The sequence below is a fragment of the Pseudomonas rustica genome, assembly GCF_049959085.1.
Lineage (GTDB): Bacteria > Pseudomonadota > Gammaproteobacteria > Pseudomonadales > Pseudomonadaceae > Aquipseudomonas > Aquipseudomonas rustica.
On sequence record NZ_CP188200.1, the window covers coordinates 5,459,554 to 5,512,500 of the forward strand.

The window sequence follows — 52,947 nt, forward strand, 5'->3', positions numbered from 1 at the left end:
CCAACGCGTACGGCACGCTCGCCGATCATGCCGTCCTGCGGCGCGGTAATGCGCGTATAGGAAAGCTCGAAACTGGCGATTTCCAGCGCCGCTTGTGCGTGTTTCAGACTGCCTTCGGCGGCATCACGTTGGGCGGTCAGAATGTCGACTTGCTTGCGCTCCGCCGCCAGTTTCGCGGTGGCGGTATCGAGGTGCGCCGTCGCTTGATCGATACGCGTACGCGCCTGTTGCGCGTTCTGCACAGTACCGGCACCGACGCCAGCCAGATGGTTGTAGCGATTCAATTCCTGCTGGGCGAAGGCCATTTCTGCCTTGGCCGACACCACCAATGCCTGCGCCTGAGCGATCACCGAGGTCTGCCGTTCCAGCGTCGCTTTGGCATTCTGCAACTGCGCACGCGCCACCAGCGTTTGCGCGTCCGCCGCTTCGGCAGATGCACGCAAATCGCGATCATCAATCAGCGCCAGCAACTGCCCGGCCTTTACGCGCTGGTTGTCTTCGACCAGCACTTCTTTGATAAACCCGGCCACACGCGGCACCACCAGGGTGTAGTCGGCGGAGACGAACGCGTCGTTGGTATTTTGCTGGGTGCGTTTACCAAACAGGCCCGGCATCGCCAGATACACCAACACGCCCACGGCCAGCGCGGCGGCCACGGCCACGGCGAGTTTTTGCTTTGCTTGAGTCGTCATAAAAACCTTCATTGTTCAGTGCAGCAATCAGGTCGGCGCGCGCGGTGGAAAAATCCGCGTCGGCAGCCAGAAAATCAGCAGGATCAGCATCACCGCGACGCCAGCCATGCACACATAGAGATCGGAAGAAGTCAGCACCACGGCCTGTTCGTGCAGACGATGGGCGAGGCCCGGATCGCTGCGATCGGCCAGCGGCGAATTGCCGAGGCTGTCGATCAACATGTTCGAATGGAAATGCAGACGCGACGTGGTCAGCGCTTCGATCACCCCGGTGGCGACCACGGCCGACAGGCCTTTCACCGTGTTGAACCACGCCGACGCGAACGGCCCTTCCAGCGGCGAAATGCTCCCGGTCGAGAGCATCAACAACGGCAACACCGCCATCGGCTGACCGAAAATCTGCAGCCACTGCAGGACATAAAAATCGTCGCGAATCCACGCCGACGTCAGTTGCGAACCACCGAGGCACGACAGCGCCAACATGCTCAAACCGATCCCGAGCACCCAGCGACAATCGACCCAACGCAGGTTGCACAGCGCCGCCACCAGCGGCAGCGCGATCAACTGCGGCAACGCAGCGAGCAGCATGATCGGCGCGGTTTGCACCGGGCGATAACCCTGCACCTGCGCCAGATAACTCGACGGAATCAGCACCACCGCCAGCAAAATCACCAATACACCGGCCAGGGTCATCAGGGCGAATGACAGGTTGCGAATACCGAGCATCTGCAATTTGAAAAACGGAATCGGCTGCGACCATTCATTGATCAAAAACGCTACCAGCAACAGCGAACCAGCGCCGAGCAAGCCGCAGATCAGGCTCGATTCGAACCAGTCCAGTCGATTGCCCTGCAGCAAACCGATCACCAACATGCAGATCGCCGGAAAGCCCAGCAGCAGGCCTTTCCAGTTGAATGTCTTGAGGCGCTCGAGGCGCAGCGGATCCTGCGGAATGCCGTAAGCCACCATCGCCATGGCGATCAGGCACGGCACGATGATTTGCCAGAACGTCCATTGCCAGCCGACGTATTCCGTCCACAAACCGGCGAGCGGCGTACCAAGGCCGGGGCCGAAAGTCGCGGTCAGCGCGTAACCGGCCAGACCGTAGAGTTTGATATTTGCCGGCAAGAAGCGCAGGGCCACGGTCATCAGCATCGGCGGCAGCGCGCCGCCGGCCAGGCCTTGCAGGATGCGCATCAACAGCAGACTTTCGTAATTCGGCGCGAACGGGCACAGCACGCCGAGCACGGTGAACAGGCCGATCGCGCAGAGGGTGAAGCGGCGCAGCGAGAAGGTCACCGAGCACCACGGCGCAAACGCCATGGCCGCGACCGAGGTGGCGGTGTAACTGGCGACCAGCCAGGTGCCTTCGTCGTAACCGATGTGCAGCGCGCCACGGATGTCGGCGAGGGCCACTTTGGTGACCATCTCGTTGAGGCCCGACACCAGCACCGCCAGCAGCACGCCGACCAGACCGGTGATGATCCGCGCCCCGAACACCGGAGGCGCGGCCGCCGTCGCCGGGCTGGCCGCAGCGAGGGGCGCCGAGACCGTCAGGGATGTCATGAATGAAAACTCCGGGGGTGGGAAATACCGGAGCATTTTAGTGGGGCTTATCGCTGACGAAAATTGACTTATTGGCAGGTTATAAGTGCGCCAGACACAATGATTGAAAGCAAAAGATCGCAGCCTTCGGCAGCTCCTACAGGAATTGCATTCCAATGTAGGAGCTGCCGAAGGCTGCGATCTTTTGATCTGTTGTTAAGGTTGCGCGGCCAGCCAGGTTTCGTCGCAGCAGGTTTTCAGGGTTTCACGCAGCCAGCGGTGTGCCGGATCCTTGTCGAAACGCGGGTGCCAGGCCTGGGTCAGCATCAAGGTCGGCAGCGGAATTGGCAGGTCGAACGAGCGCAGTTTCAAACCCAATCGCCGCACGCTGAGCAGCGCTTCCTTGGGCACCGGCAGGATCAAATCCGAGTCCGGCAAGGCAAACATCGCCGCATGAAAACTCGGCGCAATCACCGCCACCCGCCGCTCCAGCCCCAACGCGTTCAACGCCGTATCAATCGGGCCCCGCGCGATACCACGGCGCGACATGCTGATATGGGAAAACCCGGCGTAGCGTTCAGCGGTTATCTCACCGTCAAGCAGCGGATGATCTTCACGAACCAGCCCAACGAAATGCGTGGAAAACAGATTCTGCACTTTCACTTCAGGGCTGACCGGCCGGGTGTTGCTGACGCTGAGGTCGATCCGTCCTTCGCGCAACGCTTCATCATCGCCATCGCCCTCGGGGACAAAACGCAGCTCGCAGTGCGGTGCTTGTTGGTCGAGGGTGTCGAACAGCTTGCCGCCGTAGACGCCGATGAAAAAGTCATTGGCGCGGATGCTGAAGCGTCGGCGCAGCGTGCCCAATTCCACCGTGTCAGCGGAGCGGAACAGCAGCGCGGCTTGTTCGACGACGTCGCGCACCTGCTCGCGCAGCTCCAGTGCTTTGGGGGTTGGCACCAGGCCACGGCCGGCGCGCACGAGGATCGGATCGCCGATGGCTTCGCGGATGCGCGTGAGGGTGCGGCTCATCGCGGCGGGGCTGAGGTTCATCCGCCGCGCGGCGCCGACCACACTGCCCTCGTCGAGCAAAGCGTCGAGGGCGACCAGAAGGTTCATGTCCGGGAGCTGCATGGCAAGCACTCGTGGCGGATCAGGATTGATCTGCGTGCAATCCTATCAGATCAAAAGATCGCAGCCTTCGGCAGCTCCTACATTGAATGCGATCCCCTGTAGGAGCTGCCGAAGGCTGCGATCTTTTCAGGTCAGCGCTGCATACCCCAGCGCTTCACGGTCACCCGCTCCAGCGTGTCAAACACCAGATTCTCCACCAGCAAGCCAATCAGAATCACCACCGCCAACCCGGCAAACACCTTGTCGGTGTACAGCTCATTACGATTCTGAAAGATGTACCAGCCCAAGCCACCCTTGCCACTGGTCGCACCAAACACCAATTCCGCCGCGATCAACGTGCGCCAGGCAAACGCCCAGCCAATTTTCAGCCCGGCCAGAATCGACGGCAGCGCCGCAGGAATGAGGATGAACAACACCAGCCGCAAACCCTTCAAACCGTAATTACGCCCGGCCATGCGCAGCGTCTCGGACACCCCGAGAAACCCCGCATAAGTATTCAGCGCCAACGCCCACAACACCGAATGCACCAGCACAAAAATCAGGCTGTTCTGCCCCAACCCAAACCACAGCAACGCCAATGGCAGCAGGGCAATCGCCGGCAACGGGTTAAACATCGAGGTCAGTGTACTCAGCAGATCGCGCCCAAACTGGGTCGACACCGCCAGTGTCGTCAGGGCAAACGCCAGAACGATGCCGATCAGATAACCCTTGAGCAGCACCACCAAGGATATCCACACCTTGCTCAGCAACTCGCCGCTGAGCAGGCCGTCGTACAACGCATGGCTGGTCTGCAGAAAACTCGGCAGCAACAGATCGTTGTTTTGCACACGCGCGACGATTTCCCAAAGCACCGCGAGCAATATCAGGATCAGGCTTTTGCGCAGCCAACCCTGTTGCCATAGCCGCGTACCGAGGGAAAGTTCGCGTTCGACCGGCACTTCAGTCAGCGGCTCTAAAACAATTTCGAATTCTTCACGCACAGATGATGACTGGCTCATCGGGTTGATCCTCCTGGCCGCTCAATAGGCGATGCGAATGTCGTTGAAGTCGTGCTCACGCTCGGTTTCCGGCGACTGGCCTTCGTCGAACAGCAGACGATGAATGCGCCGCGCCGATTCCTGAAACGCCACGCCACCGAGGCTGTGCAGATCGTATTGATGGCTGTGCACTTCGGCGCGCACCCGCCCCGGATGTGGCGACAGCAAAAGGATGCGATTGCCGACCACCAACGCCTCTTCAATCGAGTGCGTGACGAACAACAAGGTGAAACGCACTTCTTCCCAGAGCAGCAGCAATTCTTCCTGCATCTTGCGGCGGGTCAGCGCATCCAGCGCGGCGAACGGTTCGTCCATCAAGAGGATTTTCGGCTGCATCGCCAACGCCCGTGCAATCGCCACGCGCGCTTTCATGCCGCCGGACAACGTGTGCGGATAAGCATCGGCAAACGCCGCCAACCCGACCTTTTCCAGATAGTGCAGCGCGCGTTCTTCGGCCTCTTTTTTCTTCAGCGTGCGCGACGCGAGCAGTGGAAACATCACGTTCTGTTTGACGGTTTTCCACGGCGGCAGTTGATCGAATTCCTGAAACACCACAATCCGGTCTGGCCCCGGCGCGTCGACGCGCTGGCCTTGCAGACGGATCTCGCCTTCGCACGGTTGAATGAACCCGGCGACCGCTTTGAGCAAGGTGGACTTGCCGCAACCGGAGGGGCCGAGCAGCACGTAACGATCGGCCGGGTCGATTTCAAAACTGACCTGGTGCGTGGCGCGTACCACACGTTGCGGCGTGCGGTATTCGAGGCTGACATGATCGACCGCCAACAGCGCTTCGCGGTTGACGATCAGGTTGCTGGCCGCGTGGCCTTGCAAAGGGGCGTTCATCTCGATCAGCTCCCTTGCAGCGGTTTGGCGTCCTGGAAGAAATAGTCCTTCCACGATTCAGGTTTGTTTTTGATCGCGCCGACGCGGTAGAGGAATTCGGCCAGTGGATAAGTATTTTTCGGCGTCACGCTGAATTCGAACTGCGGGTTGTCGATGATTTTCAGTAACGCTGCGCGGTCGATTTTCGCTTTGGTCACGCGGATATAAGTGTCGGCCGCTGCGCCCTTATCGTTCTGCGCAAATTGCGCCGCCTCGGTCAGTGCTTCAACGAAGGCTTTGTAGGTTTTCGGGTTTTCCTCGCGGAATTTCTCGGTGGCGAACAGCACCGTCGGCGAGTTCGGGCCGAGCACGTCATACGAGTTGAGCACGACGTGAACGTTAGGGTTTTCCAACGCCTGATCCTGGAACGGCGGGTTGGAGAAATGCCCGGTCAGCTCGGTGCCGCCGGCGATCAACGCAGCCGTGGCGTCCGGGTGCGGAACGGCGATGGTGTATTTGTCGAGGCGATTGAATTCCTTGTCGCCCCACTGCTTGGCCGCCGCGTACTGCAGGAAGCGCGACTGTACCGACACGCCAACCGCTGGCACTGCGATGCGATCCTTCTCGGTGAAATCGGCGATGGTTTTGACCTTCGGATTGTTGCTGACCAAGTAGTAAGGGAAGTTGCCCAGCGAGGCGACGGCTTTGACGTTTTGCTTGCCGTGGGTGCGATCCCAGATGGTCAGCAGCGGCCCGACGCCGGCACCGGCAATGTCGATGGAACCGGACAACAGCGCATCATTGACCGCAGCGCCGCCCGAGAGCTGCGTCCAGTCGACCTTGATGTCGATGCCTTCCTGCTTGCCGTACTTCTCGATCAGGCCCTGATCGCGCACCACGTTGAGCAATAAATAGACGATGCCGAACTGTTCGGCGATGCGGATTTCACCTTCGGCGTGGGCCACGGTCGGTGCGACCAGGCTGCCGGCAATCAGGCTGAAACCGAGGCCGATGGCGGCGGCCAGCGGGGCAAATGGAAGTCGTTTGGACATGATCGAATCTCCGGCAAATCAGAAAGGCGCGTCGCCCTGAATGGTCGTGCGATACAGCTTGCGGCGCAGGTGCGCGGGGCAGCCGGCGGCGAGGTGGATCAGCGAACGGTTGTCCCAGAACACCAGGTCGTGGGGCTGCCACTGATGGCGGTAGATGTTTTGCGGCAACACGCTGTGGGCGTAGAGCTCGCTCAGCAGTTGCTGGCTCTCGTCGTCCGGCAGACCAACGATGCGCGTGGTGAAACCTTCGCTGACGAACAGCGCTTTGCGGCCGTTTTCCGGGTGCGTGCGCACCACCGGGTGCACCACTTCCGCGACCTGAGCGAGTTGCTCCGGGGTCAGCGTCGGGCGCCAGTTGCCTTCGAATTTGGTTTCGCTGTAACGCGCGGTGTAGGAATGCGCAGCGCTGCGCCCTTCGACTGCTTTACGCAGCTCGGCGGGCAGGCTGTCCCAGGCTTTGTGCATGTCGGCGAACAAGGTGTCGCCGCCCTCGGAAGGCAGCTCTTGCGCATGCAGCATCGAGCCAAGGCTCGGCAGCTCTTTATAAGAAAGGTCGGAGTGCCAGAATTTGCCGGCGTCGCCGAGGCCGATGTTTTGGCCGTTTTCGACGATGTTGGAAACGATGAGAATTTCCGGGTGATTGGCCAGCAGGAACTGCTTGAGCACGTGGATCTGCAACACACCGAAGCGGCGGCTGAAGTCGATCTGCTGTTGCGGGGTGATTTGCTGATCGCGGAATACCACGACGTGGTGGTCGAGGTGCGCGCGATGGATGCGCGTAAAGTCTTGATCATTGATCGGCCGGGTGAGGTCGAGGCCAATGATCTCGGCGCCAACGGCACCGCTGAACGGGCGAATTTCGAAGGTTTGCGGCGCGGCGCTCGCGGCGCTTGGGGTAGCAGTAGCTGCGGACATCTTTCAATCTCCCACGCACGGCGCGCTCATGGGCGCGCTCGTCGATCAGACACTCACGCTGGATTGCGTGTCGGTTCAGGTCGTGCGGCGCGCCGATTGGTCGGCAGGTACGCAGGGGAGTGACTTTATAGCTATAAGAATCGGAAATTAAATACCGTTAATGAATAACGATATGGCGAATGGTGAGGAATGGACTGGGTGGTGAGTGACGGTTTTTGTCACTTCCTCACCCTTTTGCGGACATCCCTGTAGGAGCTGCGGCACGCTGCGATCTTTTGATTCTGCTGTTAAAAAACAGGATCAAAAGATCGCAGCCTCGTTTCACTCGACAGCTCCTACAGGGTTATTGGGGGATCAGCGTTCGTGCAACGCCTCAGCCCGCGCGCGGATGATCGGCTTGAGCAGGTAGCTCAACACCGATTTCTTGCCGGTAATGATATCCACCGACGCGACCATCCCCGGAATGATCAGCAACGGCTTGTCATCCGTACCCAGATGGCTGCGCTCCGTACGCACCTTGATCACGTAGTACGTGGTCTTCTTGTCTTCATCGGTAATGGTGTCGGCACCGATCTGCTCAAGCTTGGCTTTCAGGCCACCATAAATGGTGTAGTCGTACGCGGTGAATTTCACCGTGGCTTCCTGGCCCGGATGCAGGAACGCGATGTCCTGCGGGCGGATTTTTGCTTCGACCAGCAAGGTGTCGTCCAGCGGCACAATCTCCACCAAATCGCTGCCCGGCTGGATCACGCCGCCGATGGTGTTGACCAGCAACTTGTTGACGATGCCCCGCACGGGCGAGGTGACCAGCGTACGACTGACGCGATCTTCCAGCGCCTTGCCGGTGGCGCTGGCCTTGTTCAGGTCGGTGCGCGCCTCGTTGAGTTGGGTCAGCGCTTCGCTGCGGAATTTGCCGCGCGTCTCGTCGATCTTGCGCTGCACTTCCTTGATCGCCGATTCGGCACGCGGAATCGCCAAAGTTGTGGCATCGAGCTGACCACGGGTTTCCACCTCGGCACGCTTGAGACGCAAGACTTCAACCGGCGAAACTGCGCCCTGCGCCACCAGCGGCTCGGACATATTGATTTCCTGACGCTGCAAGCCGAGTTGCTGGCGGTATTGACCCTGCTTGGAGCCAAATTCGCGTAGCTCTTGCTGACGCTGAATCAACTGCTCCTGCAAACCGCCGATCTCGTCGTGCAGTTGCTGGCGGCGGCTGATGTACAGCGACTCTTCGCTCTTCGCCTGACCCGGCACGGCTTTCAGCACGTCCTCGGGGAAATTCAGCGGACGGTCATCGACTTCGGCGCTCAGACGCTCAACGCGCAGCAACATCGACAGACGATCGGCCTCGGTTTCGCCGACGTTGGAGGCAAATCGCGTGTCGTCGAGACGAATCAGCGGTGCGCCGGCCTCAACGATCTGGCCTTCCTTGACGAACAGTTCGGAGACGATCCCGCCCTCAAGGTTCTGGATTTTCTGGATCTTCGACGACGGAATCGCCTTGCCGTCGCCCTTGGTCACTTCGTCGATCACGGCGAAATTGGCCCAGAGCATAAGAAAAATGAAGAAGCCGATGATCGCCCAAATGGTCAGGCGTACGACGCGCGGGGCGTCCTCGATCAGCGCCTTGTTGACCTCCGGCAGCGGCTGGCCCTGCAACGATGCCGAGCCCTTGAAGTAGCGACGGATCGAATCCTTGACACCCGACTTAAGCAACACTGATCTGCCCCTTCTTCAACGCTTCCATCACGGCGGCTTTCGGGCCATCGGCGAGAATCTGACCACGGTCGACCACCAACAGGCGATCGACCAGCGACAACAGTGAAGCCCGGTGCGTGACCAGTATCACGGTCTTGTTTTCAATCACTGCCGCGAGGCGTTGCTTGAGGCGTTCTTCGCCGGTGTTGTCCATCGCGCTGGTGGGTTCATCCATCAGCAGAATCGGCGGATTGAGCAGCAGCGCTCGGGCCAGGGCGACGTTCTGCCGTTGACCGCCAGAGAGGTTCTGCCCACGCTCGCCGACTTGCAGCTCGTAGCCTTGCGGGTGCAGACGGGCGAATTCGTGGACGCCGGCCAGTTCGGCGGCTTGCAGCACCAGTTCGTCTTCTACATAACGCGCACCGGAAACCAGGTTGTCACGCAGGGTGCCGGCCAGCAGTTGGATGTCTTGTGGCACATAGCCGATGTTGTAGCGCAGCTCGCTGACGTCGATCTGGCGAATGTCCACACCGTCGACCAGCAAGGCGCCATCGTCCGGCTGATAGAGGCCAACCAGCAGTTTGGCCAGGGAGCTTTTGCCCGAGCCACTGCGACCGATGATGCCGATTTTTTCGCCGGGACGAACTACCAGGTTGATGTTCTTCAGCGCCGGGTTCTGTTGTTCCGGGTAGGTGAAGTTGAGTTGGCGGCACTCGATGGCACCTTGCAAAACCTTGCGGCTCAGCGGGCGCTCTTCGAAGTTGCGCTCTTGCGGCAGCTCCATCATTTGATCGACCGAGGTCATGGTCACCCGCGCCTGTTGATAGCGCGTGAGCAGACCGGACAGCGAGGCCAGCGGGCTCAGCGCGCGGCCGCTGAGCATGTAGCAGGCAATCAGACCGCCCATGCTCAGATGCCCGTCGATGATCTGGTACACGCCGAAGACGATCATGATCACCCCGGCCAGTTGCTGGATCAGCAGGGTGATGTTCATCGCCAGACCGGAGAGCATTTTCACCCGCAGTTCGAGGCGGCTGAGGGTGCCGATGGTCTGTTCCCACTGGTACTGGCGTTCGCTTTCGGCGTTGTTGACCTTGACCGCGTCGAGACCGGCGAGGGTTTCGATCAGGCTCGATTGACGCTCGGCGCCGAGGGCCATGGTGCGTTCCATGGTGGCCACCAGCGGCTTCTGCAAGGCGTAGCCGATCAGCAAGGCAATCGGGAACGCCAGCACCGGAATCCACACCAGATGCCCGCCAAGAATGGCGATGACGATGAAGATCAGGATGGTGAACGGCAGGTCGATCAGGCTGGTCAGGGTCAGCGAGGCGAGGAAATCGCGCAGGCTCTGAAACTCATGAATGTTCTGCGCAAAGCTGCCGACTCGGGCCGGGCGATACTTCATCGACATGCCGACGATGCGCTCGAACAGCGTCGCCGAGATGATCAGGTCGGTTTTCTTGCCGGCCAGATCCAGGCACAAACTGCGCAGGCTCTTGAGGATCAGGTCGAACAGGTAAGCGCCGGTAATCCCGAGGGCCAAGACCCACAGGGTCGCTTCGGCCTGGTTCGGCACCACGCGGTCGTAGACGTTCATCACAAACAGCGGCGCGGCCATCGCAATGATGTTGATCAGGAAACTTGCGGCAATCGCATCGGCGTACAGCCAGCGCGAACGCTTGAGGGTGTCGCGGAACCACGAGCGAGCGCGCGGAATCAGCGTGCCGTGGTTAACGTCGAATTTGTGTTGCGGCTGGGCGAAGAAGACTTTGCCGGTGTAATCGTCGGCGAGCAGTTCGCGACTGACCACGGATTCGCCGCCGTCGCTTTCGCTGAGCAGCACCCGCGCTTCGTCGTCACCTTGCCAGCCCAACAGGACGGCGCTGCGGCCATCCTTGAGCAGCAACAGCGCGGGCATGGCGATCGCCGGAATTTCTTCCAGTTTGCGCTGCAACACCCGCCCTTGCAGGCCGGCGCGAGCCGCCGCGCGGGGCAGCAACTCGACACTCAAACGTTGTTTGGGCAGCGGCAGGCCGGTGGTTAGCATCGCCGCGCTGGCAGGCTTCTGATGGAGCATGCAAAGGGCGAGCAGACCGTCCAGTAACGGATCGTCGTGCAACGCGCGTGGATCATGACTGAGATGAACTCGACTGACTTCTGATTCCACGCTCGACACTCTTTAACAGTTGAAAGGGATAACTCAATTCATCCCAGGCAGCTGAACCTTGGGCTTCACGTCGTTCTGCACAACGGATGCCAACGGCGCGACCACTCCCTGGCTTCTGAGCAACTCGCCCATGGTCGCCTTGATTCGGTACTGAGTAAATAACTGAATGTTTTTGATTTCAGCCAGACGCCGCGATGCGGTGAACAGCTCGTTTTCGCTGTCGAGCAAATCGAGCAGGGTGCGTTCGCCGAGGCTGAATTGACGCTGATAAGCAGTGCGTACGGCGGTGCTGTGATCGACGTATTGCTGCGCGATCGGCACCTGCGCGTTGGCGTTGTTCAAAGCGTTCCAGGCCAGGCCCAGCTCTTCGTTCAACTGACGCAGGGCGTTGTTGCGGATGTCCAACGCCTGGTTCGACAGGTACGACTTCGATTCCAGATCAGCCTTGTTGCTGCCACCGGAATAGAGGTTGAAGCGCATGCGCAGCATGGCTTGCCACTCGTTGTTGTGACCGTTCTGGCCATCGATATCGTTGTCGGCGGTGCGGCCCAGTTCAGCGTCGAAACGCGGGTAGAAGGTCGACTTGGCGGTCTCGTACTGCTTCTCGGCAGCGGCGATATCGGACTCGGCCGAACGCAGGATCGGGCTGTTTTCGACCATCTGCGTGCGCGCTTCATTGAGGTTGGCCGGCATCATCGCGATGAACGGCGCCGGGCGCTCCAGTTGGTCAGGCATCTGGCCGACGGCGCTGAGAAAGTTGGTTTCCGAATCGGCGAGGTTGGTTTGCTCGGTGATCAGGTTGTTGCGGGCCTGAGCCATACGCGCTTCGGCCTGATCAAGGTCGGCGCCGCTGCCGACGCCGCGCTGAGTGCGCAACTGGATCTGATCGTAGATGCGCTGGTGGCTCTTGAGGTTTTCTTCGGCCAGACGCACGAACTCGCGGCGGGTCAGCACGTCCAGATAAACCTGGGCGACGGTCAACGCGGTGCGCTCGGAAGTGCCGAGCAACGAGTAAGCGCGGGAGTTAACGGTGGCTTGTTGACGCCCGACTTCGCTGGAAGTGGCAAAACCGTCAAAAACCATTTGCGAGAGACGTAAACTTGACTCGCTGCGGTTCAGGGTTTCGTAGTGGTTACCGGAATCGGCGCGCGTGGTCACGCTGTCGGTGCCCTCACGGCCATAACCACCCAGCAGATCGACCTTCGGCAGGTATCCACCTTTCGCTGCTCTTAATTGATAATCCGCCGCCAAACGACTGTTGACCCCTGCCTGGATCTCCGGATGGACATCCAATGCCTGCTGCATGGCTTCTGGTAAGGATTGTGCTTGTACAAAAGAGGCGGCGAGAGCGAAGGGTACGGCGAAAAGCAGGGGCGAACGCATGGTAGGAATTTCCCAGAACTTCTTGTCTTGAATCACAGCAAAAACGGGGCGCTGCGTCGGATGATGGCAACCAGATTGACCGTATGTCGGAAAGTTCAAAACAGGAACTGGATCACACGCTGAAGGACGGGTCGCCGCGGAAATATCAATGTGACATTACTGGGGCGATTGTTTAGGATGGCACCCAGAAGGTCAATAGTTTGGCATAAAGTTAATAGCGAAAGAATCTAGCCAAATTATTGACGATTAGACGCGTCAAACTTGCTACGCAAAATTTAAAAGTACGTCCAGACTGAATCGGCGCCCATGCCATCAGGTCCATGGAAGTCAACTGAACGTGACACCCGGAGAGTCTTCAATGAGCAGTGTTGTTGCCATCGTCAAAAGCATTGTTGGTCAGGTATTCGTGGTGTCACCAGAGGGCGTGCGTCGCGTACTCGTTGAAGGCGATCGCCTGTTTGTCGGCGACCAGATCGACACCGGCCTCTCCGGCGCCGTGTCGCTTGAATTGGCAGATGGCCGCACCCTCGACCTCGGTCGCGAAACGCAGTGGAGCGCCAACGCGCCCGACTCCAGCACTGACCTGGCTGAAGCCACCGCGCAGGCAGCGCCGTCGGTAGAAGAATTGCAGCAAGCCATCGCCGCCGGTGTCGACCCGACGACCGCCCTCGACGCCACCGCTGCCGGCCCAAGCGCCGCAGGCACTGGCGGTGCTGCCGGTGGTGGCCACAGTTTCGTGATGCTCGACGCCACCGCTGGCCGCGTTGACCCGACGATTGGCTTCCCGACCGCAGGCATCAACGCTGCCGGGCAGACCACGCAAGACATCACCGGCGGGCAGACCACCGACACCACCACGAATGCCCTGCGCGATTCGACCCTGAGCGTCAGCGCCACACCGACCATCACCGAAGCCGGTGGCGTGCTGGTGTACACCGCGACGCTGACCCAGGCGCCGCTGACCGACCTGACCATCACCTTGTCCAACGGCGCGGTGATTGTGGTTCCGGCCGGTTCGACCACGGGCACCGTCAACGTGCCGCTGGCGCCGAACGACACTGTTTATAACGACTCGACCCAGATCGACGTGACCGTCACCGGCACCACCGGCGGCAACGGCATCACCGTAACCCCGCCGACCGTCCCGGCCACGACCCAGGTCACCGACACCATCGACACCACCACCGTCACTTTGACGGCGGGCACGAACGTCACCGAAGGCGGCCAGATCACCTACACCGCGACCCTGACCAACCCGGCGCAAACCCCGGTGACCGTCACCCTGTCGAACGGCTCGACCATCACCATTGGCGCGGGCCAGACCACCGGCACCGTCAACGTGCCAACGCCGCCGAACGACGTCTATAACAACGGCAGCACCGTCACCACCACCATCACTGGTGCGACTGGCGGCAACTTCGAAAATCTGGTGCCGAACCCGACGCCAGCGACCACCACCATTACTGATTCGGTGGACACCACCACGGTCACGCTGACCGCTGGCTCGACCGTCACCGAAGGCGGTCAGATCACCTACACCGCGACCCTGACCAACCCGGCGCAAACCCCGGTCACCGTCACTCTGTCGAACGGCTCGACAATCACCATCGAAGCCGGCCAGACCTCGGGCGTCGTCAACGTGCCGACCCCTGCCAATGACGTCTACAACAACGGCAGCACTGTCAGCACCACGATTACCGGCACCACCGGTGGCAACTTCGAAAATCTGGTGCCGAACCCGACGCCAGCGACCACCACCATTACCGATTCGGTGGACACCACCACGGTCACTCTGACCGCTGGCTCGACCGTCACCGAAGGCGGTCAGATCACTTACACCGCGACCCTGACCAACCCGGCGCAGACGCCGGTGACCGTCACCCTGTCGAACGGCTCGACCATTACCATCGAAGCCGGCCAGACCACTGGCGTCGTCAACGTGCCGACAGCGGCCAATGACGTCTACAACAACGGCAGCACCGTCACCACCACCATCACTGGTGCCACCGGTGGCAACTTCGAAAATCTGGTGCCGAACCCGACGCCGGCAGTAACCACCATCACCGATTCGATCGACACCACCACGGTCACCCTGACCGCTGGCTCGACCGTCACCGAAGGCGGTCAGATCACCTACACCGCGACCCTGACCAACCCGGCGCAAACCCCGGTCACCGTCACTCTGTCGAACGGCTCGACGATCACCATCGAAGCCGGCCAGACCACTGGCGTCGTCAACGTGCCGACCCCAGCCAACGACGTCTATAACAACGGCAGCACCGTCAGCACCACGATTACCGGCACCACCGGTGGCAACTTCGAAAACCTGGTGCCGAATCCGACGCCAGCAGTGACCACCATCACCGATTCGGTCGACACCACCACCGTCACCCTGACGGCGGGGACGAATGTCACCGAAGGCGGCCAGATCACTTACACCGCGACCCTGACCAACCCGGCGCAAACCCCGGTGACCGTCACTCTGTCGAACGGCTCGACCATCACCATCGAAGCCGGCCAGACCACGGGCGTCGTCAACGTGCCGACCCCGGCCAACGACGTCTACAACAATGGCAGCACTGTCAGCACCACGATCACTGGTGCAACCGGCGGCAACTTCGAAAACCTGGTGCCAAATCCGACGCCAGCAGTAACCACCATCACTGATTCGGTCGACACCACCAACGTCAGCCTCACCGCCACCGGCACCGTCGTCGAAGGTGGCCAGATCACCTACACCGCGACCCTGACCAACGCCGCGCAAACCCCGGTGACGATCACCCTGTCGAACGGTTCGACCATCACCATTGAAGCCGGCAAAACCACCGGCAGCGTCAACGTGCCGACAGCGGCCAACGACGTCTACAACAATGGCAGCACGGTCAGCACCACGATTACCGGCGCAACCGGCGGTAACTTCGAAAACCTGGTGCCGAACACCACGCCAGCGACCACCACGATTACCGATTCGATCGACACCACCAATCTGTCGCTGTCCGCGACCGGCACCGTTGCTGAAGGCGGTTCGATCGTTTACACCGCAACCTTGACCAATCCGGCCGGCACGCCAGTCACCGTGACCCTGAGCAACGGCTCGGTGATCACCATCGACGCCGGCAAAACCACCGGCACCGTGACCGTCGCGGCACCGGCGGATGACGTCTATAAAGACGCCGGCCAAGTCGAAGTCAGCATCAATAACGTCACCGGCGGCAATTTCGAGAACCTGGTGCCGAGCACCGTTCCGGCCGTCACCGAAGTGACCGACACCGTCGACACCTCGACCGTGAAATTGACGGCTGACACCTCGGTGGCTGAAGGCGGCACCGTCACTTACACCGCAACCGTTGGCGCGCCAGTCACCGGCTCGCCGGTTGTCGTGACCTTGGCCAACGGCCAAAACATCACCATCGCGGTCGGCCAAACCACCGGCACCGTGACCACCACCGCGCCGAACGACGCGCTGGCCGGCAACGCGCCGCTGAGCAACTCGATCACCAATGTCAGCGGTGGCAATTACGAAAATCTGGTCGCCGACAAAACTCCGGTCTCCACTAACGTCACCGATGTTGCCGACACCACCAACCTGTCGCTCAGCGCCACCGGTTCTGTGGCTGAAGGCGGTTCGATCGTTTACACCGCAACCCTGACCAACCCGGCCGGCACACCGGTGACCGTGACCCTGTCGAACGGCTCGGTGATCACCATCGAAGCGGGCAAAACCACCGGCACCGTGACCGTCGCTGCGCCTGCCGATGACGTCTATAAAGACGCCGGCAAAGTCGAAGTCAGCATCGACAACGCCACTGGCGGCAACTTCGAGAATCTGGTGCCGAGCACTGTTCCGGCTGTCACCGAAGTGACCGACACCCTCGACACGTCGACCGTCAAACTGACCGCTGACACCACCGTGGCTGAAGGCGGCACCGTCACCTACACCGCAACCGTTGGCGCGCCGGTCACCGGTTCGCCTGTCGTCGTGACCTTGGCCAATGGCCAAACCATCACCATCGCGGTCGGCCAGACCACCGGCACCGTAACCGCCACTGCACCGAACGATGCGCTGACCGGCCATGCGCCGCTGACCACGTCGATCACTGAGGTTTCCGGCGGTAACTACGAAAATCTGGTGGCTGACAAAACTCCTGTCAGCACCACCGTCACCGACACTACCGACACCACCAATCTGTCCCTCAGCGCCACCGGCACTGTGGCTGAAGGCGGTTCGATCGTTTACACCGCGACCCTGACCAACGCTGCCGGCTCGCCCGTCACCGTAACCTTGTCGAACGGCGCCGTGATCACCATCGAGGCTGGTAAAACCACCGGCACCGTGACCGTCGCTGCGCCTGCCGATGACGTCTACAAAGACGCCGGCAAAGTCGAAGTGAGCATCAAGGACGCCACCGGCGGCGACTTCGAGAACCTCGTTCCGAGCACCACGCCAGCCGTCACCGACGTGACCGACACCATCGACACCTCGACCGTGAAACTGACCGCGACCGAGACCGCTGCTGAAGGCGGCACCGTCACTTACACCGCGACCGTCGGCGCGCCAGTCACCGGTTCGCCGGTCATCGTGACCCTGGCCAACGGTCAGACCATCACCATCGCCGTCGGCCAGACCACCGGCACCGCGACCGCCACCGCACCGAACGATGCGTTGACCGGTCACGCACCGCTGACCAACTCGATCACCGAGGTGAGCGGCGGCAACTACGAAAATCTGGTGGCTGACAAAACTCCGGTCAGCACCACCGTGACCGACACCACTGACACCACCAACCTGACGCTCAGCGCCACCGGTACCGTGGCTGAAGGCGGTTCGATCGTTTACACCGCGACCCTGACCAACGCAGCAGGTTCGCCAGTCACCGTGACCCTGAGCAACGGCTCGGTAATCACCATCGACGCTGGCAAAACCACCGGCACCGTGACCGTCGCTGCGCCTGCCGATGACGTCTATAAAGACGCCGGCAAAGTCGAAGTGAGCATCAAGGACGCCACCGGCGGCGACTTCGAGAACCTCGTTCCGAGCACCACGCCTGCCGTCACCGACGTGACCGACACCATCGACACCTCGACCGTGAAACTGACCGCGACCGAGACTGCGGCTGAAGGCGGCACCGTCACTTACACCGCGACTGTTGGTGCGCCAGTGACCGGCTCGCCTGTCGTCGTGACCCTGGCTAACGGTCAGAGCATCACTATCGCTGTCGGCCAAACCACCGGCACCGTGTCGACCACCGCACCGAACGACGTGCTGGCCGGCCACGCGCCGCTGACCAACTCGATCACCAATGTCAGCGGCGGCAACTACGAAAATCTGGTCGCCGACAAAACCCCGGTCAGCACCGCCGTGACCGACACCGTCGACACCACCACCGTTTCGCTGACCGCCACCGGCAACGTCAATGAAGGCGGGCAGATCGTCTACACCGCGACGCTGACCAACCCGGCCGGCACCCCGGTGACCGTGACCCTGAGCAACGGTTCGACCATCACCATCGACGCCGGCAAGACCACCGGCACCGTGACCGTTCCTGCGCCAGCCGATGACGTCTACAAAGATGCCGGCAAAGTCGAAGTGACCATCAAGGGCACCGACGGCGGTAACTTCGAAAGCCTGGTGGCCAATCCGACGCCAGCGGTGACCAACGTTGCCGACACGATCAACACCACGCACCTGACCCTCAGCGCTGAAAGCTATGTGCTCGAAGGCACGTCGATCACCTACACCGCGACCCTGACCAACGCCGCGCAAACGCCGGTGACCGTCAACCTGAGCAACGGCCAGACCATCACCATCGAGGCTGGCAAAACCAGCGGTTCGGTGACCATCGCCGCGCCGAGCGACGACGTGTACAAAGACGTCAGCAAGCTCACCGTGACCATGACCGATGCCACCGGCGGCAACTTCGAAAAACTCGACGTCAGCAAGACCCCGGTCAGCACCACCGTCAATGACACCGTCGACAAAACCACGCTGACCCTCAGCGCCAACGACACCGTCAGCGAAGGTGGCCAGATCACCTACACCGCGACCCTGAGCAATCCGGCCGGCACCGCCATGACTGTGACCCTGGCCAACGGCGCAGTGATCAACATTGCCGCCGGTGCGACCAGCGGTTCGGTGAATTTCGCCGCGCCTGCCAATACCCCTTACATCGACGGCGGCAAAGTACAGACCGCGATTGCCAGCCACAGCGGCGGCAACTTCGAGCAGGTTGATGCCAACCGTTCGGCGGTGGTCACCACCGTCACCGACACCACCGACACCACCAATATCAGCCTGAGCGCCACCGGTTCGGTCGCCGAGGGCGGTTCGATCGTCTACACCGCGAGCCTGACCAACGCGGCCGGCACGGCGATGACCGTGACCCTGAGCAACGGCGCGGTGATCAACATCGCCAAAGGCGCGACCTCTGGCACCGCCACCGTCGCCGCACCGGGCGATGACGTCTACAAGGACGCCGGCAAGGTCGACGCGAGCATCACCAAAACCACGGGCGGCAACTTCGAGAACCTGGTGGTCGACAAGACTCCAGCGGTCACCGACGTCACCGACACCATCGACAACAGCACCGTTTCGCTGACCGCCACCGCCGCCACCGTTGAAGGCGGCGTGGTGGTTTACACCGCATCCGTGACCGCTCCGGTTACCGGCGCGCCGGTTGTCGTGACCCTGTCCAACGGCCAGACCATCACCATTCCGGTCGGCGCCAGCAGCGGCAGCGTCAACTTCACCGCACCGAACGATGCACTGGCTGGCGGCAACACGCTGAGCGTGAAAATCGACGGCACCAGCGGCGGCAACTACGAAAACCTCGTCGCAGATAAAACCCCGGCCGTAACGTCGGTGACCGACACCGTCGACACCACCAACCTGTCGCTGAGCGCGACCGGCACCGTGGCTGAGGGTGGTTCGATTGTTTACACCGCAACCCTGACCAACCCGGCCGGCACCCCCGTTACCGTGAACTTGTCGAACGGTTCGACCATCACCATCGAAGCGGGCAAAACCACCGGTTCCGTGACCGTTGCCGCGCCTGCCGATGACGTCTACAAAGACGCCGGCAAAGTCGAAGTGACCATCAAGGACGCCACGGGCGGTAACTTCGAGAACCTCGTTCCGAGCACCACGCCAGCGGTGACCGACGTCACTGACACCATCGACACCTCGACCGTGAAACTGACGGCCGACACCACCGTGGCTGAAGGCGGCACCGTCACTTACACCGCCACTGTCGGCGCGCCGGTTACCGGTTCGCCAGTCGTGGTGAACCTGGCCAACGGCCAAAGCATCACCATCGAAGTCGGCAAAACCACCGGCACCGTGACCTTCACCGCACCAAACGATGCGCTGACCGGTCAGGCTTCGCTGACCAACTCGATCACCGGCGTGACCGGCGGCAACTACGAAAATCTGGTCGCCGACAAAACCCCGATCACCACCACCGTGACCGACACCACCGACACCACCAACCTGTCGCTCAGCGCCACCGGTTCTGTGGCCGAGGGTGGTTCGATCATCTACACCGCGACCCTGACCAACGCTGCAGGCTCGCCAGTCACCGTGACCCTGTCGAACGGCTCGGTGATCACCATCGAGGCCGGTAAAACCACCGGCACCGTGACCGTTGCAGCGCCAGCCGATGATGTCTACAAAGACGCCGGCAAAGTCGAAGTGACCATCAAGGACGCCACCGGCGGTAACTTCGAGAACCTCGTTCCGAGCACCACGCCAGCCATCACTGACGTCACTGACACCATCGACACCTCGACCGTCAAACTGACCGCCACCGAGTCTGCTGCTGAAGGTGGCACCGTCACCTACACCGCGACCGTCGGCGCGCCAGTCACCGGTTCGCCTGTCGTCGTGACCTTGGCCAACGGCCAGAACATCACTATCGAAGTGGGTAAAACCACCGGCACCGTCACCACCATCGCACCGAACGACGCGCTGAACGGCCACACGCCGCTGACCAACGCGATCACTGACGTGAGCGGCGGCAACTACGAGAATCTGGTCGCCGACAAAACCCCGGTTTCGACCACCGTCACCGACACCGTCGACACCACCGATCTGACGCTGAGCGCGACCGGCACCGTCGCCGAGGGCGGTTCGATTGTTTACACCGCGACCCTGACCAACCCGGCCGGCACGCCGGTAACCGTGAACCTCTCGAACGGTTCGACCATCACCATCGAAGCGGGCAAAACCACGGGCACCGTGACCGTTGCCGCGCCAGCCGATGACGTCTACAAAGACGCCGGCAAAGTCGAAGTGACCATCAAGGACGCCACGGGCGGTAACTTCGAGAACCTCGTTCCGAGCACCACGCCAGCCATCACTGACGTCACTGACACCATCGACACCTCGACCGTCAAACTGACCGCTACCGAGACCGCTGCTGAAGGTGGCACCGTCACCTACACCGCGACCGTCGGCGCGCCAGTCACCGGTTCGCCGGTTGTCGTGACCTTGGCTAATGGTCAGAACATCACCATCGAAGTGGGTAAAACCACCGGCACCGTGAGCACTACCGCGCCGAACGATGCGTTGACCGGTCATGCTCCGCTGACCAACTCGATCACCAACGTGTCCGGCGGCAACTACGAAAATCTCGTTGCCGACAAAACCCCGGTCAGCACCACCGTGACCGACACCACCGACACCACCAACCTGTCGCTCAGCGCCACCGGTTCTGTGGATGAAGGCGGCCAGATCACCTACACCGCAACCCTGACCAACGCTGCTGGCAGCCCGGTAACCGTGACCCTGAGCAACGGCTCGGTGATCACCATCGACGCTGGCAAAACCACCGGCACCGTGACCGTCGACGCACCGAAAGATGACGTCTACAAAGACGCCGGCACTGTTGAAGCGACCATCAAAGGCGCAACCGGTGGCGATTTCGAAAACCTCGTCACCAGCACCGCCCCGGCCGTCACCACCGTCAACGACACCATCAACACCTCCACCGTGTCGCTGTCCGCCACCGCCAACGTCGCCGAAGGCGAAACCGTGGTCTACACCGCGACCGTTACCGCGCCAGTCACTGGCTCGCCGGTTGTCGTCAACCTGTCCAACGGCCAGACCATCACCATCGCCGTCGGTGAAACCACCGGCACGGTGAACTACGTTGCGCCGAACAGCCCATTGGCCGGCGGCAGCTCGCTGAGCGTGACCATCGACGGCGCCACTGGTGGCAACTACGAAAAACTCGCGGTCGACGGCAAGTCCGCCGACACCGCGGTTTCGGACACCAACGACACCACCAACCTGAACCTGACCGCGACCGACTCGGTGGCTGAAGGTGGTTCAATCGTTTACACCGCGACCCTGACCAACGCCGCCGGTACTCCGGTGACCGTGACCCTGTCGAACGGCGCAGTGATCACCATCGAAGCGGGCAAAACCAGCGGTACCGTGACCGTTGCGGCTCCGGCGGATGACGTTTACAAGGACGCTGGCAAAGTCGAAGCAACCATTTCGACGGCGACTGGCGGCAACTTCGAGAACCTGGTGCCGAGCATCGTTCCGGCCGTGACCAACATCACCGACACCATCGACACCACCACCGTCAAACTGACCGCGACCGAGTCGGCGGCTGAGGGTGGCAACGTTACTTACACCGCGACTGTGGGTGCGCCAGTGACCGGTTCGCCGGTTGTGGTGACCTTGGCCAATGGTCAGAACATCACGATTGAAGTGGGTAAAACTACCGGTACCGTGACCACTACTGCGCCTAACGATGCACTGACTGGCCATGCTGCGCTGACCAATGCAATTACCGACGTTTCTGGCGGCAACTACGAAAATCTGGTGGCCGATAAGACGCCGGTTTCGACCAACGTTACTGATACCGTCGACACCACTAACCTGTCGTTGTCCGCGACCGGTTCCGTGGCTGAAGGTGGCTCGATTGTTTACACCGCGACATTGACTAACGCTGCTGGCTCGCCAGTGACCGTGACACTGTCGAACGGTGCTGTGATCACTATCGAAGCTGGCAAAACCAGCGGCAACGTCACCGTCGCTGCACCTGCCGATGACGTCTACAAAGACGCCGGCAAAGTTGAAGCGACCATTTCTACCGCAACCGGTGGCGACTTCGAAAAACTGGTACCGAGCACTGTTCCAGCTGTTACCGAAGTGACTGACACCATCGACACCTCGACCGTGAAACTGACCGCGACCGAGTCCGCTGCTGAAGGTGGTGCGGTTGTTTACACCGCTACTGTTGGCGCGCCTGTGACTGGTTCGCCAGTTGTAGTGACCTTGGCCAACGGCCAGAACATCACGATTGAAGTGGGCAAAACCACTGGCACCGTGACCTTCACCGCGCCAAACGATGCGTTGACCGGCCACGCGCCGATCACCAACGCGATCACTGGCGTTACCGGCGGCAACTATGAAAATCTGGTAGCCGACAAAACGCCGGTCAGCACAAACGTCACTGATACCGTCGACACCACCAACCTGTCGCTGTCCGCGACTGGCTCCGTGGCTGAAGGTGGTTCGATCATCTACACCGCGACACTGACCAACGCTGCTGGCTCGCCAGTCACCGTGACCCTGTCGAACGGTGCTGTAATCACCATCGAAGCGGGCAAAACTTCCGGCACCGTGTCTGTTCCAGCGCCAGCCGATGACGTCTACAAAGACGCCGGCAAAGTCGAAGCAACCATTTCTGCCGCAACCGGTGGTGACTTCGAAAATCTGGTACCGAGCACTGCTCCAGCCATTACCGAAGTCACCGACACCATCGACACTTCGACCGTGAAACTCAGCGCCTCCGAAACAGCGGCCGAGGGTGGCACCGTCACCTACACCGCGACTGTCGGCGCGCCAGTAACCGGTTCGCCGGTCGTGGTGACCTTGGCCAATGGCCAGAACATCACCATTGAAGTGGGCAAAACCACTGGCACCGTAACGTTCACCGCGCCAAACGATGCGTTGACCGGTCATGCGCCGATCACCAACGCAATCACTGACGTGACCGGCGGCAACTACGAAAATCTGGTGGCCGACAAAACTCCGGTCAGCACCAACGTTACAGATACCGTCGACACCACTAATCTGTCGCTGAGCGCGACCGGTTCTGTGGCTGAAGGTGGTTCGATTGTTTACACCGCGACATTGACCAACGCTGCTGGCTCGCCAGTCACCGTGACCCTGTCGAACGGCGCCGTGATCACCATCGAAGCCGGTAAAACTTCGGGCAACGTCACCGTCGCTGCACCTGCCGATGACGTCTACAAAGATGCTGGCAAAGTTGAAGCGACCATTTCTACCGCAACCGGTGGCGACTTCGAAAAACTGGTACCGAGCACTGTTCCAGCTGTTACCGAAGTGATCGACACGATCGATACCTCGACCGTCAAACTCAGCGCTTCCGAAACAGCGGCCGAGGGTGGCACCGTCACCTACACCGCGACTGTCGGCGCGCCAGTAACCGGTTCGCCGGTCGTGGTGACCTTGGCCAATGGCCAGAACATCACCATTGAAGTGGGCAAAACCACTGGCACCGTAACGTTCACCGCGCCAAACGATGCGTTGACCGGTCATGCGCCGATCACCAACGCAATCACTGACGTGACCGGCGGCAACTACGAGAACCTGGTGGCTGATAAGACGCCGGTTTCGACCAACGTTACCGATACCGTCGACACCACCAATCTGTCGCTGTCCGCGACTGGCTCCGTGGCTGAAGGTGGTTCGATCATCTACACCGCAACCCTGACCAACGCTGCTGGCTCGCCAGTCACCGTGACTCTGTCGAACGGCGCCGTGATCACCATTGAAGCGGGCAAAACTTCGGGCAATGTGACCGTCGCTGCACCTGTCGATGACGTTTACAAAGACGCCGGCAAAGTCGAAGCAACCATTTCTGCCGCAACCGGTGGTGACTTCGAAAAACTGGTACCGAGCACTGTTCCAGCTGTTACCGAAGTGACTGACACCATCGACACCTCGACCGTGAAACTCAGCGCCTCCGAAACAGCAGCCGAGGGTGGCACCGTCACCTACACCGCGACTGTCGGCGCGCCAGTGACCGGTTCACCTGTCGTCGTCACCCTGGCCAACGGTCAGAACATTACGATTGAAGTGGGTAAAACCACTGGCACCGTGACCTTCACTGCGCCGAACGATGCGTTGACCGGTCATGCGCCGATCACCAACGCGATCACTGACGTGACTGGCGGCAACTACGAAAATCTCGTTGCTGATAAAACTCCGGTTTCGACCAACGTTACCGACACCGTCGACACTACTAACCTGTCGCTGAGCGCGACCGGTTCTGTGGCTGAAGGCGGTTCGATTGTTTACACCGCGACATTGACCAACGCTGCTGGCTCGCCAGTCACCGTGACCCTGTCGAACGGTGCCGTGATCAACATCGAAGCTGGTAAAACCACTGGCACCGTCACCGTCGCTGCTCCAGCTGACGACGTCTACAAAGACGCCGGCAACGTGCAGGCCACCATCAAAACCGCCACCGGTGGCAGTTTCGAAAACCTGGTAACCAGCACCGCGCCAGCGGTGACCAGCGTCACCGACACCATCGACACTTCGACCGTCAAACTGACGGCCGATACTTCGGTCGCTGAAGGCGGCAACGTCACCTATACCGCCACCGTCGGCGCTCCGGTTACTGGTTCGCCGGTCACCGTAAGCCTGTCCAATGGCCAGAACATCACCATCGAAGTGGGTAAAACCACCGGTACCGTGACCTTCACTGCGCCAAACGATGCGCTGACCGGCCACGCGCCGATCACCAACGCGATTACTGGCGTGACTGGCGGCAACTACGAAAATCTGGTGGCCGACAAAACTCCGGTCAGCACCAACGTCACTGATACCGTCGACACCACCAACCTGTCGCTGTCCGCGACCGGTTCCGTGGCTGAAGGTGGCTCGATTGTTTACACCGCGACACTGACCAACGCTGCTGGCTCGCCAGTCACCGTGACTCTGTCGAACGGCGCTGTGATTACCATCGAAGCCGGCAAAACTTCGGGCAACGTCACCGTCGCTGCACCTGCCGATGACGTCTACAAAGACGCCGGCAAAGTCGAAGCAACCATTTCTGCCGCAACCGGCGGCGACTTCGAAAAACTGGTACCGAGCACTGTTCCAGCCGTTACCGAAGTAACCGACACCATCGACACCTCGACCGTGAAACTGACCGCGACCGAGTCCGCTGCTGAAGGTGGCACCGTCACCTACACCGCGACTGTTGGCGCGCCAGTAACCGGTTCGCCGGTTCTGGTGACCTTGGCCAATGGCCAGAACATCACCATCGAAGTGGGTAAAACCACTGGCACCGTGACCTTCACCGCACCAAACGATGCGTTGACCGGTCATGCGCCGATCACCAACTCGATTACCGGCGTGACTGGCGGCAACTACGAAAATCTGGTGGCTGACAAGACACCGGTTTCGACCAACGTTACCGACACCGTCGACACCACCAATCTGTCGCTGTCCGCGACCGGTTCCGTGGCTGAAGGTGGCTCGATCGTTTACACCGCGACATTGACCAACGCTGCTGGCTCGCCAGTGACCGTGACTCTGTCGAATGGCGCCGTAATCACTATCGAGGCAGGCAAAACTTCGGGCAACGTCACCGTCGCTGCACCTGCCGATGACGTCTACAAAGATGCTGGTAAAGTCGAAGCAACCATCTCCACTGCCACTGGTGGCAACTTCGAAAACCTGGTGCCGAGCACTATTCCGGCGGTCACCCAAGTCACCGACACCATCGACACTTCGACCGTCAAACTGACGGCCGATACTTCGGTCGCTGAAGGCGGCAACGTCACCTATACCGCCACCGTCGGCGCTCCGGTTACTGGTTCGCCGGTCACCGTAAGCCTGTCCAACGGCCAGAGCATCACCATCGAAGTGGGTAAAACCAGCGGCACTGTGACCTTCACCGCACCGAACGATGCGCTGACTGGCCATGCTCCGCTGACCAACGCGATCACTGGCGTAACCGGCGGCAACTACGAAGATCTCGTGGCCGACAAAACTCCGGTTACGACCAATGTGACTGACACTGTCGACACCACCAATTTGTCGCTGTCCGCGACCGGCTCTGTCGCCGAGGGTGGATCGATTGTTTACACCGCGACATTGACCAACGCCGCTGGCTCGCCAGTGACCGTGACCCTGTCGAACGGCGCAGTCATCAACATCGAAGCGGGTAAAACGACCGGCACCGTCACCGTCGCGGCTCCAGCTGACGACGTCTACAAAGACGCCGGCAACGTGCAGGCAACCATCAAAACCGCCACCGGTGGCAGTTTCGAAAACCTGGTGACCAGCACTGCGCCAGCCGTGACCAGCGTGACCGATACCATCGACACGACGACCGTGAAGCTAACCGCAACCGGCACCGCCGCTGAAGGTGGCACCGTCACCTACACCGCGACCGTCGGCGCGCAAGTCACCGGCTCGCCAGTCACCGTGACCCTGGCCAACGGTCAGACCATCACCATCGGCGTGGGCCAGACCACTGGCACTGCAACCACCACTGCGCCAAACGACGTGTTGACCGGTCATGCACCACTGACCAACTCGATCACCAACGTCAGCGGCGGCAACTTCGAGAACCTCGTCGCCGACAAGACGCCAGTCAGCACCACCGTGACCGACACCGTCGATACGACGAACCTGTCGCTCAGCGCTACCAATTCGGTCGCCGAAGGCGGCTCGATCGTCTACACCGCAACCTTGACCAACGCCGCTGGCTCGCCAGTCACCGTGACCCTGTCGAACGGTGCTGTGATCACCATCGACGCCGGCAAAACCACTGGCACCGTCACCGTCGCTGCTCCAGCTGACGACGTCTACAAAGACGCCGGCAACGTGCAGGCCACCATCAAAACCGCCACCGGTGGCAGTTTCGAAAATCTGGTTACCAGCACTGCGCCAGCCGTGACAAGTGTCACTGACACCATCGACACCACCACGGTGAAGCTGACGGCCACCGCTACCACAGCTGAAGGCGGCAACGTCACCTATACCGCCACCGTCGGCGCTCCGGTTACTGGTTCGCCGGTCACCGTAAGCCTGTCCAACGGCCAGAGCATCACCATCGAAGTCGGCAAAACCACCGGCACTGTGACCTTCACCGCACCGAACGATGCGCTGACTGGCCATGCTCCGCTGACCAACGCGATCACTGGCGTAACCGGCGGCAACTACGAAAATCTCGTGGCCGACAAAACTCCGGTTTCGACCAATGTGACTGACACTGTCGACACCACCAATTTGTCGCTGTCCGCGACCGGCTCTGTCGCCGAGGGTGGATCGATTGTTTACACCGCGACATTGACCAACGCCGCTGGCTCGCCAGTCACCGTGACCCTGTCGAACGGCGCAGTCATCAACATCGAAGCGGGCAAAACCACTGGCTCCGTCACCGTCGCTGCTCCAGCCGACGACGTCTACAAAGACGCCGGCAACGTGCAGGCAACCATCAAAACCTCCACCGGTGGCAGTTTCGAAAATCTGGTGACCAGCACTGCGCCAGCCGTGACCAGCGTGACCGACACCATCGACACCACCACGGTGAAACTGACGGCCACCGCGACAGCGGCCGAAGGTGGCAACGTCGTCTACACGGCAACCGTCGGTGCTCCGGTAACCGGCTCACCAGTCACCGTGACCCTGGCCAACGGTCAGACCATCACCATCCCTGTAGGTCAAACCACTGGCACCGCAACCACCGCCGCACCTAACGACGTGCTGACCGGCCATGCACCACTGACCAACTCGATCACCAACGTCAGCGGCGGCAACTACGAAAACCTCGTGGCCGACAAAACTCCGGTCAGCACCACCGTGACCGACACCGTCGACACGACAAACCTGTCACTCAGCGCTACCAACTCGGTCGCCGAAGGTGGCTCGATCGTTTACACCGCGACATTGAGCAACGCTGCTGGCTCGCCAGTGACGGTGACCTTGTCGAACGGCGCTGTGATCAACATCGAAGCCGGTAAAACCACCGGCACCGTGACCGTCGCTGCTCCGGCGGACGACGTCTATAAAGACGCCGGCACCGTGCAAGCAACCATCAGCAACGCCACCGGTGGCAACTTCGAAAGCCTGGTACCGAGCACCACGCCAGCCGTGACCAGCGTCACCGATACCATCGACACCACCACTGTGAAGTTGACGGCAACGGCGACAGCGGCAGAAGGCGGCAACGTCGTCTACACCGCGACAGTCGGCGCTCCAGTCACCAATTCGCCAGTAATAGTGACTTTGGCCAACGGTCAGACCATCACCATCGACATCGGCAAAACCACTGGCACCGTGACCTCCACTGCGCCAAACGACGCACTGACTGGCCACGCTCCACTGACCAACGCGATCACCAACGTAACCGGCGGCAACTACGAAAACCTCGTAGCCGACAAAACCCCGGTCAGCACCACCGTGACCGACACCATCGACACCACCAACCTGTCGCTGTCCGCGACCGGCACCGTGGCCGAAGGTGGCCAGATCACCTACACAGCAACATTGACCAACGCCGCTGGCTCGCCAGTCACCGTGACCCTGAGCAACGGCTCGGTGATCACCATCGACGCAGGCAAAACCACCGGCACCGTCACCGTGGCTGCTCCGGCGGACGACGTCTACAAAGACGCCGGCAACGTGCAGGCAACCATCAAAACCGCCACCGGTGGCAGCTTCGAAAATCTGGTGACAAGCACCGCCCCAGCCGTGACCAGCGTCACTGACACCATCGACACGACGACCGTGAAGCTAACCGCAACCGGCACCGCCGCTGAAGGTGGCACCGTCACCTACACCGCAACCGTCGGCGCGCAAGTCACCGGCTCGCCAGTGACCGTGACCCTGGCCAACGGTCAGACCATCACCATCGACATCGGCAAAACCACCGGCACCGTGACATCCACTGCGCCAAACGACGCACTGACTGGCCACGCTCCACTGACCAACTCGATCACCAACGTCAGCGGCGGTAACTACGAAAATCTGGTAGCCGACAAAACCCCGGTCAGCACCACCGTGACCGACACCGTCGACACCACCAACCTGTCGCTGTCCGCGACCGGCACCGTGGCCGAGGGTGGCCAGATCACCTACACCGCAACTCTGACCAACGCCGCTGGCTCGCCAGTGACCGTGACCCTGAGCAACGGCTCGGTGATCACCATCGAAGCCGGCAAAACCACCGGCACCGTGACCGTGCCGGCGCCAGCCGACGACGTCTACAAAGACGCCGGCACCGTGCAGGCAACGATCAGCAACGCCACCGGTGGCAGCTTCGAAAACCTGGTGACCAGCAACACGCCAGCCGTGACCAGCGTCACCGACACCATCGACACCACTACCGTCAGCATCACCGGCAGCAGCTCGGTAACCGAAGGCCAGACCGCCAGCTACACCGTCAGCCTGAACCACCCGGCGCAAACCGATGTGACCCTGAAAATCGTCTACAGCGGTACCGCCGCTGACGGTTCGGACTTCACCGGTGTGTACACCGTGAAGATCCCGGCAGGTGCGAGCAGCGCGCAGTTCAACGTCGCCACCATCGATGACAAGATCACCGAAGGCACCGAGAACTTCGTGGTCAAGATCGATTCGGCCACGGGCGGCAACTTCGAGAACCTCGCGATCAGCGCCACCAACGGCAGCGTCAGCACCTCGATCATCGACAACGATGCGCCGCCGGTCATCGATCTGGACGCCAACAACTCCAGCGGCGCCACCGGTGCCGACTACAAGGTGACGTTCACCGAAAACACCCCGGGCGCGGGCGTGTCGATTGCCGACACCGATATCAAGATCACCGACCCGGACAGCACCATGCTCACCGGCGCCACCGTGGTACTGACCAACCGTCAGGACGGCGATGCGCTGAATCTGGGCAACAGCGTCAACGGCATCACCATCAATGCCAACAGCACCAACGGCACCGTCACCCTGACCTTGTCAGGTAATGCGACGCTGGCCGACTACATGCAGGCCATCAAGAACATCAGCTTCACCAACAACAGTGAAGACCCGAGCACCGTGCCGCGCATCATCACCGTCACCGTGACCGATGGCGGCAACTACTCCAACACCGCGACCACCACGGTCAACGTGGTGGCGATCAACGATGCGCCGATCGCCGCACCGAGCAACGTCACCGGCACGGAAGACACGCCGCTGATCCTCGGCTGGTCGACCTTCGGTGTGACGGATGTCGACAGCCCGGCCAGCAGCCTCGGGGTGAAAATCACCCAGCTGCCGGGCGAAGGCAAACTGCAGTATCTGGACGGTTCGACGTGGAAAGACGTCGCCAACAACCAGACCTTCAGCAAGGCCGACATCGACGCGGGCAAACTGCGCTTCATGCCGGATGCCAACGAGTCGGGCGCGAACGGCAATGCTGCGGGCATTGGCGATCAGAAGGCTGATTACGCACAGCTGCAATTCCAGCCAACCGACGGCCAACTGCTGGGCAGCACCGGCACGATCAAGATCGACATCACGCCAGTGGCTGATGCACCGACCGTGAGCGTGGCCGACAACAGCGTGAAGTCCACCGGCCTGATCAAGGAAGTCTGGACCGGCCTGTCGGGCCTCGGCACCAACGGCAACGGCGCCGATGCGACGACGTTGAAAAACGTCATCGACGCCGCCGGCAAACCGAACTCCAGCACCAACGTGACCAACGTGCAGTCCGACGGCAGCGTGACCGCCGGTACCGCATCGAAAACCTCGGGCCTGATTTATCTGGAAGCCGGCAAGAGCTACACCTTCACCGGTATCGGTGATGACAGCCTGCTGGTGACCATTGGCGGTAAAACCGTGGCCTCGACCACGTGGGGCGTGGGCGGCAACCTCAACGGCTCGTTCACCCCGACCACCAGCGGCTACTACACCCTGGATATCTACCACCACAACCAGAGCGGCCCGGGCAGCTATGACGTCAACCTGTCGGTCAACGGCGGCACGGCGATCGACCTGAGCAGCGCTGGCGTGCCGATCTACACCGGTGTGCAGGATCTGGTGAACTCCGGCGTGACCGTTTCCGATCTGCATGGCAGCAACGGCGAAGGCTATTACGACGGCTACAAGCTCAACACCGGCGCCGAAGGCACCAGCGTCAAGTTGTCGGCCGTGACCACGGGCCTGACCGACACCGACGGCTCGGAAACCCTGAGCGTGAAGATCAGCGGCGCACCGGTCGGCTCGGTACTCACCGACGGCGCGGGCCACAGCTTCACCGTCACCGCGACCAGCGGCGACGCCAACGTCACTGGCTGGAGCCTCGGCACCCTGACCGTGACCCCACCGACCTACTACAACGGCCAGTTCAACCTGACCGTGACGTCGACCTCGACCGAAGCGCTGGGCGGTTCGGCCAGCACCACCGCGACCATTCCGGTCACCGTGGTGCCGGCGGTCTATAACGCCATCGTCGGCACTTCGGGCGATGACACCTTCAGCGGCACCGACGGCAACGACATCATGGTCGCTGACATCGGCGGTCTGACCGTGGTGCCGGGCACCAACTACAACATCGCGTTCATGGTCGACAGCTCGGGCAGCATGAGCGCTTCGTCGATCAGCGCGGCCAAGGACTCGCTGACGTCGGTGTTCAACACCCTCAAGCAGAGCCTGGGCGGCAACAACTCGGGCACGGTGAACATTTTCCTTGCGGACTTCGACACCCAGGTGAACAAGTCGGTGTCGGTGAACCTCAACGACCCGAACGCGCTGACGCAGCTCAAAGCCGTACTCGACTCGATGGCGTCCGGCGGCGGCACCAACTACGAGGACGTGTTCAAAACCACGGCCAACTGGTTCCAGAGCGCTGACGCCGTGGCCAACACCGGGGCGAAGAACCTCACGTACTTCATCACCGACGGTCAGCCGACCTACTACCAGAGCGGCGAGCAGACAAACCCGACGCTGTACAACAGCGTGAAGTTCGACAGCGTGGTGACGACCAGCAATTACAAGCTGGGCGATAGCTTCGCCACGTACATCGACAGCACGCACTATCTGAGCATCAGTGCCGCCGGTGCTGCTGTTCTGCAAACGTACAAAAACGGCAGCTGGAACTGGAGCAGCCTGGGCACCGTTCACGCTCAGGGCGACGGCACCTATGAGTTGTCGAACCTGGCGGGCAGCGGCAGCAGCACCAGCACAACCACCACCGACAACTCGACCAGCAGTTTCGCGCTGCTCAGCGGTCTGTCCAACGTTGAAGCCATCGGCCTCAACAGCGGTGTCAGCCTCAATGACCTGAAACCTTACGACTCGGACAAAACGCCACAAACCAACATCGATCCGAAGGATCTTGCCAACTCGATCATCGGCCACACCGAAGCAACCCTGCCGGGTAACGACGCGCTCAGCGGTGGCGACGGCAACGACATCCTGTTCGGCGATCTGGTGAGCTTCAACGGCATTGCCGGCGAGGGTTATCAGGCGATGCAGGCGTTCGTGGCCAAGGAAACCGGGGTCGACGTCAGCAAAGTCACTACCAGCAACGTGCACCAGTACATCACCGAGCACTATCAGGCGTTCGATGTGTCCGGCGCGCATGACGGCAACGACACGCTGTTGGGTGGCGCGGGCAATGACATCCTGTTCGGCTCGGGCGGTAACGACACGCTCGATGGCGGCAAAGGCAATGACATCCTGCTCGGTGGTACTGGCAACGACACGCTGATCGGCGGCTCGGGCAACGACATCCTTATCGGTGGTTCGGGTGCCGACACCTTCGTCTGGAAATCGGGCGACACCGGCAACGACGTGATCAAGGACTTCAAGGCCGCCGACGGTGACCGCATCGACCTGCGCGATTTGCTGCAGGGCGAGACCGGCAGCACCATCGACAACTTCCTGAAGATCACCACGGTCGACGGCACGTCGTCGCTGCAAGTCAGCTCGGCAGGCAAGTTCAACTCGGGCGATGCGGCTGCGGCCACGCCGGACGTGACGATCAAACTGGAAGGCAACAACTGGTCGAGTGCCAACATTCATAACCTGATTGCTGGTAGCGACCCGACCATCAAGGTCGACCACAACAACAGCTGATGCATGAACACAACGGCCGCCCTGATGGGGCGGCCGTCACGTTTACGCCAATCGTCACGGTGACGATTGCGTCGCCGCACCGCATACTCGCGCGCAGTTGGCTATGCTGCTGACAGCATGACGCTGGTTCATTTCTGAGGGATGCTCAATGTTTTACGTGCAACGCGATGCGCAAGGTGTGTTGACGCGCGTGGAAGCGGCGGCTTACGCCGAAGCCACGGAAACGCTGCCGGCCGACAACCATGAAATCCAGGCGTGGTTCGCCAACGCTGCGGTGGAAAACAGCCTCAAACAGCTCAAGCAGAGCGACTTTGAAATGATTCGGGTACTCGACGACCTGATTCAAGTGCTGACCAGCAAAGGCGTGATCCGCGTCACCGACCTGCCGCCAGCGGCACAGGCCAAACTGCTGGATCGTAACCAGGCACGTGAGGCGTTGGGCGGGTTGAGCCAGCTGATTGATGAAGATGAGAGCGGGTTGATCTGATTCCTTTCTGGAATCAAAAGCCTACCCTCACCCCAGCCCTCTCCCGGAGGGAGAGGGGGCCGACCGAGGTGTCTGGCGTCATCCATCGACCTGCAAAATCTTGGCGATTATGGATTCACTGCAGGATGTTCAAGTCGGCGTAGTTCTCGAAAATCCCCCAATCAGTCCCCTCTCCCTCTGGGAGAGGGCTAGGGTGAGGGCAATTCACGACTCACCCCCAAGGCTTCGGCTCACCCAACAACTGCCCCTGAACCCCATACAAGCCCATCTCGCGAATCACCGACAATTCCCCTTCGGTCTCGACCCGCTCGGCAATCAGCGGCAAATCAATGCTGTGCGCCGCGCGCTGGATCGCCTCGATAAACAGACGCTTGTCGCTCTCCTGATCGATCGCCCGAATGTAGCTGCCATCGATCTTCAGATACGCCAACCCAAGCCGCGCCAGGTTGCCGATCATGCTGAAGCGCCCACCAAAGCGCTGCAGGCTCAGCGAGAAGCCCAACTCGCGCAGACGACGGGTCAACTGCTCCAGCACAGCCTGATCCGGCAACTGTTCCTCGCCAATTTCCAGGGTCAAACGCGGGCCAAGATTGGAATGCGTACGCAGAATCTCAAAGACTTTATTCAGCGCCTGCGGATCCGCCAGCGTCGCTGACGACAAGTTCAGCGCCAGCGAATCTTCATGCCCTTTCATCTGCTCCAGCACGCGCTCAAGCATCAGGCGATCCAGTCGCGCCGTCCAGCCGAAGCGCTCCAGCCATGGCAGGAAACGCCCGGCAGGAATGGTCTGGCCGTGCTCATCGAGCAAGCGCGAGAGTACTTTGTAATGCAGCACCAATTGCGTGTCTTGCGCCGCCACCACCGGTTGGAAATACAGCTCGAAACGCTGCTGAGTCAGCGCCTGATCGAGCAAGCGGTGCCAGGCATGGTGATCGTCGCCAACGTCGGCGGTCAGGCTCTGATCGAGGCACGCCCAGTTCTGCTCGCCCTGCCCTTCGGCTTGCGCCAACGCCTGATCGCCAAGGCTCAACACCGATTGCGGCGAATCACCGTGAGCGAACGGCGCCAGACCAATCGATGCCACGGCCTCAACATCGGTAGCGCCGGTGGCGTGCAAACTGCTCAGCGCAGTGTCGAGATTCTGCGCCAGTTGCAGCGCTTCTTCCCGCACCAGGCCCGGCGCCAACACCGCGAATTCACCGCCACGAATACGCGTGACGAGGTTCTGGGTTTCCGGGTATTTGGCGCACTCGCGGGACAATTGCTCGCCCACCGCTTTCAACAATTCATCAGTACGCTGACCGCCCAGACGCTGGTTGAGCCCGGCCAGATCCTTGACCCGCAACAGCAGCAGATAACCGGAGCTGGCCTGCTCGGCATTGCTCACGCGGTTGTTCAGCTGCATCTCGAAATAACGTCGGTTGGCCAGCCCGGTGAGGTTGTCCTGATACGACTCGGCACGCAGCTTTTCACTGCGCTCGGCCTGCTCCTGAAACAGCGCCTTGAGTTTTTCGACCATCTGATTCATCGCCAGCACCACGCGGCGCAATTCCGGTGTGCGCGGCAAATCCGGCAGGCTGAGGAATTCGCGGCGGGCAATGGCGTGGGATTGCTTGACCATGTAATCCAGCGGTTTCAATTGCCGGCGCAACAGCAGCGCGCCAAGCACCGCACTCACCGCGCCACAGACCAGCAGCCAGCCAAGGCTGCCCAACGCGCTCTGCCACAGCTTGGCCACAGCGAACATCGGGTGGCTGACCACCTCGACCCGCGCCGCCTGCTCCCAGCCACGGCTGACCAGCGCATCGCCACCGGCCGGCTCCAGGCCGATCAATTTGACGAACCAGTCCGGCACGTTGGTGACCGCCGGGCTGCCGCTGCGCTCAACCATGGTTTTGTCGGTTTTCACATCAACCACACGAATGCTCGCGTAATAGCCGCTGTCGAAAATCGAACTGACCAGCAACTCGACCATCGCCGGGTCGTCGATGTTCGGCGTCAGCGACAAGGCCAGCGCCGTCGCGGCGTCCTGGGCGTGCGAGCGCAACTGGTTGACGTACTGGGTACGCGAGCTTTCCAGACTGACCATGAAGCTGCCGGTGAAGGCGACCACCAGGAACAGACAGATAGCGATCAACAGCTGTTTGAACAAAGACATCTGAGCGCGTGCTCCTAGTTAGTCGTCTCGACCGGAAAACCTTCGGCCTGCATTTTCTTCAACACATCCTGCCAGCGTGACAGGCGTTTGGTATCACCGACCTTCTTGTTGCCCTTGGCGCCCGGCAAATACAACCCTTCCGCATTGAAAGAGTAGACCGGCAGCAAATCGGTTCGCTGCGACGCCGGTTGAATCTGGTCGATCAGACTGTCGAGTACCAGCGGCATGGCGTCGGGAGTGGAATAGTACGTCAGCACCATATGCGCGCGATTCTGGCGCAGTGCCTTGACGTAAGTGATGCGCAGCTTGTCACTGGAGACGCCAAGATGGCGCAGGCTGAAATACTTGGCGATCGCATAGTCTTCGCAGTCGCCAGCGCCCTTCCACAGCGCCTCGATCGGCGTTTCCCAGTAATCGACCTCGTGCCACAGGTCGATGTCTTCGACGTAGCGCACCTGCTTGTTGAAAAACAGGTTCACCACTTTCAGCTTGTCCGTTTCGCTGGCCTGTTGCTGCGTCGCCAACAGATTCTGCCAGGCATCGATGCGCTGCTGCCCGGCACCGAGCGGCCCGTACAGGGCGGTGGCTTTGCGGCTGATCGCGGAAAAATCCCAATCGGCATGCAGACCGCCCAGCATAAGACTGGCCAGCAGCAGTGCGCAGCCTAGCCAGCGCAGAGTCCGAGGGATCGCGAAACGTACCGCCACAGCAGGTTTCCGGGGGGCAGGAAGGAAAGCGTTTGATGGTGAAGCTTAGCCCGTTAAAAGACAATGGCACGATGAGATCATCGGCATCGCGCTAAACTGTTTGGTAAGTATTCCTCTACACGGTTTGACAACTTGTAGGGCAATCACTAGTGTCATTTGGATCCAAATTCAGCCGACCTACAGGGTGCGTAGTCGTGACACAGAAGCCCAAGCCGCTACACAGCATTAAAGTCGATGGGCCGATTCCTGCACACCTGGCCCGCTCGATCATCGAAGAAACCCTGCGCGCAGCCATTCTCGATGGTCGCCTGCCGTGCGGCACCGCCCTGCGCCAGCAGGATTTGGCCGATTTGTTCGGGGTCAGCCGCATGCCGGTGCGCGAAGCGTTGCGCCAGCTCGAAGCGCAAGAACTGCTGAGCGTGACCACGCACAAAGGCGCGGTGGTCGCCGCGCTGATTCAGGGCGACGCCACAGAAACCTACGAATTGCGCATTCTGCTTGAGGGCGAGGCGCTGCGGCAGTCAATCCCGTTGCTGACGACGGCCGATCACGAGCTCGCCGCCGGCTACATCCGCGAACTCGAAACCCAACACGACTACACCGAAATCGGTCGGCTCAATCGCCTGTTCCACATGGCGCTGTACGCTAAGGCGCCGAACAAGCGCCTGCTGCGTCTGGTCGAGGACGGTCTCAATGAAGAAGAACGCTTTCTGCGTTTCAACCTTGAAGCCATGGGCCTGGGCAAGATTTCCCAGGACGACCACCGTGCCCTGCTGCAAGCCGCGATCGAGCGCGACGTTGAACGCTCGGTGATGCTACTTGAGCAGCACCTCAACCGTGGGGTCGAGGTGATCACCCGCTATCTCGCCAGTCCTGCCGCGCAAAACCGCAAAGCCCTGCGCTAAAGCCTTCACGCCGGACGCGGATCATCGCGTCCGCCCGGCGAATAACCCGCTTACAAATCCCCTCAACCGGCGCGCACAAACACTGTGGCGGATCGGCGTCTTCGCTCTAACCTCCCTGCGCCTGTGCGAACGAAATTGCCACCGTGGCAATAACCAAACGGTAATAGCCGTCGCGGCCATTTACCCGCACTCTTGAACGGCCAATCCCAATAAAGAACGGAGGCGCATCGCCTGGTGGTGCAGCCCCCGCAACAGGAACCTACGGAAGGAGCCTTGTCACGGGAAAAGGAAAGTCATGGCGCCGTTTCCGGCCAACTTTCATCCCTCAAACCACACCAATCTTTTTCATTAGAAAGTTGCTTCGAGTGAGGCATTCACTCTTGTCGATCAATTTTGGCCGTTATTGGCTGAAAGGAGTAACTACGCCCAAATAAAACTTAACCCGCAAGTTTTATCGGGGGCGCTCATATTTGAAAAACACCCAACTTAAAATAATTAAAATTACACTTGTTAAATGCTTTTGCCGTGTATTACTTTTCTCTCGCCGAGTTTGAACTTCGCTGCAAACTTCGGCACAAGCTATATGCCACACCCATGACGACAGCGGCCCTCCAGCAGGCCACAGGCTTTAATCGCCAGTACATTCAGTACAACAACTTCCGTCTGGAAGTCTTTGTCGCCCGTCGACAAGTCACATGTAAGCCTTCGCTCCACTGATTGCGCAGTTGAAACAAAAGTGCCATTCCATAATCAATGATAAAGGACATCATGATGCCCACTAAGCACCAACTCGCCCTGAAGAAAGCCGAACTTAGCATTCACCCGATCTTTTCCGAGATTACCTCGTTATCGGTCTTGCGCCGCTTTATGGAAACCCACGTGTTTGCCGTGTGGGATTTCATGTCGCTGACCAAACGCCTGCAGCAGGAACTGACCTGCACGCGTTTGCCGTGGCTACCGCCGCGTGATCCTCGCGCGGCACGGCTGATCAACGAAATTGTCCTCGGCGAAGAGTCCGACGACCGTCTGGCCCACGGTCACTACAGCCATTTCGAGTTGTACCTGGATGCAATGCGCGAAATCGGCGCGAGTACCACGGCAGTGGAGCGCTTCGTCGCGCTGCAACAGGAAGGCGTGAGCTACGACGTCGCGCTGCAAAGTGTCGAGGCCGATCCGGCCGCCGCGCAGTTTGTCCGCGACACCCTGCACACCGCGCTGAATGCGCCGGGGCACAGCGTTGCCGCCGCGTTTTTGCACGGTCGCGAAAGCGTGATCCCGACCATGTTCCAGCGCATCCTCGACGACTGGGGCATCGGCATCGAGCAAGCACCGACCTTCCGCTACTACCTGGAACGGCACATCGAAGTCGACTCCGAAGACCACGGCCCCGCCGCAGAACAATTGCTGGAGCGACTGGTCGATGGCGATCCGCAGCGCGAAGCCGAGGTCTACGCCAGCGCCGTCGCTGCTGTCGAAAGCCGCATCGCCCTGTGGGACGGCCTGCGCCTGAGCATGCGCGAACCGTTGGCGGAGGTGGCGCAATGAATGCCGCCGACTATCAATCGTTCGCCGACACTTGGGAAAGCCGCGCGACCATCCGCACCCGCCCGCGCCGCGTGCTGGAAAACGATGAGCGTCTGATCTATCCGCTCAGTCGCCAGCCGCTGGTGCTCAGCGAAACCTTCCTGCGTGAGTGCCCGCAGCAGCGTGATTTTGCGTTGGTGCAGACCTTGTACAAATTCATCAACGATGTAGTGATTTTCGAGACGGAAATCGTCGACAAGACCGCGCGCAGCATCGCCAAGAATCGCTTCGCCGTGGCCTTTCCGTTCGCCTGTCGATATGACGCGATGACCGTGGTGGTCGACGAGGATTACCACGCGTTGGTAGCGATGGATTTCATGCAGCAAACGGTGGCGATGACCGGCATCGAACCGATCCAGTTGCCCGATGAAATCGAACTCAGCCGAGCGATTCCCGCCGCCGTCGCGTTGGCCCCGGAACACCTGCGCAGCGCCGTGGAATTGATCTGCGTGGCCATCGCCGAAAACACCGTGACTGGCGACGTCGCCGCGTTCGCCCGGGACGACACGGTCAAGCCGTCGATCAAAGGCCTGATGGCCGACCACTTGCTCGACGAGGGCCGCCACTCGAGTTTCTGGGCGCGGATGGTGCGCATCTATTGGCACACCGCGAGCGACGCTGATCGCGAAACCATCGCGCAGATTCTGCCGGTGTTCATCGGCCATTACCTGACCAACGACATCCAGAAATCCTTTGATCTGCGCCTGATCGATGCCCTGCCGGTCAGCCAGATCACAAAGCGATCACTCAAGGACGAAATCGCCGGGCTGGCCTTCCCGATCAATCGCCACCATCCGCTGGTGGGCAACATCGTCAAGTTCTTCCACAACAGTTCGCTGCTCGACACGCCTTGCGTGCAACTCGCCCTGCGCGACTACCTGGTTTGAGGAGGCCGACATGAAACGTCTCGACATTTTGCTGATTGGCGCCAGCCAGGCCATGACCGACCTGGCGCAGGAACTGGAACAACACGGTCACGCATTGACGCGCAGCGGCGCCGCACAATCGACGGTGGATTTGATCATCGACGATGGCTTCATCGGCGCCGGTGATTTCTGCGCGATCCCGCATTTGCATCTGCGCTTAGGTATTGGAGCGCAAAGCGCTGCGGGTTTGCCGACACTCGATTTGCTGTGCTTTCTCGGCTCGTCTTTGATCAGCCGTGTGCCGATTGGTGACGAGCCTTCGGGCAACGGCCAGGTATTGCGCCAGCGGGTGCTGACACACGTGGTGGACGAAGTGGCGTTGCTGGTCAGCCGCTTCTCCCGTGATGCGGATTATCTGCAGCAGGCTTCAACGGTGACCGCGCCAGATTTCGAGCGGATGGAAAACCTGCTGTTTCTCGACAGCCTGGCCTACGTCCATCGCCTCAACCACACGGCGAAAACGGCGCTGCTGAAACAGGCGCAAATTCCGCTGATCGAGCGGCTGCAACAGAGCCTGATTGAGCATGCCGAACGTCCGGCGCTGCACCTCGGCGAACGCTCCATCAGCTACCGCCAATTGCACGCCCACAGCCGCGCAATTCAACAGCGTTTGCTGCCGATTCTTGAGCAGCATCCACAGCCGTGGGTGGTTGGTATCTGCCTGCCGAAAAGCCCGGCGCTGTTCGCTTCGATTCTGGCGATTCTCGGCAGCGGTGCGGTGTATCTGCCGCTGGAGCCGAGCCATCCGCTGCAGCGCCAGCAATACATCCTGCACAACGCCGGCGCGCTGCTGTTGCTGCATGACGGCGAGCATCCGCTCAGCGCAACCATGGCAGGGCTGGACGTCAGTCGCATCGACAGCGCCCAAGCAGATCTCAGCCAGGCGTTGATGCGCCAGCGCCCCGCACTCGATGCGCCCTGCATGGCGCTCTACACCTCGGGCACCACCGGGCATCCGAAAGGCGTTCTGCTCAGTCAGCACAACCTCGCGCACTTCACCGCGTGGTACGCCGACTACGTGCAATTGCACGCCGAGAGTCGGGTGTTGCAGTTCTCTTCGCTGAGCTTCGATTCGTCGCTGATCGACATCTTCCCAACCCTGCTCACAGGCGCCGAACTGGTGGTGCCGGACGACACGCAACGCCGTGATCCGCTGCAACTGGTCGCGCTGATCCGTCGCCGGCATCTGACCCACGCCTTCCTGCCACCCGCGCTGCTGAGCATCCTGCCGCTGGAACAATTGGAAGGCGTGCAAGTGATGACCGGCGGCGATGTCTGCGAGCCGTTCGTCATTGAACAACTGACCCGCCAAGGCACGCTGCACAACCTCTACGGCCCGACCGAAGCCACGGTGTTGATCACTGCGCGACAACTCACACCCGGCGACAGCAACCGCAGCCTCGGCGCGCCGATTGCCAACAGCCAAGTGCTGATTCTCGATGACGATCTGCAACCGGTGCCCGAGCACACCGTCGGCGAGTTGTTCATCGTCGGCCCCGGCGTTTGCCTCGGCTATCTGAACAATCAGCAGCAGACTGCCGAGCGTTATCTGAACCTGCAATTGCCCGATGGCGAAACCCTGCGCGCTTACCGCAGCGGCGACATGGCCAAGTGGGGCGAGCACGGCATTGAGCTGTGCGGACGCCGCGATAATCAGGTGAAGATTCGTGGTTTCCGGGTCGAGCCGGAAGAGATCGAACGCTGCCTGCGCGAAAGCCAGCTGTTCCGACAAATAGCCGTGGTGATTGATCCGCAGCGGCGGATTCTGGCGTTCCTCGCCCAGCCACAATCCGACGATTCCCGCGATGCACTGAAGGCCCACGCCCAGCAGTTTTTACCGGACTACATGCAACCGGTGGCGTGGACTGAACTGCCGAGCATGCCGTTCGCCAGCAACGGCAAAGTCGACCGCAAAGCGCTGCTGGAATTGCCGGTGAGCGTGCAGGACAACGGCCCGAAATGTCTGCCGGCGAATGCTGATGAAGCGTTGTTGCTGGAGATCTGGGCCGAGTTGTTGGAGCTGCCTGTTAGCGATATCTCCACCGACGAAAGCTTTTTCAATCTCGGCGGCCATTCGATTCTGTTGTCGCGGATGTTGCTGCGCTTGCGTGAGGAGTTCGGTCGCAGCATCTCGATCAATCGCTTCATCGAACTGCCGACCATCATCAAACTCGCGACGCTGGTGCGCGGCACCGATGACAGCGCCGTGCTCAGCGCCCAAGCCATGGCCGACGCCGAGCGCACGCTGGAAATCGAGCCGCTGCCGATCAGCCGCATGGGCGATGTGCACAAGGTCATCGTCACTGGCGCCAACAGTTTTGTCGGTGTGCACATCGTCGAAGCGCTGCTCGGTTGGGGCGCCAGCGAGGTCGCGTGTCTGGTGCGTGACGGCTGCGGGCAAACGGCGGCGCAGCGCTTTGCGCAGTCACTGCGCGAAAACCGTCTGGAGCATCTGGATCTGAGTCGGGTGCGGGTTTACGCGGCAGATATCACTCGCCCGCAATTGGGCTTGGCCGACGACGATTATCAGCGTCTCGATCGCGAGTTCGGCGCGTTGGTGCACAACGCCGCCAACGTCAATCACGTGCTCGACTACGAGTCACTGGCGGCGGACAACGTCGAGCCGATTTTCGCCCTGCTGCATCTGTGCGAAGGGCAGAGCAAAAAGGTCTTCAATTTTGTCTCGACGCTGTCGGCGTCCAGCACCGTCGACGCCGCCGGCCAGGTGCTGGAATTGCCCGCAGCACTGACGCCACCGATCTACATTCGCAACGGCTACAACCTGTCGAAGTGGGTCGGCGAACGCATCCTCGAACGCGCGCGGGAACGCGGCGTACGGGTCAATCTGTATCGACCCGGCAACATCAGTTTCAACAGCCTGAGCGGCGTGTGTCAGCCGCACAAAAACCGTTTGATGCTGATGCTCAAAGGTTCGATTCAGCTCGGCCAGGTGCCGGCCTTCGCGTTGAATTTCGACCTGATGCCGGTGGATTTTCTCGCGCGGTTTATCGCTTTCCATGCCAGCCGTTATTCGCCCGATCACGCGGTGTTCAACCTGCATAACCCAGAGCCGCTGAGCTGGGATGCCTACGTTGCTTCGTTCCGCGAAACCGGCAGCGAATTCTCGCTGGTCAGCGTCGCCGACTGGCAGCAGCAACTCGGCCGCGTCGACGCCGATAACGCGCTGTTCGGCGTGCTCGGTTTCTACCTCAACGGCTTTGAAGAAGACATCGGCGACATCTCCCTGATCGGCCACGCCAACGCTGAAGCCGGCGTCCAGCAAATGGGCGCGCACTACCCACAGAAATCCCCGGCGCTGCTGCGTCGCGGCTGCGCTTACCTGAAAGAAATCAACTTCATCTGATCCAACAAAGGAGCAACACCATGAGCACTCTGCAACCCGACACCCTGATCAAAAACCCCCATGGCTGCCACGTTGTTTCATCGGTGGAAGTGCCGGTCGACGCGGCGCAGGTCTGGGCGGTGGTCGGCAATTTCGGCGGTTTCGACCGCTTCATTCCGGCGCTGTCGCACATCGAAATGACCGGCGAGGGCGTGTCCTCGCTGCGCAAGAAATTTTTCAAGGATGGCAACGTGGTGGTCGAGCAACTCAACTCCCGCGACGACCAGGCGCTGAGCATGACCTGGACGACGATTTACAACACGCTGGGCGTGGCGAATCTGTGGGCGGCGATGAATGTGGAAGCGCTGGGCACGGGCAAATCCCGCGCGACATGGACGATCATTGCCGAGCCTGCCGGCGGTGGCGAAGAGGCGCTGCCGGGGTTCAAGGATTTTGTGCAGGGGTTTGCCGATGATGCGATGGGGAATGTTTTGAGGCTGTTTGTTTAAGGCCATTGTTTGGCGGTGAATGTCACACCGCTTTCGCGAGCAGGCTCGCTCCCACATTTTGATTGCATTTCTACTGCAGGAATACGGTCAACCTGTGGGAGCGAGCCTGCTCGCGAAGAACGATAACGCGGTCAGATTTTGAAACTGTCGACCAACTGCTTCAACCGATTCGCCTGCTGCGACAACGCATCGCAATCCTTCAACGTTTCATTGAGGTTGGCCACGCTCTGCTGGTTCAGCATGTTGATCTGGTTAACGTCGACATTGAGGGTTTCCACCACCGCCGTCTGCTCTTCCGTCGCCGCTGCCACCGACTGATTCATGCCGTCGATTTCACCGATGCGCTGGGTCACGCTGACAAGACGCAAACCGGCCTGATTGGCCACTTCCACGCTTTGCTCGCTGGATGCCTGACTGGCGTTCATCGTACTCACCGCTTCACGCGAACCGACTTGCAAGGAAGTGATCATTTTGTGGATCTCTTCCGCCGATTCCTGGGTGCGATGGGCAAGGTTACGCACCTCATCCGCGACCACGGCAAAACCACGCCCGGCCTCACCGGCACGCGCCGCCTCAATCGCCGCGTTCAGCGCCAACAGGTTGGTCTGCTGCGAGATGCCTTTGATCACATCGAGGATGTGGCCGATGTTGTCGGTACTCGCATTCAGGGTTTCGATCTGCGTGCACGACAGGCTGATTTTCTGCGACAACTCGGTCATCGCCAGAATGGTTTGTTCCACCACCTGACGACCATCGTCGGCCTGCTCGCTCGCGCCGCTGGCGTGCTGCGAAGCATCGGCGGCATTGCGCGCGATTTCCTGCGTGGCGGCGCCCAATTCGTTGATCGCCGCCGCGACGCTGTTGGTGCGCGCACTTTGTTCGTCGGAACCGACGATCGAGGCGTTGGACGACGCCATCACTCGTTGCGATAAGTCATGCACTTGGCGGGTCGCCGAGGACACTTCGGAAATCGACGCGTGGATCCGCTCAACGAACTGGTTGAATGCGCTGCCCAACTCACCGAATTCGTCTTTGCTTTCAACGACCAGACGGCGGGTCAAATCACCCTCGCCCTGCGCAATGTCCTGCATCGCACGGCCCATGGTGGTCAGCGGACGCATCAACACATTGATCAACAGGCTCAGCAGCAAGGCAATCGCGCCCACGGCAACGAACATCGCGATCAGCGCCGAGGTGCGGAATTGGCTGAGTGCGGCGTAGGCTTTGTCGCGATCGATCGACAGACCGATGTACCACTGCGCATTCGGCAAGTCGCTGACCGGGGTGAACGACAGAATGCGTTCCTCGCCGTTGAGCAGCACATTCTGGTTGCCCTTTTCGATGCGCACATTGCTGTTCGGGTAGATGTCCTTGAGGTTTTTCATCACCTGATCTTTGTCCGGGCTGACGATCACCTGACCGTCAGCGCTGACCAGAAACGCATGGCCGAGGCCACCGAAGTCCACCGAGTTGATGATCTTCACCAGGGTTTCCAGGCTCAAGTCACCGCCGACCACACCGAGCAATTCGCCGTTGTGTTTCACCGGCATGGCGATGGTCACCACCAGGCCACCGACAGCAGCCATGTACGGCGGGGTGAGCATGGTTTTATCGGCGGCGACCGCTTGTTTGTACCAAGGGCGCTGACGCGGATCGTAACCGTCCGGCATCTTCGCGTCAGGGCGCTGGGTGAAGACACCGTTGGCCTGACCGACGTAGGTGAACTGGAAGTTCTGGGTGAAGGCCGGTTGGTCGACCAGACCCGGGAAGTCGGCGTCTTTGCCTTGATGGGCGACATTCTGCGCAAGATTTTCCAGCACCAGAATCCGCCCGCTCATCCAGTTCTGCACGCTGCTGGCGGTCAGATCGCCGGCCTGCTGTACGGAGGATTGGAGGTTCTGGCGAATGGTGTTTCGCTGCAGATAATCGTTGTAGAGGGTGAATAACGCGAAAGCCAGGACCACGACGCCCGAGGCGGCCAACAAAATTTTATGGCTGAACTTGAGATTCATTTCATGGGACTTCTTATGCCGAAGGTGGGGATGCGTTCCAGATGCAACATTCCATGTAGCTCCGATGTTCAGCAGCGCTGAGGGTCAGCCGCTCTGATTTCCAGTGACGGGTAGGCAACGTTCTGCCGGTCGCTCTACTTTGGTGCACGCATGTCTCACCAGTCTGTCGGCACGTGAAGGAGAAATCTTAGGGTTGCGTGGGAAATGGACGGCTTTTGCCTCGGATTCCCGCCGAACGGCGTGCTAGAGCCTGCGCAGCAAAATTTTTTGGACGGATGTTCGAGCGGCGGTTGCAAAACCTGTAACCCTTGATAACAATGCGACTAATTATCATTTGTGACGTTTTGGCAGCCGCGTTCATGTCCTCACCCGAGTTCGCCGTTCAGGCGCTTTACAGTAGTCATCACGGCTGGCTCAACGCTTGGCTGCGCGCACGGCTGGGCAACGCAGCGGATGCGGCGGATCTGGCGCAGGACACCTTCGTGCGTCTGCTGCAACGCACCGAACGCCTAGAACTGAAAGCGCCCCGCGCCTTTTTGCGCACCATCGCCCGTGGTCTGGTAATCGACCACTGGCGCCGCGAGGAAATCGAACGCGCCTACCTGGAAACCATCGCCCATCTGCCCGAAGCCGAAACGCCGAGTGCCGAAGCCCGTGCGCTGGTGATCGAATTGCTCGAAAGCATCGCGCGCATGCTTGAAGGACTGAAGCCGAAAGTGCGTCAGGCATTTCTCTTGGCGCAGTGCGAAGGTTTAACCCACAAGCAAATCGCCGAGCAGATGGGTTTGTCGCTGCGCTCGGTGGAACGCTACGTCGCCGATGCGCTGTATCACTGCTACGTGCTGCGGTACGAAAGCTGATGGCTGTGGATAACTTGTCCCTCGGCCGTCGCGCCGAACCTCCGCAAAAAGCAGTGAAGCAAGCCATTCACTGGCTGCTGCGTCTGCGTAATAACCATGGCAATGCGCGCCTGAATCGCCAGTGCGAACAGTGGCGCGCCGAGCATCATGAGCATGAATTGGCCTGGCAACGCGTGCAGTCGCTGCACGCCGAGTTGAGCAACAACCTGCGCGCGGTGCCGGGCGCACAAGTGGCATTCAATACCTTGGAGAACAGCGCGCAGGGACTAAATCGTCGGCAGGCGTTGAAGCTGTTGTCTGGCGCAGTGTTGATGGGCTCCGCCGCATGGCTGGCCAAAGACACGGCCGCGTGGCAGCAATGGAGCGCCGATTACGCCACGGCGACCGGCGAGCGGCGTGGTTTCCAGTTACCGGACGGCACGCGGATCGAACTCAATACCGCCAGCGCGGTGGATCTGGATTACACCGCGCAACAACGGCTGATCAAACTGACGCGTGGCGAAATCATCGTCACCTGTGGTGGTGCCGATGAAGGCGCCGACTTCGAGCGACCACTGCGCGTGCAAAGTCGTCACGGATCCTACGAGCCGCAGAATGCGCGGTTCATCCTGCGTCAGGACAGCGATTGCACGCGGCTGAGCGTCACCCACGGGCAGGTGGCCATTCATTCTGCCGGGACTGTTATCGAAGCGCTGGCCGGACAGAGTTATCTGATCGATCCCTATCAAGTGCGTCCGGCACCGGCGCTGGATATGGATGCGGGCGCGTGGGTCGACGGCTTGATCGTTACCCGCAACATGCGTCTGGGCGATTTCCTCAAGGAAGTCGGCCGCTATCGTCAGGGTTTTCTGAATTGCGCGTCAGAGGTTTCCGATTTGCGCCTGTCCGGCGTGTTCCGCCTCGAAGACACCGACAAGTTGCTGGCCATCCTGCCGCAGACCTTGCCGGTGCAGTTGCGCTATCGCACACGCTGGTGGGTGACCCTGGAACGTGTGGTCTGAAATTATTTTGGCGGGTTTTTGCGGCAAGTCCGGCTTAGTCAGTAAGCACTTCAATTCAAGCGTTTGCGACTTCCTACGGAAACCTACAATGACTGTCCGCGCCACCTGTAAGAACCCTCTGAATTTCACCTGCGAATCGGGCCTGTTGCGCCACGCCGTTCGGGCGGCGCTGTTTTCCACTGCGTTGGGCGTCGCTGTGCTGCCAAGCGTCAGCGTGGCGGCCGACACCGTTAACAGTGAAGTCGGCCAGCGCTTCAACATCGCTGCCGGGTCGTTGGGCGAAGCGCTGAATCAGTTCGCACGTCAGGCCGGCATCACCTTGTCGATGACGCCGCAGCAAACTCAGGGCCGGCAATCGCCGGGTGTACAGGGTGAATATTCGACCGATCAGGCGCTGAGCCATTTGCTTGGCGGATCCGGTCTGGAAGCGGTCAGTCAGGATGGCAGCAGCTACGTCCTGCGCCCGATCGCCGAAACCGAAGCGCTGGCCCTGCCGACCACCGACATCAAAGGCTTCGCCCTCGGCAACGCGCTAGGCAGCATGGACGGCTACAACGCCACACACAGCCAGATCGCCACCAAAACCAGTACCGCGCTGCTGGAAACTTCGCAGAGTGTGTCGGTAGTCACTCGCGAGCAAATGGACGACCAAGGTTCGCAAACCGTCTCGCAAACCATGCGCTACACCCCGGGTGTGCTGACCAATCCGTATGGCGCGACCCATCGTTATGACTACGTGGCGATGCGCGGCTTCAACGACGGCTCGGTGGATAACATTTACCTCGACGGCCTCAAGTCGATGGGCGACAGCGGCACTTACAGCACCATGCAGGTCGACCCGTATTTCCTGGAACGCGTGGACATTCTCAAGGGGCCGTCGTCGGTTCTGTACGGCCGCAGTTCGCCGGGTGGTCTGGTGGCTCTGACCAGTAAAAAGCCGCTTTACGAGGCTTACCATCAGGTGCAAGCCACCGTCGGTACGCAAGGTCAGCGCGGGGTCGGTTTTGACTTCAGCGGCCCGGTCGATGACGACAAGCGCATTGCCTATCGTCTGATCGGGTTAACGGATCAGTCCGACACGCAATTCGACCACAACAAGGAAAAACGCTTCGCACTGTCGCCAACCGTCAGCATCGATTTCAATGAAGACACGTCGCTGACCTTGCAGGCGTATCTGCAACACGATCCGGATGGCGGCTACCACGGCGGCGTGCCGGCGGACGGCACGATCCATCAGCGCAACGGCAATCGGATCTCGCCGCACTTCTTCGAGGGCGAGCCGGGCATTGACGGTTACTCGCGTGATCAGCAGTCGTTCGGTTATCAGTTCGAACATCGCTTCAATGATGTCTTCACCGCTCGACAGAACTTCCGCTACCTCGACTCCAAAGTGAACATGGATCAGGTCTACGCCTATGGCTGGACGACGCCGACCAGCAACGAGCTGAACCGCTACTACACCGGCGGTGATGAGCGCCTGCATGCGTTCATCGTCGACAACATGCTTCAGGCCGAATTTTTCACCGGCGCGACCAAGCACACCGTGTTGATGGGTGCGGATTACCAGCGGCGTAAAACTGTGGTCGACTGGACCAGCGGCGGACTCGCGCCGATCAATGCGTTCAACCCGGTGTACGGCAACTCGGCGATCGATATGTACGGCGAGACCAGCTATCTGCGGCGTCTGGAGCAGACCGGCGTATACCTGCAAGACCTGATCGAGATGGACAAATGGCGCTTCTCACTGGGCCTGCGACAGGACTGGGTCGAGACTTCCGATGAGAACCGCATCGCTGAAGCGGGGCGTCCGGAAGGTACAGAGATCAACGACCGACGCACCAAACTGACCGGCCGCGCGGGTGCGTTGTACCTGTTCGATAACGGTCTGGCGCCTTACGTCAGCTACTCGGAATCGTTCAACCCGAACTCCTATGCCGACAGCGCCGGCAATCCGTTGGCGCCTACCGATGGCACGCAGTGGGAAGTCGGTTTGAAGTACCAACCGTCGGGCACTGACAATCTGTTCACCGCGTCGCTGTTCCGCATCGACCAGGAGAACCTGGCGACCAAACTGCCGCAGGAAAACTTCTACCGCGCTGTAGGCGCTGTCCGCTCGCAAGGTCTGGAGCTGGAAGCGCACATGCAACTGACCGACAACTTGAAAGTGCTCGGCAGCTACACCTTCACCGACATCGAATATTCGAAGTCGATGGTCAGCACCTTAAGCACGCCGACCGATGTGATCGAGAACAAAGGCAACTCGCCAACGCAGGCGCCGCGACACATGGCGTCGTTGTGGGCTGACTACAAGTTCGACAGCGCAGCGCTCGATGGCCTGCGCCTTGGCGGTGGCGTGCGTTATGTCGGTTACAGCTGGGCGGATGCGGAAAACACCTTGAAGGTGCCGTCCTACACACTCTTCGACGCCTCGATCGGTTATGACTTGGGCAAGGTTGGCTTGAAGGGCGTCGACGTACGCCTGAACGCGAACAATCTGACCAACGAGTCCTACGTCGCTTCCTGCGCCAGTCTGAACTTCTGCTACATGGGCGAAGAGCGTAACGTCGCGGCGACGGTCAGCTACCAGTTCTAAGTCATTTGTCTCGTGCATAAAAAAGCCAGCCCCTGAAGTTCAGGGGCTGGCTTTGTCGTTTCAGTGGGGAAAATTTTCATGCGTGCGTTTCTGGTTTTGTTGCATCGCTATATCGGTTTGGCCACGGCAGTGTTCCTGCTGCTGGCCGGGATTACCGGAAGCATTCTGGCGTTCAACCATGAGCTGGATGAGTGGTTGAACCCGCAGTTTTATTCGGCGTCTGCCGAGGGTTCGCGATTGCCGCCGGGTGAGCTGGTTGATGCGGTGCAGTCTGCGCATCCGAAGCTGCAGGTCTGGTACATGGTGTATCCGCATGAGGCCGGGCATACCGCGCTATTGGCGGCGGTGCCACGTAACGATCCGGCGACGGGCAAGCCGTTCGATGAGCGCAATCAGGTGTTCTATCTGGATCCGGTGAATGCTGAACAAAAGGGTCAGCGTTATTGGGGCGAGTGCTGTTTTCAACGGGAGAATTTCGTCCCGTTCATTCTCGAATTCCACTACAACCTGACGCTACCGGGGAACTGGGGACTGTGGTTGATGGGCTTGGTGGCAATCGCGTGGGTCATCGATTGCTTTGTGGCGCTGTCGCTGACGTTGCCGCGTGGCAAGCCGTTCTGGAAGAAGTGGTCGACGGCCTGGAAGGTCAAGGGCGGGCATGCCTATCGGCTCAACTTCGATCTGCATCGCGCGGGTGGATTATGGCTGTGGCTGTTGTTGCTGCCGATCGCGGTGAGTAGCGTGGCCATGAACTTGCCGAGTCAGGTGTTCAAGCCTGCGGTGTCGCTGTTTTCACCGATTGAGCCGAGCGTCTACGAGGCGCGAGGACGAATGCCTTCCTCAGAGTTGGGGGTGACTCGATTGAGTTATCAACAGGCGTACGAGAGGGCATTGGAAGAGGGGAAAAGGTTAGGGCTGACAGCAGAAATCGGGGAGTTGTATTACAGCTTTGAGTACAACTTCTACGGCGCAGGATTCGGGCAGCATGACACTGAAGCACATGGGAAGTCCTGGCTGTTCTTTCACGGTACCGATGGACGATTGTTAGGGCAGGAGATCGCGGGACAGGGGACGTTAGGTGAACAGTTTTACCGGTTGCAGTTACCGATACACGGTGGACGGATCATTGGTGTGACGGGGCAAGTAATGATCGCGGTGTTAGGTGTTTTGATTGCGGGGTTGTCAGGGACTGGCGTCTACATCTGGTGGCGCAAATGGCAGGCTCGACGTATCAGCAAGGCACGTAAAGCGGTTTGATCATTGGATTGTGCAGACCCTGAAATGACAAAACCCCTGTCTGCGTTAGCAGACAGGGGTTTCGGAATTTAATCTTGACGATGACCTACTCTCACATGGGGAAACCCCACACTACCATCGGCGATGCATCGTTTCACTACTGAGTTCGGGATGGGATCAGGTGGTTCCAACGCTCTATGGTCGTCAAGAAATTCTTTATCTGGCCCGTCAACACGGTAACAAGCCAGCAAAAACAGATACTTCTACTAAAACAAAACCCCAACTGCTTTCGCAATTGGGGTTTCGGAATTTAATCTTGACGATGACCTACTCTCACATGGGGAAACCCCACACTACCATCGGCGATGCATCGTTTCACTGCTGAGTTCGGGATGGGATCAGGTGGTTCCAACGCTCTATGGTCGTCAAGAAATTCGGGTACTGAGTCGTGACCAGGTGGCCTCGCTTCAGCAAATTGGGTATGTGACAGCTTTCGGTGTTTGTGAACATCGAACTTTCGGTTCGTTTCGTCTTCACACACCGCAATCTGGTGCTCTTTCGCTTTTCAGCTTCGAAGCAAGCAAATTGCTTGGGTGTTATATGGTCAAGCCTCACGGGCAATTAGTATTGGTTAGCTCAACGCCTCACAGCGCTTACACACCCAACCTATCAACGTCGTAGTCTTCGACGGCCCTTCAGGGAACTCAAGGTTCCAGTGAGATCTCATCTTGAGGCTAGTTTCCCGCTTAGATGCTTTCAGCGGTTATCTATTCCGAACATAGCTACCCGGCAATGCCACTGGCGTGACAACCGGAACACCAGAGGTTCGTCCACTCCGGTCCTCTCGTACTAGGAGCAGCCCCTCTCAAATCTCAAACGTCCACGGCAGATAGGGACCGAACTGTCTCACGACGTTCTAAACCCAGCTCGCGTACCACTTTAAATGGCGAACAGCCATACCCTTGGGACCGGCTTCAGCCCCAGGATGTGATGAGCCGACATCGAGGTGCCAAACACCGCCGTCGATATGAACTCTTGGGCGGTATCAGCCTGTTATCCCCGGAGTACCTTTTATCCGTTGAGCGAT

The 52,947-nt window shown here is 60.2% G+C and carries 24 protein-coding genes, 3 rRNA genes and 1 pseudogene (2 of these 28 cut by a window edge); 11 read left to right on the top strand and 17 right to left on the bottom strand.

Annotated features, from left to right (window positions below; genetic code table 11):
• From ACP3TY_RS24835 to ACP3TY_RS24880, 10 genes are all read right to left on the bottom strand, one after another.
• On the bottom strand, nt 1–692 hold the 5' portion of the coding sequence (locus ACP3TY_RS24835; RefSeq protein WP_426618711.1) for an HlyD family secretion protein. Its footprint begins 379 nt before the window's first position; the window shows 692 of its 1,071 coding nt (coding positions 1–692); the start codon lies at nt 690–692; its stop codon lies beyond the left edge, outside the window.
• Between the two features lie 27 nt (nt 693–719).
• Nucleotides 720–2,258, bottom strand: coding sequence for an MFS transporter (locus ACP3TY_RS24840; protein WP_426618712.1), 1,539 nt, complete (start codon nt 2,256–2,258; stop codon nt 720–722).
• 195 nt (nt 2,259–2,453) lie between these two features.
• A complete protein-coding gene (locus ACP3TY_RS24845; RefSeq protein ID WP_053116440.1) occupies nt 2,454–3,371 on the bottom strand; it encodes a LysR family transcriptional regulator in 918 nt (305 codons plus the stop codon).
• Between the two features lie 131 nt (nt 3,372–3,502).
• Nucleotides 3,503–4,369, bottom strand: a complete 867-nt coding sequence (locus ACP3TY_RS24850; protein ID WP_212546384.1) for an ABC transporter permease — start codon at nt 4,367–4,369, stop codon at nt 3,503–3,505.
• A gap of 21 nt (nt 4,370–4,390) precedes the next feature.
• Entirely contained in the window at nt 4,391–5,251 is an 861-nt protein-coding gene (locus tag ACP3TY_RS24855) for an ABC transporter ATP-binding protein (protein WP_400751064.1), read from the bottom strand.
• A 5-nt stretch (nt 5,252–5,256) separates the two neighbouring features.
• Entirely contained in the window at nt 5,257–6,282 is a 1,026-nt protein-coding gene (locus tag ACP3TY_RS24860) for an ABC transporter substrate-binding protein (protein WP_053116437.1), read from the bottom strand.
• Nucleotides 6,283–6,300: 18 nt separating this feature from the next.
• Entirely contained in the window at nt 6,301–7,197 is an 897-nt protein-coding gene (locus ACP3TY_RS24865; RefSeq protein WP_426618713.1) for a TauD/TfdA dioxygenase family protein, read from the bottom strand.
• A 354-nt stretch (nt 7,198–7,551) separates the two neighbouring features.
• Entirely contained in the window at nt 7,552–8,919 is a 1,368-nt protein-coding gene (locus tag ACP3TY_RS24870; RefSeq protein WP_426618714.1) for an HlyD family type I secretion periplasmic adaptor subunit, read from the bottom strand.
• Nucleotides 8,909–11,065 carry a type I secretion system permease/ATPase gene (locus ACP3TY_RS24875; RefSeq protein ID WP_159814722.1) on the bottom strand — a complete coding sequence of 719 codons (2,157 nt, stop codon included), beginning with the start codon at nt 11,063–11,065 and terminating at the stop codon, nt 8,909–8,911. The genes ACP3TY_RS24870 and ACP3TY_RS24875 overlap by 11 nt, the downstream gene beginning before the upstream one ends.
• A gap of 33 nt (nt 11,066–11,098) precedes the next feature.
• Nucleotides 11,099–12,448, bottom strand: coding sequence for a TolC family outer membrane protein (locus ACP3TY_RS24880; RefSeq protein ID WP_053116433.1), 1,350 nt, complete (start codon nt 12,446–12,448; stop codon nt 11,099–11,101).
• 358 nt (nt 12,449–12,806) lie between these two features.
• Here ACP3TY_RS24880 and ACP3TY_RS24885 point away from each other — a divergent pair, with 358 nt between their 5' ends.
• Both ACP3TY_RS24885 and ACP3TY_RS24890 read left to right on the top strand, forming a co-directional pair.
• On the top strand, nt 12,807–33,539 hold the full coding sequence (locus ACP3TY_RS24885; protein WP_426618715.1) for an immunoglobulin-like domain-containing protein: 20,733 nt from the start codon (nt 12,807–12,809) through the stop codon (nt 33,537–33,539).
• A 148-nt stretch (nt 33,540–33,687) separates the two neighbouring features.
• Nucleotides 33,688–34,026: a hypothetical protein gene (locus ACP3TY_RS24890; RefSeq protein ID WP_053116431.1), complete on the top strand. Its 339-nt coding sequence runs from the start codon at nt 33,688–33,690 to the stop codon at nt 34,024–34,026.
• A 211-nt stretch (nt 34,027–34,237) separates the two neighbouring features.
• On the opposite strand, the gene lapD is transcribed toward ACP3TY_RS24890, so the two are convergent.
• Complete coding sequence (gene lapD / locus ACP3TY_RS24895; protein ID WP_426618716.1) at nt 34,238–36,184, bottom strand: cyclic di-GMP receptor LapD; 1,947 nt, start codon at nt 36,182–36,184, stop codon at nt 34,238–34,240.
• A 14-nt stretch (nt 36,185–36,198) separates the two neighbouring features.
• Nucleotides 36,199–36,891, bottom strand: a complete 693-nt coding sequence (gene lapG, locus ACP3TY_RS24900; protein ID WP_426618717.1) for a cysteine protease LapG — start codon at nt 36,889–36,891, stop codon at nt 36,199–36,201.
• Between the two features lie 194 nt (nt 36,892–37,085).
• Between lapG and ACP3TY_RS24905 the strand changes: the two genes are divergently transcribed.
• From ACP3TY_RS24905 to ACP3TY_RS24925, 5 genes are all read left to right on the top strand, one after another.
• A complete protein-coding gene (locus ACP3TY_RS24905) occupies nt 37,086–37,796 on the top strand; it encodes a GntR family transcriptional regulator (protein ID WP_282353738.1) in 711 nt (236 codons plus the stop codon).
• Between the two features lie 768 nt (nt 37,797–38,564).
• A complete protein-coding gene (locus tag ACP3TY_RS24910) occupies nt 38,565–39,341 on the top strand; it encodes a DUF3050 domain-containing protein (protein WP_426618718.1) in 777 nt (258 codons plus the stop codon).
• Entirely contained in the window at nt 39,338–40,267 is a 930-nt protein-coding gene (locus tag ACP3TY_RS24915; protein ID WP_400751079.1) for a diiron oxygenase, read from the top strand. The genes ACP3TY_RS24910 and ACP3TY_RS24915 overlap by 4 nt, the downstream gene beginning before the upstream one ends.
• 10 nt (nt 40,268–40,277) lie before the next feature.
• Nucleotides 40,278–43,670, top strand: coding sequence for an amino acid adenylation domain-containing protein (locus ACP3TY_RS24920; RefSeq protein ID WP_426618719.1), 3,393 nt, complete (start codon nt 40,278–40,280; stop codon nt 43,668–43,670).
• 20 nt (nt 43,671–43,690) lie between these two features.
• Complete coding sequence (locus ACP3TY_RS24925; RefSeq protein ID WP_426618720.1) at nt 43,691–44,158, top strand: SRPBCC family protein; 468 nt, start codon at nt 43,691–43,693, stop codon at nt 44,156–44,158.
• Nucleotides 44,159–44,289: 131 nt separating this feature from the next.
• On the opposite strand, the gene ACP3TY_RS24930 is transcribed toward ACP3TY_RS24925, so the two are convergent.
• Together ACP3TY_RS24930 and ACP3TY_RS24935 are read right to left on the bottom strand one after the other, a co-directional pair.
• Nucleotides 44,290–45,075 carry a methyl-accepting chemotaxis protein gene (locus ACP3TY_RS24930; protein WP_371262348.1) on the bottom strand — a complete coding sequence of 262 codons (786 nt, stop codon included), beginning with the start codon at nt 45,073–45,075 and terminating at the stop codon, nt 44,290–44,292.
• Between the two features lie 69 nt (nt 45,076–45,144).
• A pseudogene (locus ACP3TY_RS24935) lies at nt 45,145–46,170 on the bottom strand (HAMP domain-containing protein); the annotation flags it as partial.
• 359 nt (nt 46,171–46,529) lie between these two features.
• Here ACP3TY_RS24935 and ACP3TY_RS24940 point away from each other — a divergent pair.
• From ACP3TY_RS24940 to ACP3TY_RS24955, 4 genes are all read left to right on the top strand, one after another.
• Nucleotides 46,530–47,030, top strand: coding sequence for a sigma-70 family RNA polymerase sigma factor (locus tag ACP3TY_RS24940; RefSeq protein WP_026000801.1), 501 nt, complete (start codon nt 46,530–46,532; stop codon nt 47,028–47,030).
• Complete coding sequence (locus tag ACP3TY_RS24945; protein WP_426618721.1) at nt 47,030–48,031, top strand: FecR domain-containing protein; 1,002 nt, start codon at nt 47,030–47,032, stop codon at nt 48,029–48,031. The genes ACP3TY_RS24940 and ACP3TY_RS24945 overlap by 1 nt, the downstream gene beginning before the upstream one ends.
• Before the next feature lie 88 nt (nt 48,032–48,119).
• Nucleotides 48,120–50,624 (top strand): TonB-dependent siderophore receptor, encoded by a 2,505-nt coding sequence (locus tag ACP3TY_RS24950; protein ID WP_426618722.1) that lies wholly within the window; start codon nt 48,120–48,122, stop codon nt 50,622–50,624.
• A 78-nt stretch (nt 50,625–50,702) separates the two neighbouring features.
• A complete protein-coding gene (locus ACP3TY_RS24955) occupies nt 50,703–51,881 on the top strand; it encodes a PepSY-associated TM helix domain-containing protein (RefSeq protein WP_426618723.1) in 1,179 nt (392 codons plus the stop codon).
• Between the two features lie 72 nt (nt 51,882–51,953).
• On the opposite strand, the gene rrf (ACP3TY_RS24960) is transcribed toward ACP3TY_RS24955, so the two are convergent.
• The 3 genes from rrf (ACP3TY_RS24960) to ACP3TY_RS24970 all read right to left on the bottom strand — a co-directional run.
• Nucleotides 51,954–52,069 (bottom strand): 5S ribosomal RNA (rrf, locus tag ACP3TY_RS24960).
• Between the two features lie 105 nt (nt 52,070–52,174).
• A 5S ribosomal RNA gene (rrf, locus tag ACP3TY_RS24965) occupies nt 52,175–52,290 on the bottom strand.
• 170 nt (nt 52,291–52,460) lie between these two features.
• Nucleotides 52,461–52,947, bottom strand: a 23S ribosomal RNA gene (locus ACP3TY_RS24970) (it continues 2,407 nt past the right edge of the window).

What these genes read in the sequence shown, in the direction of transcription:
- ACP3TY_RS24915 (WP_400751079.1), top strand. Translation starts at nt 39,338, where the DNA reads ATGAATGCCGCCGACTATCAATCGTTCGCCGACACTTGGGAAAGCCGC.
- ACP3TY_RS24890 (WP_053116431.1), top strand. Translation starts at nt 33,688, where the DNA reads ATGTTTTACGTGCAACGCGATGCGCAAGGTGTGTTGACGCGCGTGGAA.
- ACP3TY_RS24930 (WP_371262348.1), bottom strand. Translation starts at nt 45,075, where the DNA reads ATGGCGTCGTCCAACGCCTCGATCGTCGGTTCCGACGAACAAAGTGCG.
- ACP3TY_RS24880 (WP_053116433.1), bottom strand. Translation starts at nt 12,448, where the DNA reads ATGCGTTCGCCCCTGCTTTTCGCCGTACCCTTCGCTCTCGCCGCCTCT.
- ACP3TY_RS24840 (WP_426618712.1), bottom strand. Translation starts at nt 2,258, where the DNA reads ATGACATCCCTGACGGTCTCGGCGCCCCTCGCTGCGGCCAGCCCGGCG.
- ACP3TY_RS24910 (WP_426618718.1), top strand. Translation starts at nt 38,565, where the DNA reads ATGATGCCCACTAAGCACCAACTCGCCCTGAAGAAAGCCGAACTTAGC.
- ACP3TY_RS24945 (WP_426618721.1), top strand. Translation starts at nt 47,030, where the DNA reads ATGGCTGTGGATAACTTGTCCCTCGGCCGTCGCGCCGAACCTCCGCAA.
- ACP3TY_RS24860 (WP_053116437.1), bottom strand. Translation starts at nt 6,282, where the DNA reads ATGTCCAAACGACTTCCATTTGCCCCGCTGGCCGCCGCCATCGGCCTC.
- ACP3TY_RS24850 (WP_212546384.1), bottom strand. Translation starts at nt 4,369, where the DNA reads ATGAGCCAGTCATCATCTGTGCGTGAAGAATTCGAAATTGTTTTAGAG.
- ACP3TY_RS24940 (WP_026000801.1), top strand. Translation starts at nt 46,530, where the DNA reads ATGTCCTCACCCGAGTTCGCCGTTCAGGCGCTTTACAGTAGTCATCAC.
- ACP3TY_RS24845 (WP_053116440.1), bottom strand. Translation starts at nt 3,371, where the DNA reads ATGCAGCTCCCGGACATGAACCTTCTGGTCGCCCTCGACGCTTTGCTC.
- ACP3TY_RS24920 (WP_426618719.1), top strand. Translation starts at nt 40,278, where the DNA reads ATGAAACGTCTCGACATTTTGCTGATTGGCGCCAGCCAGGCCATGACC.
- lapD (WP_426618716.1), bottom strand. Translation starts at nt 36,184, where the DNA reads ATGTCTTTGTTCAAACAGCTGTTGATCGCTATCTGTCTGTTCCTGGTG.
- ACP3TY_RS24925 (WP_426618720.1), top strand. Translation starts at nt 43,691, where the DNA reads ATGAGCACTCTGCAACCCGACACCCTGATCAAAAACCCCCATGGCTGC.
- ACP3TY_RS24865 (WP_426618713.1), bottom strand. Translation starts at nt 7,197, where the DNA reads ATGTCCGCAGCTACTGCTACCCCAAGCGCCGCGAGCGCCGCGCCGCAA.
- ACP3TY_RS24955 (WP_426618723.1), top strand. Translation starts at nt 50,703, where the DNA reads ATGCGTGCGTTTCTGGTTTTGTTGCATCGCTATATCGGTTTGGCCACG.
- ACP3TY_RS24855 (WP_400751064.1), bottom strand. Translation starts at nt 5,251, where the DNA reads ATGAACGCCCCTTTGCAAGGCCACGCGGCCAGCAACCTGATCGTCAAC.
- ACP3TY_RS24950 (WP_426618722.1), top strand. Translation starts at nt 48,120, where the DNA reads ATGACTGTCCGCGCCACCTGTAAGAACCCTCTGAATTTCACCTGCGAA.
- ACP3TY_RS24885 (WP_426618715.1), top strand. Translation starts at nt 12,807, where the DNA reads ATGAGCAGTGTTGTTGCCATCGTCAAAAGCATTGTTGGTCAGGTATTC.